The following is a 57,671-nucleotide window of genomic DNA, read 5'->3' on the forward strand; positions in this document are numbered from 1 at the left end:
ACCCCCGACGTACTGCCCACCAGCCCTGTTCTGCCGTACAAGTGGACGATGTTCGGCTTCTTCCTGTCGGTCATCGGCGCAGCGGTCGCCGGCGCGGTGATGGTGGTGCTCTCCTGGCGGCACCGGCGGCGGACGGCGGACGGCATCGTCGCGCGCGACTTCCCCGAGGTGGATGGGGGGACGGCCCGGCGGCGGGCACAGGTTCGCGACGCGATCGCCCGGGCGCATTTCACGGAACGCCTGGGCCCGCTGGCGGTGACCTACTGCTGCGTCGTCGCGCTGAGCCTGGGCTTCACCGCTGCGGCCCTGGCCGAGCTGCAGCCGAGTGTCGCCGCGGAGGGTCTGGTCAGCCTGCCGTCCGACTTCGTCAGTGCCGGCACCCAGTTCGGCAGCTACCTGATGGCGCTGCTCTTCGTCGGTCTGCTCTTCGGAGGGCTGTTCGCCTACCGGACGCTCGCCTTTCGCCGCTACATCGGCATGCTCTGGGACCTCGGGATGTTCTGGCCGCGTGCCGCCCACCCCTTCGCCCCACCGTGTTACGCCGAGCGCGCCGTGCCCGAACTCGCCTGCCGCATCAGCATGCTGGCGCGGCAGGGGCGGTACGTGCTGGTCGCGGCGCACAGCCACGGGTCGGTACTGGCTCTGGCGAGCATCCTGCAACTGGAGCCGTACGTGCTCTCCAGGGTCGCTCTGCTGACGCACGGCTGCCCGCTCAGACGCTTCTACAGCACGATGTTCCCGGCCTACGTGGGCACGGACGTCCTGAGCGAGGCGGGCCGCCGGTTGGGCTGGCGCTGGGTGAACCTGTGGCGTGACACCGATCCGATCGGTGGCTGGATCTTCACGCCCAGCGGTACGGGTGACGACGCCTCGCGGCGGCCGCCCGAGGTGGACCGCCGGCTCCGGGATCCGCAGCAGCTCGACGCCCGCGGCAACGACACCGTCTGGCCCCCGATGCACGGCCACCGGCCGTGCGTGACGGACGACCGGTACGAGGCTGCCGTCTGCGAGCTGTCCGAGCGGCTCCGGACCGGCTGAGGTCAGCTGTCGCCGAACCTGGTCGGGGGAGTGCGTGGTGCCGTCGTGCACCTGAGCCACCGGCCTCACGGGGAAGACGCGGGAGAAAGACGGGGGACTCGTGAAACCGGGTGGGGGTCCCAGGCGTCTTCGGCATGTTCCGGGTCGGTGGCACTGACCCGGAACACGTGTGGCAGACGGCTGACACGTCCCCCGGGCACGAGGAGTGAGCATGACGACGAGCAGGTGGTTGGCCGTGGCGGGCCTGGTGGCGGTTGCTGCCGGGGTGGGGGCCTGCGGGCCGGCGACGACCGAGGCCGGCGGGTCGGCCCCCACCACCGTCTCCGCGAGCGGCAGCCCGACGGCCTCGGCGGCGGCAACCACGCCGACGAGCGACAAGGTGCCCGCGGAACTGTCCGGCACGCGGCAGGTCACGATCGTGCGGGTCGACGGTTTCGAAGCGGGGGTGACGATGACCGGCGACGGGCGCCTCGCCGAGGTCGACGACGACAGCGGGCGCCAGCTGTTCGTGCCGACGCCCCTGGGCGGAGGCGCGTACCTGATCAAGGCATACGATCGGTCGAACGGCCATCCTTCCGCAGATGAGCCGTCGTGCTGGCAGGTCGATGTCCCGGGTCAGACGCAGCCGTTGCGGGTGAAGGCTGCGCCGTGCGACTCGAACGACCCGGACCAGCGTTTCGTGATCGGCATAGCGGCCGGCGCCGGCGCGCGGGCCTACACCATCAGCAACAAGTCCGCCGTCCTGCGGTACGCGCCGAAGGCGGGTCTGATCCTTGAGGAGCCCGGTGAGGGTGCACCGTCGAGCAGGTTCCGGTTGGTGGACAACGGTCCGGCGCGGGCCGCTGACTGATCGTCCAGTGCGGCGAGCAGCCTTGTGGAACGCCATGACCCATGCGTGACACCCAGGAGTTCGACGCCTTCTACGCCGCCTCCGCCCGCCGCGTCCTGGGCCAGGTGTACGCGATGATCGGTGATCGCGCCGAGGCGGAGGACGCCGTGGCGGAGGCGTACGCCCGAGCCTGGGATCGGTGGACGTCCGTGCGTGACTGCGACAGCCCGGAGGCGTGGGTGCGCCGGGTCGCGTACCGCACCGCGGTCAGCGCGTGGCGTAAGGCGGTGAACCGGCTGCGCGCCCACCGCCGCGAGGTGGCGGGCCAGTATCTGGACCAGCCATCCCCCGATCACGTCGCGCTCGTCGGTGCCCTGCGGCGGATACCGGACGCACAGCGACGAGTTGTCGTGCTTCACCACCTGGTCGGTCTCAGCGTTGCCGAGATCGCCGGGGAGACCGGCACGTCGCAGAACACCGTCAAGACCTGGCTGGCGCGGGGGCGCAAGGCCCTGGCGGCGCACCTGACCGAGGACGATCACCTTGCGGTGGGCGGGAGCGATCGTGGAATCTGACCGGAGGCTCGACGACGCGTTGCGGGCGATCGCCGGTGAGGTGCAGGCCGGCGGCCGGCTCCCCGTCGTGGCTGACGTACGTCGTCGCGGTGAAGCGCGCCGGCGGCGCAGGTACGCCGTGCACGGCGGGCTGTGTGCGCTGGTGGCGGGAGTCGCCGGTATCGGCGTGGTGCAGGGCGGCGGGCTGTCCGGCGGACCGGCTGCCCCGCAAGCAGGTGATTCGGCATCCGCGAGCGCGGAGTCGCTGCTCGCCGGTCGCCGGTCGTTCGCCGTCGTGCCGGCGTCGGCTCCCGAGTCGGCGCTCGGGCTGGCCGATGACGGTCGCCTCGCCGTGGTCGGCGACGGCGACCGTGGGCGCCGGACGTTCGTGCTCGTGCCGCAGTCCGACGGCACCTATCTCGTCCGCGCGGCCGAGCCCGGCGCTGAAGGGACGGGCGCCTGTTGGCAGGTCGAGGCCAGGGGGAGTGATCCCCTGACCGTCGTGGCGGCGGCCTGTGAGCCCGGGGAGCCGGATCAGCGGTTCTCCCTGGTGCGGCAGGAGCAGGAAGGCGGCCACGACACGTACGCGATCAGCAGTCGCGACGCCTACCTGCAACTGTCCGCCACGCGCGGACCGATCCTCGAAGAGCTGGGGGATGCGCCCCTGTCCACCACCTTCCGACTCCAGGACGCCGGTCCCGCTCCGCGCTGATTGCCAACCTTGGCGGGCGGCCTGCGGTACCGCCGACCACAGCACTTCGACAGCTGCGGCGTGGCGGTCAGAGCTTCCGCGACGGCCATGCCGACCGACCCTGGTGATGAGTTGTCGCGCCCGCACCCGTCATACCTACGACGGGACACGACGAGGCGGAAGGATGACGTGATGGGTGCGGACACGCGGCTGAAGGAGCTGGGCGGGAGCGGTCTGGGGGAGGTCGACGAGTCGGCGTTCTCGGGGCTGGCGGAGCGGCACCGGCGGGAGCTGCACGTGCACTGCTACCGGATGCTCGGCTCGTTCGAGGACGCCGAGGACACCGTGCAGGAGACGTTCCTGCGCGCCTGGCGGCGGCGGGAGACCTTCGAGGGGCGGTCGACGTTCCGGGCCTGGCTGTACCGGATCGCCACCAACGCCTGCCTGGACCTGCTCGCCAAATGCCGCCCGGAGCCTGCGAGCGGCGGCGAGGTGCTGTGGCTGCAGCCCTACCCGGACCGGCTGCTCGACGAGCTGCCCGCGGGCGGAGCGGACGAGCCGGAAACCGTCGCCGTCGCGCGGGAGACGATCGAGCTGGCGTACCTGGTCGCAGTCCAGCACCTCGCGCCGCGCCCCCGGGCCGTGCTGATCCTGCGGGACGTGCTCGGCTGGCCGGCGAAGGACGTCGCGGAGCTGCTCGGGGACTCCGTCAACTCCGTGAACAGCGCGCTGCAGCGGGCTCGCGCCGGCATGCGGGAACACCTGCCCGCCGAGCGGCAGGACTGGACCGGCGGCGACGAGGACCCCGGGACGCGCGAGCTGGTGCGCCGCTATACCGACGCCAGCGTGGCCACGGACATCGACAGGCTCGCCGCACTGCTGCGGGACGACGTCCGCTGCTCGATGCCGCCCACGCCGGGCCTGTACGTCGGCCGCGACGCGGTGGTGAACGACTGGGTCGAGAGCGGCTTCACGAACCTCGAGGGCCTGCGCGCCGTCCCCACCTTCGTGAACCGGCAGCCCGCCGTCGCCTTCTACCTCTGGCGCAAGCAGGAGGGGGCGTACCTGCCGCTGACGATCGATGTCCTGCGCATCACCGGCGGGGCGATCACCGAGATCGTCACGTTCCACGGCGACCAGTTCCCGCGGCTCGGGCTGCCGGAGCGGCTGCCGGCGGACGGCACGGAGTAGTCCCGGTGTGGACGCTCGCCCTGGCGCGCGTCGGCGCCACGGTGCGACGCGTCCGGCGTCCTCACCAGCCGACACACCTTGTACGCCAGCTACCGAATACCGAGGGGCGACATGAACAGCACGAATGACACCGGGGTCGTCGCAGGCCCGGCACCGGGCCGAACCGGCCGCAATCACCGATTCCGCAGGCTCGCCGGCACCGGCGTCATCGCCACGCTCGCAGCGATGGCGGCCACCACCCTCGCCGCTGCGCTTGCCCAGGCCGTTGGCGTCGACTTCGAAATCCCCGACGGTGGTGAGACGATCCCGTTGCCCGGGTTCGCCGCGGTGACCGGCTTCTTCTCGGTCGTGGGCATCGTCATTGCCGTCGCTCTTCTTCGGTGGAGCACTCGCCCCGCCGAGCGATTCGTGTGGACGGCAGGGTCGCTGACCGCGATCTCGCTGGTCCCGCCCCTCCTCTCCGGGGCAGACACCGCCACCACCACCGCCCTCCTCGGGCTGCACCTCGTCCCTGCGGCGGTGATGATCCCCAGCCTGGCGCGGAGCCTGCGCACCCGGACCGATTGACGATCCCGCAACGGAACAACGCGCGGTGCAAGGGCGTGCGCGAGGGGCAGCGTGGCCCCCAGTGCTGCCGGCCCTGGAGCTGGCCGGACCATCCCGGCCGCGGTCAGCCGTGGTCCAGCGCCTCCGCCGGACCCGCCCCGTCCAGCCGCGCGAGCACCATCGCCTCGAAGCGGGGACACGACTGGTAGTCCGGGTGCCGGCACCGCAAGCCGTGCTCCAGCAGCGTCTGCGACAGCGTCAGCCGGGCGATGCGCTGCCGCACCTGCGCCAGCTGGGTACGCAGGACCTCGCGCCGCCGGTCCTGATCCGGGGCGGCGAACAGTTCCCGCAACTGCTCCAGACTGAACCCGGCGTCCTTGCCCAGCAGGATCTCCGCGACCCGGGTCACCTGGGCCGACCCGTACACCCGCCGTCCCGCCACCCGCCGCGCCGGCGACAGCAACCCCACGTCCTCCCAGTGCCGCAACACATGTGTGGCCAGGCCGAAACGAGCCGCCAGCTCCCCGATCGTGTACTCCACCCGCCCTCCGGAGGTCATGCTCACCTTGATAGCAGCTCGGTTGACTTCAGGTCGACCTGAAGTCACACACTCGGGCGCATGGCCGACACGCACACCGCACACACCGACATCGACACGCTGATACGCATGCTCGACGCCGCGGAGACCATGCCCGCCGCCGCGCGGTTACGCGCGCGCAGCTACGAACTCCTGCGGCTACCCCCGGACGCGACGGTGGTCGACGTCGGCTGCGGCACCGCACGCGCCGTCGCCGAGCTGGCCGAGCAGGCAGCCCACGCCATCGGTGTGGACCTCGACCCGGCCATGCTGGCTGCCGCCCGCAGCCGGTTTCCCGACATCGACCTGCGCGTCGCCGACGCTGCCGACCTGCCGCTGGCCGACGGGCAGGCGCACGGCTACCGGGCGGACAAGGTCTACCACGTCCTGCCCGATCCGCCCGCGGCGCTGACCGAGGCCCGCCGGGTCCTCGCACCGGGCGGGCGGATCGTGCTGCTCGGCCAGGACTGGGACACCGTGGTCATCGACTCCGACCAGCCAGACCTGACCCGCCGCATCGTGCACGCCCGCGCCGACACCATCCCTCACCCCCGCATCGCCCGCGCCTACCGCAACCTGCTGCGCGACACCGGGTTCCACGACGTCGACGTCGAGGTCCACACGGCGGTGTTCACCGGCGCCACCATGCTGCCCCTCCTCGTCGGGCACGCCACCGCCGCGCAGCAAGCCGGCGCCATCAGCGGCGACGAAGCCGAGGACTGGGTCAGCGAGCAGACCCGGCGCGCCCAGGACGAGCGGTTGCTGATCGCCATCCCGATGTTTCTGGCCGCGGGCACCCGCTGAGGCACCAACGTGGACCCGGCGCCTCAGGAAGGCGAGCCCGCGGGATCTCGCCGACGACCCGCCGGACGACTGCCACCGGGGGAGTCCGTGGCAGTCAGGCGGAGTCGAAGTTCCAGTACGGAGGCAGGACGGCCTCACACAGGGCGCACACGGAGTCCTTGTCTCGTACGATGTTCCGCTCTCCGCAACCCGTGCAGAGCCGGAAGGTCACCGCGTCGGTGAAGCTCCTGGGATGCGGTACGCACAGACGATCGAGTGTCGCGGCGACTGCCGGCCAGCAGTCCGGATCCGGGCAGTAGCCGGTTGACTGGTTGCTGACCGCCTGGACGAAGTACCCGGTGTCGCCGAGGGCGAAGGTGATCTCACCAGCAGCCAAGACGTCCTGGCCAGCAGCGCAGGCAACGTGTTCGCTCTGCCGAGGGGCCAGCCGCAGCGTGCGGTCGAGATCGATGACGAAGGTCGCAGGCTCGACGGAAGCCGTCGTCCGGCGTTCGTCGAACCATCTGTCGAGGCTGCTTCGCGTGTCGGCGACGACGAGCCCGACCGGGGTCGGCCACAGGGCCTGGATCTCCGCCGGCCCGACGTACCGATACCGCTTGAGGCGCGTCACGGCGTGAAGCTACCCGCGTTGATTCCGACCAGCCACCGAGATCCGCGCACAGCTGCCGGTGGCGCACACGTGCGCGCAGATGCGACAGAGGCGCCAGACCCGGTTCCCGGTCGGCGGACGACGCCGACGGTCGGGAACCGGGTGATCATGCCCTGGCGGTCACGGCGGTACGGCGATCAGAACGGTCCGTAGCAGAGCGGTGTGTTGATGTGCGGGTAGCAGGTGACCTGACGGCTGGTGCGGTGCGTCTGGTTCCGGCTGTCGCTGACGGTCAGCGTCACCGTGTACTGCTTGAAGGTGTTGCTGGTGTAGGTGTGCCGGACGCTCTCGCCGCTGCCGGTGGTCCCGTCGCCGAAGTTCCAGGAGTAGGCGGCGATGTCACCCTCGGGGTCGGTGGAATCGTCGCCGTTGAGGGTGCAGGTCTGCGCCTGGCAGAAGCCGTCGAAGGCGGCGGTGGGCGGAACGTCGCCGGCCTTGACCTGGCGGCGTACCGAGTCGGTCTTGCCCTGGTTGTCGGTGACGGTGAGCTTGACGCTGTAGTAACCCGACTTCGCATAGGTGTGCGAGGTCGTCTTGCCGGTGCCGGTGCTGCCGTCACCGAAGTCCCAGACGTGGCCGGTCACGGTGCCGTCGGAGTCGGTGGAGGTGCCGGCGTCGAAGGAGCAGGTGGTGTTGTCGTTGGAGCAGGTGGCGCTGAAGGCGGCGGTGGGGCGTCCCGGGTCACGTGGCGGCGCCGGGAAGCTGTCCTCGCTGCCGACGTCGAGCAGTGGCTCCTTGACCCCGTCGCCGGACTCGTCGGTCCAGTTGGTGTTGCCCGTCTCCAGCAGCTTCTCGCGGATGTCCTCGACCTCGTCGCGGCCGGTCGGGTCGTTGTCGCCGGTGGCCAGCAGCGCGGCGGCCCCGGCGACGTGCGGCGAGGCCATCGAGGTGCCCGACAGGGTGCTGTATCCGCCGTCCTTGTAGGTGGAGTAGATGCACGCGCCGGGCGCGGCGATCTCGACGGTGGAGCCGAAGTTGCTGAAGTCGGCGAGCGTGTCGTCGGTGTCCGTACGGCAGGTGCTGGCCGCTCCACCCCCCGGCTCGCCGTTGAAGTCGGCCAGCGCCGACACGGTGATCACATCCGGGTGGTTGGCCGGGAAGAAGCTCTTGGCGTCCTTGTCGTTGTTGCCGGCCGCCACCGCGAAGACCACGCCCTCGTCTACCGCGTTGGTGATCGCGGTGCTCAGCGCGTTATCGGTGCAGCCGTCGCAGCCGAGGCTCATGTTGGCGACCTCGATCTCGTCGGCGTGCGCGGCGACCCAGTCGACGCCGGCGGTAACGCCGGAGAGCTGGCCGCTGCCCCCGTTGTCCAGCACACGCACCGACCAGATCCGAGCACCCGGCGCCACGCCCACCACGCCGATGCCGTTGTCGATGGCAGCGGCGGTGCCGGCGACGTGACTGCCGTGCCCGTTGCCGTCGTCGCCCGCGCCGTCGGTGCAGGAGGTCTTGTTCACGCAGTCGGTGCGTTCCACCACGTTCAGGTCGGGGTGGTCGGCGTCGACGCCGGTGTCGATGATGGCGATGTCGACATCGGCCTCGTAGTCGCTGGTCCCGTTGAGCTTCAGGTTGGCGTTGTCGTCGGCGAAGATCCGTCGGATGCCGGTCGGGGTGTCCTGCGCCGCGATCGTGACCACCTGGTCGCGCTGCACCGACACCACTCGCGGGTCACGACGCAGCACGTCAGCGGCCCGGTCGGGCAGCGACACGGCGAAGCCACTCAGCGCGTGCCGGTACACGTGGCGCACCTGCCCACCGTGCCGGCGCGCCTGGTCCGCGGCGAGCTTTCCCGGGTCGGCCGCACCTTCGCGGAGGGTGACGATCCAGGTGGTCGAGGTGGTGCCGGCGGCGTGCGCGGGAGTCGCCGCCACCGCGGGGGTCAGGGCGAGCGCGAGCCCGCCCAGCAGGGCCGCAAGTCTCGTGGGTTGCACGGTTGCTCCTTCGTTGCGGTAAGGAGAAGTGGTTCGGGAGTACGCGGCCGCGTGACTCACACCATCCACGTCCGTCGCTGTCCGGAACAATCGGGGCATCGGTACGTAGGGGTACCCATCTAATGCGCGTCGGGCAGGGCCACCCGGTGTCGGGAGTCGGCGCCGAGCTTGCGCAACACGTTCGCCACGTGGTGTTCCACCGTGCGGGGCGACAGGAAGAGCACGTCGGCGATCTGCCGGTTGGTCCGGCCCAGGCTGAGCAGCCGTGCCACCTGCTGCTCCCGGGGGGACAGTCCAACGCCGTAGCCACGCCGACCGCGCCGCTGCGCGGGTATCGCGCCGTGACTGCGGGCCAGCCGATGACAGCGGGCGGCGTCGGAGACGGCGCCCAGAGCGGCGAAGCGCTCCGCTGCGGCGACGAGCCGGTCGGCAGCCGGTGCACCGTCGGCGAGGTCGCAGCGCGTGGCCGCCTCCATCGCCTGCGCGGCGGCGTACGGCGCAGGCATGGCGCGGAAGGCGCGCTCGGCGCTGCGGAACCACTCACCGGCCGCCCGCAGCTCGCCTCCCTCCTCGGCCGTGACCCCTCGGCACATGAGCAGAGTGGCCAGCGTGTACGGGCAATCCATGCCCGCCGTGCCGTCGGCCAGGTCGGCGACGACCCGGTGGGCCTGGTCGAGCCGGCCGGCGCGGCACAGCGCCGTGACTGCGACCAGGGCGAGCTCGCCGTGCCAGACCCAGGTCCCCTTCACCCGCGCGGTGTCCAGACCGTTGAGCGCGTGCGCCGCCGCCGCGTCGGCGTCCTGCGCCAGCAGCACCCGCGCGTACGCGGCGGTAGCTGCGGCGACCTGCGGCGCCGAGCCGTCCGCCGCGCTGCGCAGGACGGGCTGGTCGAGGAAGCGGATGGCCTCGTCCCACTCGCCGCGGGCGATCGCCAGCCGCCCCAGCACCAGCCGGGCGTCACCGGCGATCAGCGGCATGTCCCGGGCCTCCGTGGCCACCTGCGCGGCCCGCTCCGTCAGGCCGTGCCAGTTGCCGATGGCGTAGTCCAGCAGCAGACCGCTGGCGCGCGCCGAGATGGCCTGGTAGGAGGCGCCGGCGTCGGCGGCGACCCGCAGTGCCTCGCGCAGGTACCGGCCCGCCCGCTCGTGATGACCCAACCAGACGCAGGAGTCGGCCAGGTTGCCGTACGCCCGGGCCACCTGCTGGCGTTGCCCGACCGTGCCCAGGTGCTCGGCGAGGCGCTCCGCGAGCGACCAGGTCTCGGGCTCGCCGAGCTGGGCCGACAGGGACAGCCGATTGACGAAGACCGCCGTGGACAGGACCGGGTCGCGACCGCGGGTGGCGGCCTGCTCCGCCTGCTCCACCCACCACCGGTGTTCGTCGACGTGCCGGGCCCCCCAGTACGGCATGCCGAGCGCCGCCATGCCGCGCGCTGCCAGCGCGGGCCGGCGGCGCAGCTCGCCGACCGCGCGGACGATCTCGGCGCAGCCGCGCTCGGCGAGCCCCGCCTGGTTCATCAGCAGGAGGCCCAGGGCGAGGCGGAGTTCCCCGCGGCTGCCCGCCGGCAGGTGCGAATCCTGCAGGATCTGCTCCAGCAGCGCCTGCGTTTCGTGGTAGCCGAGGCCGGTGAGCGCCAGCCGGCCCAGCTTCAGCGCGAGCCGGGTGCGGGCCGCCCCGGTGACTCCCCGGTCGGCCAGGACGTCGCGCAGCAGGCCCACGGCTGTGGCGGTGTGTCCGGCGGCCACCGCACGGTCGGCCGACGCCTCGGTGAAGCGCAGCACGCGGTCGGGGTCGCCCACCGCGCGGCTGTGCCGCAGCAGGTCGGCCAGTGGCCGGTCGCCGCCGCCGTCGTCGAGGACCCGCAGCGCCGCCAGGTGCAGGCGACGACGCTCCGGCCCGGAAATCGTCCGGTACGCGGCCAGCGCGGCCAGCCCATTGGGGAAGGCGTACCGGTCGACGCCGACCTCGGTCAGCACGCCGGCCTGCAGGGCGCGGCGTAGGCCGTGCCCGACCGTCGCCGCCCGCAGCCCACTCAGGCGCTGCAACGTCGACTCGCCCGCAGGGCTCTGCAGTATCGCCGCCGCCCGCACCACCTGCTGAGCGGCCGGCGAAAGAGCGGCGAGGCGAGCCGCGTACAGCTCGCGAACCGGCAGGGGGACCGGGACCGAGGACGGCAGCCGCAGCGGTTCGCCCGGCTCGGGACCGGCTCCCTCCGGCGCCAGCGCCTGGCAGAGCTGGACGAGCAGCAGCGGGTTGCCGGCGGTGAGCCCGTACAGCTCGGGGACGGTGTCGCCCGGCACGCTCCGACCGCTGAACGCCCGGACCAGGTCGGCCGCCTCGGTCGCGGTGAGCGGCGGCAGGTCGAGGATCGCGGTACGGGCCGCCGGTGCCGGCCGCCAGGGCCGGCCGAAGACCGGCTCGGGCAGCTCCTCCGACCGGTAGGCCACCACCAGCACCAGGCCGGACGGCGGATCGGCGGCCAGGCAACCGAGCACCTCGCGGGAAGCTGCGTCGGCGTGCTGCAGATCGTCGACCGCCAGGGTGAGCGCTCCGGCGGCGCGCAGTGCTGCTCGCAACTCGCGCAGCGCCACATGCGCGCACACCGGGTGCCGCTCCGGCCGGACGTCGTGGCCACGCACCGCCGTCAGGATGTCGCCCACCAGCGTGTACGGCGGCGTGTCGCCGAGCGCCGGACACGTCACCAGCACCATCTGCGCCGCCGCTGCCTCGATGATCCGAGTGACCAGAGCCGACTTGCCGGCGCCGGCGGGGCCGGACACCAGGAGCGCCGCCGGCGTGCTCCGTACCGCGGCGGCGGCGATGCGCAGCTCCCGTTCCCGGCCCACGAATACCGGCATTCCGCACCACATCCGCTTCAGCGTCGCGGCTCTCCGCGTAGGACCCTCTCCTGGCCCCGGCGATGCCCGTGGTGGAGTCGCGGGGAACTGCATCTAGGAATAGACATAATTTAAGATAGCTGACAGTATCAGGAAGCTCACTCATGACTACGGGGGCCGTGGGTGCAGCGAGGATACTGCTGCCCCCGACAGGAGGCGGCATGAAGCGCACCTTCCTCTCGCCCGGCCGAATGTTGATGACGGCCCTGGCGGCGATCGCACTCGTCCTCGGGCTCGGCGCTACCAGCGCGAGCGCCGACGGCAGGCTTTCACCGTCCGGCAAGTCAACCCTCGTTCCCGACTACACGCAGATGCTGTGGTCACTCGTCGGGTCGCAGAGCGAGGAGCAGATCGACAGGATCGCGAAGTCCGGACACAAGGTTCAGTTGCTCGTCGACTCCGAGTCCGGCAAGATCCTGGCCGCAATCGACACCGAGAACACGATCACCCCGTTCGCGCTTACGCCGCTCAGCCCGGGGTGCTCTACGACCAGTCTCTGCATGTGGAACAGCGTCCCGAACGGCTACATTGGCACTGGCTCTCTGTCCGGCACCTGGTCGAGCGTGTACAAGTACGCCACAGGCGACAAGATCGGCACGTTCCGCTACAACGGTCTCGACTGGACGCACAATCCCTACACGACCGTGAACCTCACGACCCGGGAGACGATTACTTACATCGCTCGACGGTGAGCTCCATCTGACGAGTGGAACGTGGAAGGGCCCGGGTCGTCCGGGCCCTTCCACGTTTCACGGTCTGTCGATCGCAGTCTGCAGTGGCCATCTTTCCAGGGCTCCCCGTGCGCAAGGAGGCTCCGTGTCTGAGCGAGCTAAGGAGTGTGGCACCGCACCGAGACGATACGGCCGGTCTGGGGATCGATGGTGAGCTCCACGTTCGGCCGCAAGTGTGTTGGAGGTGCCGTGTTGTCTGCTTCAACCGTAGGGGGCGCGCAAACCGACCTCATATCAACCTGCAAGGTTCGTTCCGCCGGCTCGCCGGTGAGACAGCCAAGGCCCAGCATCACGCCAGCGGCAACGACAAACCGGGGGTGCGGGCGTCGCAGAGGCGGCGAGCTGCGCAGCGGCGCATCCAGGTCAATAATTGGCATACGCTACGTTAGCGTCCTGCGCCCGTCTCCCACCTCGACTGGTGGCCCGGCAACGGCGGCCGGACATGGGAGCTTCAGTGGCAGGGCGGTCCCTTCCCGGCCGAGGTCGCCGCAAGGCTGTTGGGAGCGCCGGAACCCCGTGCCGGTTGACTACCAGGGCGAGCACGCGGTACGCGGCCTGATCTCGCCCGGCCGAGGCGAGAAGGGGCGCACACCTGGTCGTGCTCGACGTGCCGGTGAACCTGCGCGCGATCGACCCGAGCGGCGCCAGCCAGGTCTGGCCGGCCCTCACGCTGACGCAGGGGGTAGGGCAGTCCGGATCACGGCCCGTCCGTAGCTTCCAGCGAAAAACCAACGCTAAGGAGTTGATCTAGGCGTTGCGCGTAGCCGCATCTCACGCTGCTTGGCTATGGGCGGGATCGACCCGAAACGGATAGGTCAATTCGGCGCCGCAGCCGGCGCACCAGGCTCGGAACAGCAGGCTGGTTGGGGTGTCGGCAGGAGTCGGCTTCACCTCGTACCGGATGCCTTCGATCGTCGTGTATGTAGAGACGTCGCCAGCGGATCGGGCAGGTGCAGGCCGCCGTGGTCATGCCATTGTCTTCCCGTCCTCGGGGTCGGGGGCTCGCCACTCTCGAGGCTTGGCGCCGGTGGCGTCGGCGACCTGGGCGACGTCGCGGTGACTGTAGGCGGTGCGCACGCCAGAGATCGACATGCCAGCGGCTGCGGCGAGGTCGCCCAGCGTGTAGGGGCGGGGTTGGACGAACTCGCGCCCGTAGGCGATCAGCTCGCGGATCCGCTGCTCGGCTTCCTCCTTCGCGCGTCGGGCGGCGGCCAGCGCGCCGATCAGCGGGTCCTGGTCGCCTGCGTCCCACGCGATCCGCAGGTTCTCGGCGGTGCGTTCTTGGTCCTCGGCGGCTTCGTCCCGCGCGGCGAGGAAGCCATCGTCGTGCTCCTCACCGGGTTCAGGTTGCGGGATCGGGTAGAGGATCGTGGCTACGTCGGTGAAGATGTCTCGGCGAGTCATGCTCTACATTCTGCGCACCTATTTGTGATGAGCGCAATAGCTTGCGCCCTCTGCAATATGGCTGACAGTCGATCTCTTCCGGCTGTCCGAGAATCGGTCGTTCCCGAACAAGATCGAAATCTGACCTCCGGCCCGGTCAGCCCGTACGGAAAACCTGTCCGGAAACCTCGGCGTGTCCAACAAGGCGAGGAGGATTTCTCGGTCACCCTGAAGCCGCTGCCCGCGCCCAGTGCTTGCTTCACCATCGCGGTGACCGCCGTCTTACCCGCGCCGGTTTGCCCTCCCGCGATGACCACCACCGGCCCTGCTGGGACGGGGCACCAGTGAGGAACATCGGGACGATCTGCTCCGCGGAAGATCCGTTCGTTGGCGTCCTCGGAGAGCACGCCGTCAGGGAGCTCGGTCAAGTGCGTGCCTGACGCAGAACGGCGACGCACTCCTGACGGACCCTAGCGACGGCGTCTGTGTCGGCGGGATCGAGTTGCTGCAAGGCCTGCGCGAGGCGGCTCTGGGACGTGATGACCTGCTCCAGGAGGTCCGGGTCACCGCCGGTCTGCTCCAGCTCGTAGCGGCGAGCGGACTGGGCCGCGAGAGCTTGTGCGATCAGGTCGCGGGTGACCTGGTGATTGTGGAGCTGCTCCGGTGTCAGTGCGACGGTGTGAGGTTCGCCAGCACTGACTCGTCACTTCCCGACGAAGGCATTCTCGTCCTTTCCTGACTCGTCTAGGTGGGTGGTCGTGGCGAACTCCGCCAGCGTGAGGCCGCCGGCCGTGCCGTCGTACCGGGTGATCGAGGTGTTCGCCACGGGAGTCGTCGCGACGATGGCGGAGATCTCGTCGAAACCCAGGTGCTCGATGAGGTGGCGCATCACCACGATCACGGCGTCGTGGGCCACGAGCAGGACGCGCCGGCTCGCGTGCTGGGTGTTCAGCTCGGTCAGCACGGCCGCCAGGCGGCGGGCGATGTCGGCGAACGACTCGCCCCCGGGAGGCCGATAGGAGAACTCGCCTTCGGCCGCGAGCCGAGCTGCCTCCAACGGAAACCGTTGAGTGATCATGGCGGGGTCTAGCAACTCCAGGTCGCCCATGAGCCGGTCACACAGGCGGTGATCCACGGCGGCGGTGGGGTACTCAACGCCGAGCTGCGCCGCAGTTTCTGCCGCTCGTGACCAGGTCTGCCGAGCACGGACGTAGGGAGAGCAGACGACGACCTCGGGCCGACGGTGAACGGGTAGGGCGGCGAGCCAGTGACCGAGGCGGGTGGCCTGCTCCCATCCCAGGGGCGACAGCTCGATGTCGGCGTCTCGCCCGGTCAGCCCGTGCTCGGCCAGCCCTCGCGCGTGCGCGTCGGCGAAGGCTACGTTCGCCAGGCTCTGCCCGTGTCGGATGAGGGTCAGCTCAGCGACGGTGTCCATGTCTCCATTGTCCGTGGTGGCGCCAGGCGGTTACGGGCATGTCGTTGCGCTGCCGTCGTGACAGGCGGTGTCGGCGGCGGAGAGCTGGGCGATGACCTGCGGTGGCCAGCAGCCGGTAAAGAGTCGATCTTTCGCTGGAGCCGTCGACGGGTTCGACGGGCCGGAGGCGGCCTGAAGTTGATTGAGAACACAATAGTTGACGCCTCAAATTTTTCCCGGGTAACTTCGGGTGAGCGGGGCCTGGTGAGATGCCGGCCTCGGCATGCCCGGGGCAGGTTGCCCGCCGGAGCGTCGTCGGGCCCGTCAGTGGCTGTGAGTTCGGCCCGATCCGCAATCCTTCCCGTCGAGAAGGGGTCCTTCATGAACAACGTCCCGCTGCGTGACCTGGCCGTGCTGGTCGCGCGGGTCGCCGTCGGTGTCATCTTCACCGCTCATGGCTGGCAGAAGCTCACTGAATGGGGCCTCGACGGCACGACTGCGGCATTTGAGCAGTTGGGTGTGCCGTTCCCGGCCGCGAGCGCCTGGTTTGCGGCGCTCGTCGAGCTCCTTGGTGGTCTCGCCCTGCTGGTGGGGCTCGTGGTACCCGTGGCTGGAGTGCTCCTCGCGCTCAACATGTTCGGTGCCTTCCTCCTGGTGCACGTCAGCAACGGCGTCTTCGTGAGCGCCAACGGCTTCGAGCTCGTGCTCGCGCTCGGCACGACGGCTCTGCTGCTTGCGGCGGTCGGGGCCGGACGTTTCAGCCTGGACCGGCTCATCGCGCCCCGGCTGTCCCGCGGCGTGGACTACCGGGCACCCGAGCGCGCTCTCGTCTGAGCGTGAACGACCCGCTGGGTGGATGACAGTCGCGACTGTCCTCGCCTTAACCACGATTCGAGCGGCGGTCCCGGAGCACGTGCTCCGGGGCTGCCGCTCGACGTGGTGCGGGGTCAGGGTTGGCGTAGACCATCCTGCTAGCTGGCGAACTCCCGAGATGGTGGTGGGGCCTCCACTTCGGACCGTCAGCCCTCCTGCATCGCGATGAACGTGGACTTGCGTGCCCGTACCGATGCTGGCGGATCGCTTGGTCCTATATGGCCGACGAAGGGAGTGGGGCGCCGGTCGAGGCGGGGGCGCAAACGGTGTTCCGGAGGTGCCCCGCCACCGACTTTCGCCCAAGTGGCCGCAACTTTTGCATGATGAAGCGAAAGTTGCCGAGATGTTACCCGAAGCTCTCGACCAGTCATCGAAATGTGTCTACCGTTTCCGGCACCATCCACCCGCGTCGCGGGACGGGATCGGCACCGTCCTCCGACGGGACCGCGTGGATGGCGGCCGCTCGCCGGTGGCACGGCAGGGGGCGGCCGTACTCCCACCCCTGGAGAGAACGCATGGACACACGGCACCGCCGACGCCGGGGCGCGTACGCCCTGACGGCCCTCCTGTTCGCCGGCACCCTCTGGGCGACCCCCGCAGCCGCGGACCCGCCCGAGCAGGAGCCCGGCGTCACGCTGCGCGTCTTCGACGTGCAGACCAACCTCAGCGAGATCTGCACCCTCAAGCCCGGCCAGACCCCGAACGTCGACAAGCTCATGTCCGACATCAACTGGACCTCCTCGGCCGACTTCGGCTTCGAGGACCAGTTCGTGGCCCAGGTGCTCGGCAACATCACCATCCCTTCGGCGGGCGACTACACGTTCCGCCTGATCAGCGACGACGGCTCCCGGCTGCTGATCGACGACTCGGTGGTCGTCAACCACGACGGCCTGCACCCCCCAACCCCGAAGGACGGGACCGTCAACCTCAGCGCGGGCTACCACTCGCTGCGCATCGACCACTTCGAGCGCGGCGGTGGCCAGCAGATCCGGCTGGAGTGGCGTACCCCCGGCTCGTCGTCGTTCGTCCTGGTGCCGAACTCGGCACTCAGCACGGACGCCGGAGTGGTCCGGGTGACCGCGCCCGGCAAGAAGGAGTGCGAGGGTGTCACCGACTCGCCCGGCGACGGCCTGCCGCTGACCGGGGTGCACCCGAACTACGAGCTGACGAACCTCCGTCCCGCCGGCTTCCAGCCGCAGGTCAGCGCGATGGACTGGTTCTCCGACGGCCGGCTGGCCATCACCACCTGGGGTGGCACGGACAACACCTCCGGTGAGGTCTGGATCCTCGACGAGGTCACCGGCGACACCGGCCCGAGCCAGGTCACCACGAAGAAGGTCGCCAGCGGTCTCAAGGAACCGATGGGCATCAAGATCGTCGACGGCGTCATGTACGTGTCGGAGAAGCACCGGCTCACCCGCCTGGTCGACACCACCGGCGACGGCGTCACCGACGACTACCAGACCGTCGCGACCTGGCCGTTCGGCGGCAACTTCCACGAGTTCGCCTTCGGCCTGCTGTACCAGGACGGGTTCTTCTACCTGAACCTGTCGGTGTCGATCAACTACGGCGGCGCGACCACCGACCCCCAGCCCGCCGAGAACCGCGGCACCACCATCAAGGTCAACAAGAACACCGGCGCGGTCTCCTACATCGCCGGCGGCCTGCGTACGCCCAACGGCATCGGCTGGGGCCCCGAGGGCGGCATCTTCGTCACCGACAACCAGGGCGGCTGGCTGCCCTCGTCGAAGCTGGTGCACGTCAAACAGGGCCGCTTCTTCAACCACTACACCAACCCCGACGGCCCGTTCGACGCCAACCCGGTCACCCCGCCGGTGCTCTGGCTGCCGCAGAACGAGATCGCCAACTCCCCGAGCACCCCGCTGCACCTGACGGAGGGCACCTTCGCCGGGCAGATGCTCTTCGGCGACGTGACCTACGGCGGCATCCAGCGGGCCTACCTGGAGAAGGTCGGCGGCGAGTACCAGGGCGCGGTCTTCCGCCTCACCCAGGGCCTGGAGGCCGGCGTCACGCGGATCAGCCAGGGCCCGGACGGCGCCATCTACGCCGGCGGGCTGGGCGCGGGCGGCAACTGGGGCCAGGAGGGCAAGCTCACCTACGGCCTGCAGAAGCTGACGCCCAATGGCGAGAACCACTTCGACATCCTGGCGATGCGGGCCAAGCCGAATGGCTTCGAGGTGGAGTACACCCAACCGGTCTCCGCCGACACCGCGACGAACCTGGCCTCGCGCTATAAGGTCAAGCAGTGGCGGTACGAGCCGACCGCGGGCTACGGCGGCCCGAAGATCGACGAGGAGACGCTGACGGTCAGCTCGGCGAGCCTCTCCGCCGACAGCAAGAAGGTCACCCTGACCATCGACGGCCTCAAGGCCGGGCGGGTGGTGCACCTGCGCTCGCCGCGACCCTTCACCTCCAGCAGCGGTGAGTCGCTGTGGAGCACCGAGGCCTGGTACACCTTGAACGCGCTGGTCGGCTCGGCCGACCCGAGCGGCACGACCTACCAGGCGGAGGCGGCAACACTCGCCGGCGGCGCGGCGGTCAACACCAACCACCCGGGCTACTCCGGCACCGGCTTCGTCGACGGCTACTGGAACTCCGGGGCGACCACGACGTTCGGCGTCACCGCCGCCGCGGCGGGCGCGCACAACGTCAAGCTGCGCTACTCCAACGGTCCGAACCCGTTCTCCGGCACCAAGTCGCTGAGCCTCTACGTCAACGGCAGCAAGGTCCGGCAGGTCAACCTGCCCAGCACGGGCAACTGGGAGACCTGGGCCGAACACACCGAGTCGGTGACCCTCGCCGCCGGCGCCAACACCGTCGCCTACAAGTACGACAGCGGTGACAGCGGCAACGTCAACCTCGACCAGATCACGGTCACCTCGGCCAACCGCGTCACCCTCTTCGACGGCTCCGGCCTCGGCGCCTGGGAGAAGACCGACGACAGCGCGGCCACGTGGCCGGTCGCCAACGGTTCGATGGAGTCGCTGGGCGGAGACATCCGCACCAAGGACTCCTTCGGGGACTTCAAGCTGCACATCGAATGGTGGCAGCCGACGTACCCGGCGGATGTGACCGGCCAGGCCCGCGGCAACAGCGGGGTGTACCTCCAGGACCGGTACGAGATCCAGGTCCTGGACTCGTACGGCGACACCACGCTCTCCGACGACGAAGCCGGCGCGATCTACGACAAGCGCGCTCCGGACAGCAATGCCGCCACGGCGCCGGAGACCTGGCAGACCTACGACATCACCTTCCGGGCGGCCCGTTTCGACGGCGCCGGCAACAAGACCGCGAACGCGCGCGTCACGGTGGTGTGGAACGGCACCACCGTCCACAACGATGTGGAGATCAACGGTCCGACCGGCGCCGGTGCGCCGGAGGGGCCGACCGCCGGGCCGATCCGCCTGCAGGACCACGGTGACCCGGGGGAGAACCCGCGTTACCGCAACATCTGGATCGAACCCCTGAGCTGACCAGTCCACGGACGTGCCGCCCGGTGCATCGACCGGGCGGCACGTCCTCGTCGGCTCTCACCCGGTGTGGCGGGGGAGTGGGCCCGGGCGGTCCCGCAGGGCGCCGAACAGGAGCCCGGTCTATGTGGACTCGAGCTGGTCGCGCCGACGGGTGAGGTACGCGACCTCGGCGGTGTTGCCGGTCAGCTCGATGGCCCTCTCGTACGCGGCACGGGCATCCGCCGAGCGGCCGAGCCGGCGTAGCAGGTCGGCGCGGGTGGCGTGATAGGCGTGGTAGCCGCCCAGGTCCAGCCGGTCGACCAGCGCCAGCGCCACCTCGGGCCCGTCGAGCTCGGCGAGCGCGACGGCCCGGTTCAGCGCGACGATGGGTGACGGGTCGATGCCGGCGAGCTGGTCGTAGAGGGCGACGACCTGGGACCAGTCGGTGTCGCGCACGTCCCTCGCACAGGTGTGCACCGCGTTGACGGCAGCCAGGATCTGGTAGCGGCCAGGGCGTCCCTGACCTGCGGAGACGGCGGCGATCCGCGCCCGGACGAGCGCGTGCCCCTCGGCGATCAGCGCGGCGTCCCAGGCGTCACGGTCCTGCTCGCCGAGCGTGACCAGCTCACCCGTCGCCGAGACCCGAGCCGCCCGGCGAGCCTCGGTGAGGAGCATCAGCGCCAGCAGGCCGGCCACCTCACCGTCGGACGGCATCAGGGCATGCACCAGCCGGGTCAGCCGGATCGCCTCAAGGGTGAGGTCGCTGCGTACGGCCTCCTTTTCCGGGTCCGAGGCGAGGTAGCCCTCGTTGAAGATCAGGAAGAGGACCGCCAGGACGCCGGAGACGCGGGCGGGAAGGTCCGCGGAGGAAGGGACCCGGTAGGGGATCCTCGCCGTTTTGATCTTGTCTTTGGCGCGGGTGATCCGCCGGCCCATGGTGGTCTCCTGCACCAGGAAGGCGTGGGCGATCTCCGGCACCGTCAGCCCGCCGACCAGGCGCAGCGTCAGCGCGATCCGGGCCTCCATCGCCAGGGCCGGGTGGCAGCAGGTGAAGATCAGCCGGAGCCTGTCGTCGTCGATCGCGCCGGGCGGCTCAGGCGGGGTGTCGTCGTACAGCATCTGAGCCTCCTTCTGCTTGTCGTCCCGACGGGATTCCCGGCGCAGCCGGTCGATGGCGCGCCGGTTGGCGGTGGTGGTGATCCAGGCGCCGGGATTGGGGGGTACGCCGTCGGTGGGCCAGCGTTCGACGGCGGCCGCGAACGCCTCGGCGGCCATCTCCTCGGCGATGTCCAGGTCGCCGAAACGCCGGGTCAGCGCGGCGACCACCCGGGCCCACTCCTCGCGGTGGACCCGGATGATCGCCTCGGCGGCGACCGTCACGCGCCCGCGAAGGGGCGCACCTCGACCTTGCCCCGGCAGGCCTTCGACCCCTCGGCGGCCAGCTTCAGCGCCACGTCGAGGTCGGGAGCCTCGATGATCCAGAAGCCGGCGAGGTACTCCTTCGACTCCAGGTAGGGGCCGTCGGTGAACACCGGCTCGGCACCCTGCCCGTCGACGACGGTCGCCGCCGTGGCCGGACCCAGGCCGTCGGCGAAGACCCAGTGGCCCTCCTTCCGCAGGCGCTCGTGGAAGGCGTCCGTGTCTGCGAACGCCTCCTTCATCGCCTCCTCCGAGGGGTAGGTGGCGTACTCGCCGTACTCGGCCGGCCCGTAGACCGACATCAGGTACTGCGTCATCGCTGTCTCCCTAGGTGTCGTGGGCCCGTCCGGCCCGCCTCTCACCTCTGCTACGAAGGGCTCCGACCCGATCCGACACCCGCTGCCGTGATTTCTTGGGCCGAGATCCTGCCGTAGGCCGCGTTCACGAACCTACGGGAACGATTCCGCTGGACACGGCGGCGGGGACGAGCTGGGGTGCTTGAGGTCGGCGAGTCCGGGGTACCGGAAGTCCATGCCGAGTGTGGGGCAACTCGTCGGAGACCGATACCGCCTGGTCGAGAGCATCGCCAGCGGCGGTATGGGCGATGTGTGGCGCGCCGTCGACGAGACCCTGGACCGCTGTGTGGCGGTCAAGATGCTGCACCCGCGCCTGGTCACCGACCCCGGCTTCGGCGAACGGTTCCGCCGCGAGGCACGCGCGATGGCGGCGCTGCGACACCCCGGTGTCGCCCAGGTCTACGACTACGGCGAGGTGTCCCGGCCCGGAGCGCCGGTCCTCGCCTACATCGTGATGGAGTGTGTGCAGGGACAGCCCCTGTCGGAGCGCATCGCCGAGGTCGGCCGGCTGGACGCGGCCGAGACGATGTCGATCGCCGCGCAGACCGCCCGCGCCCTGCAGGCCGCGCATGACGCCGGCCTCGTGCACCGTGACGTCAAGCCCAGCAATCTGATCATCGAGCCCGACGGGCACGTCGTACTCGTCGACTTCGGCGTTGCCGTCACGCAGGAAGCGGCCAGCCTGACCGCGGCCAACCAGGTCGTCGGCACCGCCCTGTACATGGCGCCCGAGCAGGTGTCCAAGAACGAGATCGCCCCGGCGATCGACATCTACGCGCTGGGTGCCGTCGTCTACCACTGCCTCGCCGGTGGCCCCCCGTACCAGGGTGACAACGCCGTCGCGGTGGCGCTGCGGCACCTCGAGGAGGAACCGCCGCCGCTGCCCGAGGACGTCCCGGCGGAGGTTCGGCAGTTGGTGGCCACCGCGATGGCCAAGGAGCCGACTCGGCGGTTTCCGACGGCGGCGGCCATGGCCACTGCGGCGCAGGCCCTCGCGGACTCGCCCGACCGGCAGGTGAGGGCCGCTGCCGAGGCGGCCTCGACCGGGCGGCAGACCGCACACCTGGCTGCCCGGCGGCCGGGCCTCGGCGGTGCGTCGCGCCGGGCCGTCAGCCGGGGAAACACCACGGCCGCGGTGCTGCTCGGATCGCTGGCCGCTGCGGCAGCCGTCCTGGTGTTCGCTGATCCCACCGGAGTGATGTCGGGCCCGACCGAACGACCGCCGGTGTCTCCCGCGGTGCCCTCCGCGGTGCCGCCACCGCAGGGGAAGCCCAGCCCTGGCGCCGGCGGCGGCGAACCGGCCGCCGGCAATTCTGCCGGTATGCCGCTTCGAGCGCCTGGATCGCCTGCCCAGAAGGCCACCGGGCCCGCAGGCGCGAGGACGGTGGGCAGAGCGACGCCTTCGGCCGGGAGCAGTGGGGGAGCACCTCGCCCCACCACGTCCGGCAGCGCCACCCAGGCACCGACGGCAGCGCCGACGACGGACCCGACCGGGGAGCCGACGACGGACCCGACCGAGGAACCGACGACGGACCCGACCGAGGAACCGACGGCGGACCCGACCGGGGAGCCGACGACGGACCCGACCGAGGAACCGACGGCGGAGGAGTCGGCGACCGGAGGGACGGCAGTGCCCCGCGCCTAGTGACATAAGTGCCGGACTCGTCGGCGGCCTCCGACGCCGCGGATCCGAGCAGGGTGCACGACTCGTCGTAGAAGTACAGGTCGAAGTCGTACGGGGTGGCGGTGTCGCCGCGTACCTCGACCTGGTGGGCTCCGTCGCCGAAGCTGTCCGGCAGCTTCGTGACCCAACCGTCCGCGCCCTGCACCTGTGCCACCGGCACCGCGCAGGCGGACCTGAACGCGGTGGCGGTCACGCCGGTGGCGTCGTCGGCCGTGCCGGTGGACGGGTTACCGGTGACGATCATCCCGGTCTCGGTGACCGGGGCGTCCGGCGGAGACGGGGGCAGTGGCTCCACCCCGGTGACGGTCTGCGAGAAGACCTGCAGCTCAGCGGTCTGCACGTCGCTCTTCGTCTCGCCGAGCGCGGTGTCGGTCCAGAACCGCACGTACTGAGCCTGCACCGGCTTCGGCAGCGTGAACTGCTTGTAGTGCAGGTCAGGTGCGGTGGGGCGGGGCGTCTGGTAGCCGAATGCGTCCGCCCGCGACAGGACGGTCTGCCAGTTCGTACCGTCGGTGGAGGTCTGCAGGGTGAACCCGCGCAGGCCCTCGAAGCGGGCGGCGGCGAAGGCGCTGACCTGGACCGAGGAGACCTGCGCCGGAGCGGCAAGTTTGATCACGGCGTTGCCGGTGTCAGCGGCGGCCTTCCAGCTGCTCGCCTCGGTGTCGTCGATCAGCCGCCCGGCACCGGTCGCGGTGGCCGAGACGACGGTGGCGCCGTTGGCGGCGGAGGCCAGATTGGGGGCCAGCGCGAAGCGCAGAGCGGAGGTCCCACCCGCGGTGATCTTCACGGCGGGGAAGGTGCGGGAGCCGAAACCCTCGGCCGCGATCGTCACCGGGTAGGTGCCGGCGGTCACCGGTGCCGAGAAGCCGCCGTCGGTGGACGACGTCCGCAGCGGGGTGACCCTCGCCTCGAAGACGCCGAGGATGATGCGAGCGCCGGGGACGGGTTTGCCGGTGGCGGCGTTGACGACGGTACCGGTCAGGGTGCCGTTGCGGGCCGGGTTCACGTGCGCGTACGACGGGACGGGATCGGTGTCGTCGCCGCCGTCGGTGGCGGCGTGCAGGCCCAGGCCCCGCTTGGCGAAGGCGCCGTAGACCGTGTCCACGAGTGCGGTGTAGTCCGACCTGCTGTGGTAGCGGTTGTCCAGCGCGGTGCGGATCGCGTCGCGCATGTCGATGAAGGACGGGTCGGCCGGGGACAGCGGCATCGCGTCGGTGACCAGCCGTGCGGCCATCTCACCGCCGGCCGCCTCGCCGTAGCGGGCGACGAGGCCCTTGCGCATGTCCCACAGGATCGCCGTCCAGATCTCGCCATCGGAGTGGACCTCGGCGCCGCCGAGGTCGTAGCCGATGTCCCCGAAGCCGGTGGGGTTCTGGTCGTAGTTCCAGTTCCGGATGCCGCGCTGGTTGTTGCCGGTGACGTGCTGCCCGACCACGGCGGTGGTGGCGAGCTTCCTGCCGTAGAGGTAGTTCAGCGCGTACCAGTCGCCCCAGCCCTCGCCCATGGAACCGGCCTGGTGGGTGGTGAGGGCGTTGTCCTCGGCGCTGACGTAGCGGTTCGACAGCCCGTGCGCGTACTCGTGCTCGATGACGGAGGCGTCGAAGTTGCCGTCGGCGTACGGCCCCTCGAACGTGTCGTTGATCGGCTCCCAGAGGAACATGCCGCTCCACGCCGGAATGCCGTCGGGCAGGGTGAGCATGTAGGCGTTGTCCCGGCCGGTGTAGGTGGGCGCGCCGCCGCTCACCGCGCCGGCGTGGACCAGCCCGAGGACGGGGTCGCCGCCCTGACCGCCGTCGGTGCCGTTGGTGGTCTGGAAGTTCCCGCCCGATTCGGTGAAGCCGAGGGCTCGGAACTCGTCGTGGATGCGGTTGTGGTGCCAGAACAGGTTGGTCGCCGCGGGGTCGAGGTCCTGGGCGTAGCTCGGCGGCACCGTCTGCCCGTTGCTGCGCGTCCAGTTGGCCGCGTACGCGTAGTTGAACTGGGCGGTCGGGCTCACCGGGCGCGGCGCCTGGTCGGCGGGGACCAGGAAGTTCGAGTAGTTGGCGTACGTGTTCGCGTTGTTGCCGACGGTCGTCGGCCCGGGGACGCCGGCCAGGCCGCTGGGGTCGACGTATCCCGACGGCGACTGGGCGGTCGGCCCGAACGACTTGACGACCGGGGTGCCACCGGCCGGAGCACCGGGGTGGTTCTCGTAGACGGTGCCTTCGGCGTCGTGCGCCACCAGGGAGGCCTGGTACAGCGTCTCGCCGGTCGCCGCGTCGACGACGCTGTCCCATGCCTGGTCCAGCGCCTTGACGAACAGCACCCGGTAGGCCGGCCGAACGCCGTCACGGGTCGGGAAGGCGCCCTTCTGCACGTAGGAGTCACCCGCGAAGGGCCCCTTGGCGAAGACCTGGAAGCCGGCGCGCTGCCCGGCCGGCTGCGCGGTGTAGCCGATACCGGCGGCGAGCCGGCCGACCAGCCCCTGCAACGCCTGGCTCGCCGACAGCGTGTGCGCGGCGACCAGCCCGCCGCTGCGGGCCGACGTGCCGGCGTACGAGAGGACCCTTCCGTCCTTGGCGACCGTCACGCCCAACCGGCCGCCGCGCACCGCCGGCAGGCCGGCGTACGTCTGGGCGAAGTTGACCACGTGGGTGCCGGTGCCGACGAGTTCGTGGTCACGCACGACGGTCAGCTCCGCGACGTCCTTCGCGGACAGGCCGAACGTCTCCCGGTTGGCGTCGATGAAGGCCCGCGCCACCTCGGCCGGTTTCCCCGGGCGCGGGCCGGTGAGCCATCCGCCGTCCCTGCGGATCGTGCGGGGCGTGCCGAACCGTCCGTCCCAGCTGACCCGGGTGCCCGCGCCCGCGGCCGCGACCAGCCGGCGCACCGCGGTGAGCTGGGCGTCGGTGGGCCGCACCGATTCCGTCGTACGGCGCACGTCGATCCGGTCGATGCCCGGCGATCCGACGTCCACGACGGCCGAAGCAACCGACGGACTGAGCGTCAACACGAGGGCGAAGGCCGCCCCGGCCGCGAGAGGTGGACGGATACGCATGGAAGCTCCTCTGGGGGGTTGGATCAGGCCTGCGTCATGCCGGAGGTGGTAGCCCTTCGCAATGGACATCGCCCCGACCGGCTGACGCGCAACACCCCGCACGGAGCCGACGGCCGACCCCCGGCCCGCACCAGGCGTGGACGGCCGCAGAGCGGGTAGTGAGCCTCATGCGGGAAGAGCCGTCGGGTGGCCACCGTTCCCCGCTCGCCGCGGTCGGCCGCTACCTGGCGAGCACGGCTGCGGGCTCCAGGCGACGGAGCGCCCGGGAGGCCCGGCTGCGGGTACGGCAGATGGAGATCATCCTGGTCATCGCGGTGCAAGCCGGTCTGGCTGCCGGACTTGCCTGGTGGCTGGCGTACAACGTCCTCGGCAACCCCAACCCGGTCTTCGCGCCGAGCGCGGCGGTGGGCACCATCGCGGCGGCCCTCGGACAGCGCACCCGCCGCACCGTGGAGATGCTCGTGGGCATCGGTCTGGGCATCGCCATCGGCGACGCGCTGGTCTACGTCATCGGCAGCGGCGCCTGGCAGACAGCCGTCATCGTCACCCTTGCCATCGGCATCGCCCTCGGACTCGTCGGCCGCGGCGGTACGGTGGTCAGCCAGGTCGGTGGTACCGCCGTCCTCATCGCCACCCTCTCCTCCAGCGAACGAAACCTCGAACTGCCACGCATCGTCGACGCGGTCGTGGGAAGCGTGGTCGGGCTGGTCGTCGTGGCACTCCTGCTGCCGGTACACCCCATCCGGGTCATCAACCGCGCCGCCGGCCCGGTCTTCCACACCGTGATCGAGCAGCTGCGTGAGATCGCTGCCGCCATGCAGCACCATGATCATGGCCGCGCCGTCCGCGCGATGGACACGCTCGACGGTATGGGGCCGGACGTGAGCCGGATGCAGGAGGCCGTCCAAGGAGCGGAAGAGGTCGTGACCCTCGCGCCGGTACGCTGGAACCGCCGCCAGGAATTCGAACGCTTCGACCGGGGAGTGCGCCACCTCACCTACGTCATCGACGACAGCCGCGATCTCGCCCGTCGCGCCGCCACCGCCCTGCAGTACGCCGAGCCGCTACCTGGCCACCTGTCGGACGCCGTGGAATCGTTGGCCGACGCCGTCCGCCGACTGCAGCAGGAAGCTCGGAAGGGGGAAGGCCACGATCAGTCGCGGCGCCTCGGGCTGAGAGCGGCCGTCCAGGCCGGCTGCGCGCACGCCGAGGGTGTCCAACTGTTCGGCGCTGCAGTCGTCACTCAGGTCCGCGTGGCCGCGAGTGACCTGTTGCGCGCGACCGGTTGCTCGATCGAGCAGGCCAACCGCAGGACGCGGCTCGCGGCGAGCCTGGGACGTCTACGGCATCAACCGGTTCAGCCGAAGGAATCCGATACCCCATAGGGTCTGGACAGAGCCAGCCTGGTGGGCGATGTGACCGGTCCTGCCGTCTTTGGCCCGTCAGGCCGGAGATCGGGTGGTCCCGGGTGCGGTGTGCCAGTAGAGCGTGGGACCCGCCGGCACCCGCCCGCTGCACAACTCACGCAGAGCCGCTGCCGCCTTGGCGGTGTACACCGGATCGGCGACCAGGCCCGTGTGGTGCCGAAGCCATCGTGCCGCGTCGACGCTGGCCGCGGAGGGAATCCCGTACCCGGGCCCCAGCCACTCGCGGCGCACCTGCAGGGGTGCGAGGAAAACCGGGTCCGGAACGGGCGCACCGTGGCGACGCAGCAGTCCCGCCGTCGCCCTGGCCATCCGGCCAATCTGCGCCGGGCCCACGCGGGTCTTGTCGTTGACCAGGATCCCCACCACCTCGGTGGACAGCCCGGCGAGCGCCAGCCCGAGGATCAGGCCGGCGGCGGTGCCACCCGAGCCGACCGGGACGACGATCCGCCGGGGAGCGGGCAGCGCTCCGGCGGCGACCTGCTCGGCGAGTTCGAAGGCCGCCTCGACGAAGCCCAGGCAGCCGTGCGCGTTGGATCCGCCGACCGGTAGCAGGCCCGGACGCCGCCCGGCCACGGCCGCGCCGACCAGGAGACGACCGGCCGTCGCGTACGCCGCCGCCACGCTGTCGACGCGGTACGTCGTCGCGCCGGTCGCCCGCACCGCCGCCAGCTGCTCCTCGACATGGTCGTCGTGGGGCTGCTCGACCGCGACGATGTGGGCCGGTATTCCGGCGGCGGTGGCGTAGCGGGCCACCGCCACCGCATGGTGGCTGCCCGTACCACCACCGGTCACCACGACCCGGCACCGCCGCCGCAGGAGATCCGCCAGGCTCCATTCGAGCTTGCGCACCTTGTTCCCGCCGTACAGCCGGCCGTACCCGCTGTCATCCTTGATCCACAGATCATGCTGGTCGACCCGGCGCACGACGGTCGGGCCGGCACCCAGCGGCAGGAAGGGCAGCCGCGCCACCACCGACGGATAGCAGGCATGCAGGCGGGGCAGGGCCATCTCATCCGTCCTACTCGCCGCGATCGCCAGGACCGTCCAGTCCGGCCACAGCGGATCGACATCCGTTCACAAGCCTCTCCTAGCATAGACGCCGAACGATCGACCTCGGTGTCGGCGCGCTGCGGGAGGCTCGGATGGCAGGACGTCGGAACCTGGCGGCGACGACGGTCGCCCTCGGCTGCGTCATCGGCACGGCGGCACCCGCCGCGGCCACCGACGCCGTGCCCGTACCCGACGGGCAGTACTACGTGCAGAGCGTCGTCACCGGGCTGAACGCGGCGGAACACGCCGGCGTCGTCGTGCAGCGGTCCCCGCGCGGCGACGAGGACCGGCAGCAATGGCGACTGCGCACCACGGCCGAGGGTCACCTGCTGGAGAACACCGTCACCCCGGGACGGTGCCTGGGTCGCCGGGACGCCGCAGCAGTGGCGGTCGGCTGCACCGAGCCGGCCGCCCGGTGGATCGTCACCGCCACCGGACCCGAGCGGTACGCCATCGGCGAGCCCGCAACCGGCCGTGTCCTCACCGCTGGGCCGGGGCGCGCGGAGCTGACCCTGGAGCCGCCCGGGGCGAGCTGGTACCTCACCCCGGTCGAGCCGGTGACCCGCCCGCTGCCGCCCGAGGACGAACGCCGGCTCGACCAGGTGACCTTTCTGACCGCACACAACGCCTACGCGAACGGGCACGACGGCGGCTTCGCCCCACCGCTGGTCAACCTCCTTCCCAACCAGGCGCGCGGCATCGAGCGGCAGCTCGCCGACGGGGTACGCGGCTTCCAGCTCGACATCCACCAGACCCGCGACGGCGCCATCCTCTGCCACAACAGCTGCTTCCTGGTGTCCCGGCCGGTGGCGCTCTGGGTCGACCTGCAACGGATCGTGGACTTCCTGCGCCGCAACCCGCGTGAATTCGTGACCGTGTTCCTCGAGGACTACGTCAGCGCCCCGGTGCTCCGAGCCGAGCTGGCCCGCGTACCCGGCCTGACCGACCTGCTGTACCGGCCGGACCTGGAGGGCGTCCACGCCACCGGCTGGCCACGGCTGCGCGAACTGCGTGATCGCGACCGACGACTACTGATCTTCACCGACCGCCGGCGGGAGGACGACCAGGCGGGCAGCCTCACCCGGGACACCTTCGGGGTGCTCTACCAGCGCGAGTGGACGGTGGAGAACTACTGGACCATGGGGCCGGGAATCGGCCAGAGCGACTGGACCTGCGTGAGCCGGTGGCCCGACCTGCCACTCACCCGCGGCGACGGCTCCGCGTTCCGGCCGTTGTTCGTGATGAACCACTTCCGGGACGCCCCGGTGCCGGTCACCGCCGCGGCCGACAACAGTCGGCTGCTCAACCGGGCGCAGCGATTCTGCCAGCCGGCGGCCCGCAAGAAGCCGAACTTCGTGGCGGTCGACCGCTACGACCTCGGCGACGCCACCGCCGCCGTCGTGGCCCTCAACAACTACTGGTGACCGGCAGCTGAAATCTCCGATTCGGCCCGCGACCTTGTAGCATGCGGCGGACAACGGCCGGCAGCCGGAGCGCCGCTCTGGTACGACTCGGCGTGGGCCCGCCGGAGCGGGCGGCTGCCACGCCGGTCGGGCCGGGGCCGGAATGAGAGAGGAACCTGCTCGGCGTGTTCCAGGAACCGGACCGGACCCGGATGACCGGCGGAAACTCGACTGGCGGGGCGCCAGGCGCCGGCCCGCAGGAGGAAGCGGACCTGGCCAGGGCGGTGCGGCAGGTCGCCGTGCTGCGCACCGGGTTCTACGTCGTCGTGCTGCTGGTCGCGCTGGGCGGCCAGGTGTCCGGAGCGATGGAACGGCTCGGCATGCCCTGGTACGTCGCCCTTCCCGCCGTCGGGGCGCTGGAGCTGGGTGGCGTCGTGGTGCTGGCGAACGCCGACGTCCGCCGTCGACTGGGCGAACCGGCGATCCTGTCCCGCGTGCTGTCGGCCGGCATCGCGGCCGCCGCGGTCGCCTTCAACTGGCTGGCGCACAGCAACCACCTCGAAGGCGGTTTCTACGCGGGCATGTCCCTGCTCGGCTATCTGGTGTGGCTCATGAACACCGAGAACCAGCGGCGGGACCGGCTGCGCGCCAGGCGGCAGCTGCCACCCACGACGCCGGCGTACGAACCGGTCGGGCACTGGTTGCGACACCCGTGGCTGACCCGCCGTGCCCGCTCGCTGGCCAAGGCCGACCCTCGCCTCGGGCTGTACGGTTCGCTCGACGCGGCCTGCGCGCAGGTTCGCGCCGAGCGGCGGCAGGCGGCGCTGAGCAAGGTGCTGCACCGCAAGATCAGCCGAGCGCTGGACCCCACCACCGCGGACATCGCCGTGGCGGTGTACGACCTCGACGAGATCGCCCGCCGGCTGGCCGAACAGGCGGACTACGACGGGCTGACCGCGCTGATCGCCGCCGACCTGGCACCCGCGCGCGTGCTGGCCGGGAACCTGCCGGCCCGCGGTCGCCGCCGGTGGTGGCGCCGGACCGGCCAACCCGATCCTGTCGCGCTGGCCTCGGCCGCGCGGCTGCTCGCCGACGCCCCGGAGCGGCTGCTCGCCCCCGCACCTGAGCTGCTCACGGTCGCGGCCCCCGTCGTCTCTGCTGCGGACGCAGCCTCCGGTGGCTCAGCGCGGCCAGAGCCGGCCGGGGACGCCGTCGAGCCGGTGAGCGTTACCGAGCAGGCGGGCGACGGTGCCGAGCGACCGAGGTCGGAGCGGTTCCCGGCAGTGACGCCGGACCTCACCGACCGGCGGTCGGAGCCGTCCGAGAGCACCGGCCAGCCCACCTCGACCACGGATCAGCCCGACCCGCCCCGCGCCTCCGACTGGGCGGCGCTGCACGCGGAAATCGCCCCGCTCCTGCCGGCGGCCGCGCCGCGCCGAACGCCGCGCAACACCGCAGGCCGGTCGACCACCAGCCGGGCGGAGACACCCTCGACCATGGACGCGCCGAGCTCTGTCGCGGAGCCGGCCGACACCGCGCCGGCGACGACCCGCAGCGTGGCACCGACGCCGCGCACCGCGACGGGACGGGCACGGGTCGCCCGGGTGGCCGACCCGGGGCCGATCGCGTCAGCCACGCGAGAGCTACCGCTGGTGGTCGGGCGGGACCTGCCGGACCTGGTGGACACCGCGGCGAGCCGTACCACAGCGCCCGTCGCGGCCCCCGACGGCGCGCAAGGCGTCACCGAGCAACGCTCGGCGTCGCGGCCGCGGCAGCGCCGGTAAGGACGACGCCTCAGGCGGTCGCCTACTGGTGACGTCGTCACCCGATGCCGTGGCGGGCCGGCTGGTAGTGTGGGTGGCCTCGGATCCGCAACCACGCCCTGCCACGGGTACGGCGCAAGATCTCCGCTCTGCGTTGGAGGGTCTTGCCATGGGTCGAGCCAGTTCAGTCACGAATGCCTCCGGTTCCCGGCTGCGTCTGCTGACCGCCGTCGACGCCCGGAAGGATGCGGGCAGTAGCCCGACGGGAGTGGTCGGGCGGAAGCTGGCACGTCAACTGCTGGATGCGGGCGACCGGGTACGTGTGCTCGCCGAGCCCGGGCAGATCCACGGCTGGCCGGACGGCGTCGATGTCGTGGAGGGTTCCATCACCCGGCCGGCACAGCACCCCGAGGTCTTCGTCGGCGTCGACGGACTCTTCCTCGCCGGAGCCGTGCCGACGACTGTCCCGGATGTGCTGCGGGCCGTTCAGTACGCAGGTGTGCCGCGCATCGTCGTGCTGTCCTCGCACGGACCGGAGTACGAGCGGGCCTATCCGCCGGAGACGTGGTTCTGGCTCGCTGTCGAGCGTGCCGTCGAACGCTCGGGGGTGGAGTGGACACATATCCGCCCTTCGGCGGTGATGGGCGCGATGGTCGAGGGCACCTACCCGGCCACGGGGTCAGACTGGCAGGGCACGGTCAGGGACGAGCGGACCGTTCGGGAGGCATTCCTGAACGACGGCTACTACCCCTTCATTCACGAGGACGACCTGGCCTCCGTCGCGGCGGCGGCACTGCGTACCGACGATCATGTCGGCTCCGTCGTCGAGGCGGTCGGAATGCCGATCAGCACTCGGGCACGCGTGGACAGCATCGCCAGAGCCATCGGCGCTGAGGTCGCCGCCATCGAGATCACACCCGACGCCAGTCGGGACATCTGGCGGCGGCGCGGCTGGCCCGACAGCGGCATAGACGTCACGCTGTACGGCCTCCAGGAATACGGGGCGCGGCTCGCCGAGCTCACCCGGTGGACCCTCGACCAGCGGCCGGCCGTGCATGAGATCATCGGCCGCCCGCTGCGCGGCTTCGATGAGTGGGCGGTCGAGCATGCCCACCTGTTCCGCTGAATCTGCACATGCATCACGAACTCCTCCTGCTGACCGGCTGAGGCGCGGGCGAGCCGGGCCAGGTCCAACAGGCGGGGAGGATTCTCGACGTCCAGCTTGCCGGTCTCCGACTGAATGCTGCCGACGCGAAGCCGGAAGCCGGGTTCCCGGCGGATGCGCCGTCGGGGATCGGCGGATTCCCGCTCGATTACCAACTGCCCCTCGCGCTGCCGGAGATCGTCGGGGTCCGCGGGCCGGCCGACGGTGGGGAGTCCTGGAGAGCCGTCACCGCCGAGACCGGGCGACGCGGACGGTGATCCCGAATGAACGGCGAGTGAGCAGCAGGCCGTTAGGGTGCAAACGCGCCGATCGACCTGATCCATGATCAGGTCACCTCCAATCGACGGAAGTGGTGACCGGCCCACCGCGACGAGCAGCGTGCCTGTCGCGGTCTCCACTGCAGGGCGGACCCGCGCTCCTCACCGCGGATCGGCGGCCCGCCTGTACGCCCGCCGCACCCGACTCTTCGACGACCGACGGACCTGAAGGAGAGAAAGATGGCAGCCGTAGACGAACCGGAGCTCGCTGAGGCACACCTGCGCCAGCTGCTGGGCAGTCTCGGTCTGGACGTCAACTACGTCCGCGGGCAGGCCAACACCCTGTACTTCCTCGACGACGGGCGGGAGCACGCCGTGGTCGACTTCGTCGGCGGATACGGCTCACTCATCTTCGGGCACAACAACCCGACGCTCGTGGCGTACGCCAAGCAGCTGCTCGACGCGCAGATCCCCTTCCACGCGCAGTTCTCCTACCACCCGTACGCCAACGACCTGGCCACCGCCTTGAACCGGGTGCACCGGCGGGAGTTCCGCACCGACGAGAACTACCGGGCGATCTTCGCCAACAGTGGCGCTGAGGCCGTGGAAACGGCACTCAAGCACGCCGAGATGGACCGCTCGATACGGCTGGCGGCGCTCGGCGAGGAGATCCACGGCCACGTCGAGGAGGCGCAGGCGGCTGTCGCGGCCGGTAGCGCGGTGGTCGCGGACCATGCCTACGACGAACTCGGGGTCACCGACCGGTCGGCCGGCGCCCTTGAGCGCCTGGTGGAGGCGATCCACCAGCACAACGAGCCGAGGTTCCTCCGGCAGCCGCTCTTCCTGACGCTGGAGGGATCGTTCCACGGCAAGCTCGCCGGCAGTCTGCAGCTCACCCACAACTCGGCGTACCGCCTGCCCTTCCGGGCCCTGGCCGCCCAGGCCCGGTTCCTGCCCTTCGACCAGCCCGGTGCGGTCGAGAAGGTCCTGGACGAGGAGCGGACGTACGTCTACGACGTCGTCATGCGCGACGGCGTGGTCGACGTCACCGAGCGGGAACTGCCGGTCATCGGTGGCTTCTTCGTCGAGCCCATTCAGGGTGAGGGTGGCATCCACGAGGTCGGGGTGGACATGGCGCAGGCGATCAGGGCGGCGGCGGACACCGCCGGCTTCCCGGTCATCCTCGACGAGATCCAGAGTGGCGTCGGCCGATCGGGTGCTTTCTTCGCCGGATCACACATCGGGCTGCGGGGCGACTACTACGTGCTGGCCAAGAGTCTCGGTGGCGGTCTCTCCAAGCTGTCGGTGCTGCTGGTTCGCGACAGCCTCTACCGCCCCGACTTCGAGCTGCTGCACAGTTCCACGTTCGCCAAGGACGCCTTCTCCTGCCATCTCGGCCGGAAGGTGGTGGAGATGCTGGAGGCCGACGGCGGTTCAGCGTACGGACGCGTGATCGAACGCGGTGCACGGCTACGGGCGGCGCTCGAGCGGATCCGATCGACCTTTCCCGACGTCGTCAAGGACTGTCGTGGACGCGGCCTGATGCTGGGACTCGAGTTCCAGGACCAGTCCACCTGCGATGACGAGATCATCGCTTCGAATGCGCGCAACGGCTTGATCGGCTACGTGCTGGCCGGCTACCTGCTGCGCGAGCACCGGGTGCGCGTCTTCCCGACCGCGAGCGCGTCGCACACGCTGAGGTTCGAGCCCTCGGTCGAACTGACCGACGACGAGATCGGTCAGCTGGAGAGCGGGCTCGAGGCCACCTGCCGGCTGCTGCGTGAGCGTGCCGGGGCCAGACTGGTCGGGGCGGCGTGAGATAGCCGGGTGCGCCCGGGCACCGGATGGCCGGCGGGATCATCGACCAGGCGGTGCTCTCGGCCGATCGCTTCGACGCGGGCTGGGCCGAGTCAGCGTTTTCGGCGGCCCCGATCGGCGGGGCGAATGTGGAGTGGCGGCGGGAGCTGCCGTCGCCGCGGCCACAGGTCCGGAGCGTTCTGTCCCTTCATCGTTTGCCGGTCATCGAACACGTTCCGCTTGGGGCCGATCGCGAAGGCAGGTGTGCGGACGCTGCGGTGATGCGTACGCGAACCGATCGGTGCCTGCCGTCGAGTAAGGAGCTGTTGCAGTGAGCACGAGGCGTTACGACTGTGGCGTGGACGCCGCGCTGGACGTCATCAACGGCAAGTGGAAGACGCTGATCATCTCGGTTCTTGCCGAGGAGAGCCGCCGTTTCGGGGAGCTGAAGCGACTCGTTCCAGGGATCAGCGACAAGGTGCTCGCGCAGCACCTCCGTGATCTGGAGGCGAGATACATCGTGCGCCGTGACGTCTTGAACGACAGCCCCGTCAAGGTGAAGTACTCCCTGACGTCGGTCGGCACGTCGCTCAACGACGCCTTGGGACCACTGTGCGAGTGGGGCGAGCAGCACGCCGACAGCGATCAGTAGGGGTCTCAGACGACGCTGCGAGTCCGACTGCAGCGGCCGGGTCAGGCACGCAAGGCCGCGTCCCCCGTACAGGCGACGCGGCCTTCCGTGCTGGGGCTCTTGCCGCTGGGGCGACCGGACCGGACGGCGGGGCCGTCCCCGCCGTCACGCTCGCCGTCCTGCCCGGCTCACAGCGGGATGTTGCCGTGGTGGCCTCGTCCGGCAGGTGCACCTGCCAGGGCCTGGACGAGCCGGTGCCGGGTGTGCGCCGGGTCGATCACCTCGTCGACGACGCCGAGCGCGATCGCCCGGCCGATCCCTCCGGCGCCCTTGACCTGCTCCTCGACGAGTTGGCCACGGAGCGTGTCGCGCTCCTCGGGACGGGCGGCGGCGAGCTGCTTGCGGTGCAGGATGCCCACCGCGGCCTCGGCGCCCATGACGGCCACCTCGGCGTCGGGCCAGGCGTAGACCGCGGTCGCGCCCAGCGAGCGCGAGTTCAGGGCGATGTACGCGCCGCCGTACGCCTTGCGGGTCACCAGGGTCACCCGCGGTACCACCGCTTCGGCGAAGGCATGCAGCAGCTTCGCCCCGCGTCGCACGATCCCGCCCCACTCCTGTTCGACGCCGGGCAGGTAGCCGGGGACATCGACCAATACGACGAGGGGGACCCCGAGGGAGTCGCACATCCGCACGAATCGGGCGGCCTTCTCCGCGCCGAACGAGTCGAGACATCCCCCCTTGCGCAGTGGATTGGTGGCGAGCACCCCGACGGTGCGACCGGCGAGGCGGCCCAGGACGGTGACCACGTTCGGTGCCCAACGGGGCTGGAGCTCCCCGTCCCACCCGCCGTCGACCGGGTCGAGCACGGCCCGGATCAGCCGCCGTACGTCGTAGGCCATCCGGGGCCGCGCGGGCAGCAGCGCTCGGAGGTCCTCGTGGGCGGCTGCCGCGCCGAGGTCGAAGTGACCCGGGCGGGCGAACAGCCCGGCCAGGGTGCGGGCCCGGTCGAGGGCGTCGTGCTCGCTGTCGGCGACGACGTGGGCGACGCCGGATCGCCGCCCGTGCGCGTCGACACCGCCCAGGTCCTCCATGCCGATGTCCTCGCCCGTGACCGTCCGTACCACCTCGGGACCGGTGATGAACATCCGTGCGTCGCGGGACATGATGACCAGGTCGGTCAGGGCCGGCCCGTAGGCGGCGGCACCGGCGGCCGGACCGAGGACGACGGATATCTGCGGCACCTGCCCGGAGGCTCGGCTCATCGCCGTGAACACCCGGCCGGCGCCGTCGAGCGACTCCACGCCGTCACCGAGGCGGGCGCCGCCGGAGTGCCAGAGCCCGATCACCGGTACCCGGTCGAGCACCGCCGCGGAGATGGCGGTGACGATGTGCCGGCAGCCCACGGCGCCCATGGCACCGCCCATCACCGTCGGGTCGGTGCCGTACGCGACGACCCGACGGCCGCCGACCCGCCCCCGGACGGCCACTACGCCGCTGTCGTCCGGCTCGACGAGCCACTCCAGCGATCCGGTGTCGAGCAGTCGCGCCAGCCGGGCGGCGGGGTGACGAGGATCGACGCTCCGGGTCGTCGCCCTGGCGGGCGGCGCTGCGGTGATGGTCATGCGGTACCTCCGGACGAGGGTCGGTCGGTGGCCGCGGCCACGGTCGGGGGCGGCGGGAAGTATCCGGTCTGGACGAAGAAGTCCACGTACCGGTCGAAGAGTTCGTCGGTGACGGGCGGGCAGGTGATCCCGCTGTCGGCCAGCATCCGGGTGGTCGTCGTCGTGTCGATCGGCGGATAGAAGCTGTCGCTGTCGGCGGTCATCAACTGGAATGCGTCCAGCAGCGGAAGCATGGCGTTGTCCCGGTCGCGTTGTACGGCGGCGAGCCAATCGGCCGGATCCCGCGACTCCAGCCGGTAGCCGCGGCGGCGCAACCGGTCCACGCAGGCGGCCAGGCTGATCGACGATTCGTTGTAGAGGTGATGGGTGTCGACGCCGACGTTCAGGGTGGCGAGCCGGCTGACGGCGGCGCTGACGTGATCGACCGGGGTGAGGTGGAACTCGCCGGTGAGCCGGTGGGGGACCGCGCCGGCCTGGATGAGCCCCTTGAGACTGAGCCAGACGAAGTCGCGGGTCTGGCAGGCACCGTGGAACCGGTCACCTGCGACCAGGTCGACCCGGTACACGGTGACGGGCAGGCCGCGCTCGCGGGCGGCGGCGACGATCTGTTCGGCGACCCACTTGCTCTGCAGGTAACCGCTGGGCAGCTCCGCGACGGGGCCGGTGGGGTCGTCGACCCGTAGCGGGCGACCGTCGGGGGCCGGGTGGGCGAAGACGCCGGTGGTCGAGACGTAGTGCACCGGGACGGTGCGGTGCCGGGCCGCCAGGCGCAGGATCTCCACGGTGCCGCCGACGTTGGCGGGCCGCAGGGTGGAGTACGGATGCAGCCAGTTGACCGAGGCTGCGGCATGGTGGACGACGTCCACCCGGCGGGCCAGGTCGTCGAAGGTGTCCGGGTCCAGCCCGAGCGACGGCTGGGCGAGGTCGCCCACCACGACGCGGACGCGGTCGAGGTCCACCTCGTCGTGCAGCCGGTACCACTCGAGGTTGGCCCGCAGCCGCTTCACCGCGGCGTCGACGTCGTCGGCCCGGACCAGGCAGTGCACCGTGGCGCGGGTGGTGGACAGCAGGTCGCGCAGCAGGAAGGCGCCGACGAATCCGGTCGCTCCGGTGAGCAGGATCTCCGTCGGGTCGGTCGCGACCGGCACCACGTCGGCCGCGGGCCGGATGTCGTCGGGAAGGGCGACCTCGGCGGCGAAGTCGACCGCCGGTGCGCCCCCGCCTGCGGTGTCCTGCAGGACCGCCAGCAGATGGTCGGTCAGGGCCGCGGGCGTGGGGTGGTCGAACACGACGGTGGCGGGCAGCCGGTTTCCGCTGAGCACGTTGAGCCGGTTACGCAGCTCCACCGAGGTGAGCGAGTCGAATCCCAGCTCGGGGAAGGGCCGGTCGGGATCGACGCCGTGCGGGTCGCCGTGACCGAGCACGGCGGCCACTTCAGCCCGCAGCAGCTGCAGCGCCGCCTCACGACGCGCGGCGGGAGCCAGTCCGGCGAGCCGCTCGGCGAGGGGCCGCCCGGCGTTCTCGTCGTTGCCCGCGCGCCGGCGGTGTGACGTGCCGGCCAACGCGGACAGGAGCAGGGGTGCCTGGTCGGCGCGGGCGCGCAAGGCAGCCACGTCGAGCGGGGTGGCGACGAGCGCGGGTCGGCCGGAGCCGAGGGCCAGGTCGAGGATGCCCGGACCGTCGGCCGAGGAGACCGGGCGGAAGCCGACCCGGGCGATCCGGGCCAGGTCGGTCTCGTCGAGCTGCCCGGTCATGCCGCTGGTCTGCGCCCACAGGCCCCACGCGACCGACGTGGCGGGCAATCCCTGGGCGGCCCGGTGCTGCGCGAGGCCGTCGAGGAACGCGTTCGCGGCGGCGTAGTTGGCCTGTCCCGCGCCGCCGATGACCCCGGCCAGGGAGGAGAACAACACGAACGCGTCGAGGTCCCGGTCGCGGGTCAGCTCGTGCAGGTGCCAGGCGGCGTCGGCCTTGGGCCGCAGCACCGCGGCCAACCGCTGCGGGGTCATCGCCGCGATGACGCCGTCGTCCAGCACGCCGGCGGCGTGCACCACCGCCTTCAGGTCGGGGATGTCCTCGAGGAGGGTCGTGAGTTCCGTCCGGTCGGACACGTCGCAGGCGACCACCCGCGCTTGCGTGCCGGTCAGGGCCAGCTCGGCGACGAGGTCGGCGGCGCCGTCCGCCGCCGGGCCCCGGCGGCTGGTCAGGACCAGATGGGGAACGCGGTGCACGGTGGCGAGGTGCCGGGCGATCAGGGCGCCGAGCGAGCCGGTGCCGCCGGTGACGAGAACGCTGCCCTCCGACGGCCACGCAGTCGTGCTGGTGGCGCGGGGGGCGGACGGGCCGGGGTCGGCGCGGCGCAGCCGCGGCACCGAGACCCTGCCATCGCGTACGGCGGCCTGGGCCTCGCCGGAGGCGACGACCCCGGGCAGGGCGGCCCAGGACTCCGGGGTGCCGTCGACGTCGATCAGGACGAGACGCCCGGGTGCCTCCGACTGTGCCGAGCGGATCAGGCCCCATACGGCCGAGGCCGCCGGGTCGGGCGGGGCGTCGGCACCCACGGTGACGCCGCCACGGGTCACCACGACGAGGCGGCTGCCGCTGAGCCGGTCGTCGTTCAGCCACTGTTGCACGGTGTCGAGCACCTGGCACAGGCCGCCGAAGACTGCGCTCAGTGGGTCCCCGTCGGCGGGGCTGACACCCCACAGCGTCGCCGCCGACGCACCGGCGCAGGCCAGCGACGCCACGTCGGCGTGCGCCGGCAGGCCCGCCAGGGCCTCCGGGAGGCAGCCGGTTTCGCCGAGGACGGTGAGGCCGGCGGGACGGGCGTGCGGCACCTGGACCGGCGACCAACCGACCTCGAAGAGCGCGTCCTGGTGGCGATGGCGGGCCCGGTCCAGCACGAAAGCGGACAGGGGGGCCAGGGTGATCTGCTCGATGTCGGCGACCGGCCCGCCGCTGCGGTCGGTGAGCCGGGCCGACAAGGTGTCCGGGCCGGTTCTGGTGCAGGCCACCCGTACCGCCGTGGCTCCGGTGGCGTACGTGCGGACCCCCCGCCAGTGCGCGGCGGCGGGCGCATCGGCGGCGTCGTGGCGGCCGTCGGTGTCGGCTGTGGCGGCTACCAGCGCGGCGAGGTGCGCCACCGCGTCGAGCAGGACGGGGTGCAGCCCGTACCCGGACGCCTCCCGTTCCCAGCGTTCCGGCAGCCGGACGTCGGCGTGCACGATGTCCCCGTCGGTCCAGGCCGCCGTCACGGCGCGCAGGGCCGGCGGATACGCCAGCCCCCGCTCGGCGAGGGTGTCGTAGGCGCCGGTGAGGTCCACCGGAGTCGACCCGGCAGGCGGCCACGGCGTGTTCTGCGCCGTCGCGGGCAGGGCCGGGGCGGCGCTGAGCGTGCCGTGTGCGTACACGGTCCACGTGGCGTGGGAGGCGTCCGGGCGGGCGTGTACCCGCATCGCCCGGCGACCGGACGGATCGGCGGCGTCAACGACCACCTGGATCTGCATCGGGCCGGTCAGGGGCAGGGGCTCCTCGGTGGTGAGGGAATCCAGCACCGCGCAGCCGACCTGGTCTGCGGCGTGCGCGGCCAGCTCGACGAGGACCGCGGCGGGAACGGTGCGGGTGCCGTGCGTGGTGCGCTCGGCCAGCCACGGGTGGGTGGCGGGGGAGAGCCGGCCGGTGAAGAGGGTGGTGTCGCCACCGGCGACGGTGACCGCCGCGCCCAGCAACGGGTGGCGGGACGGTTCGAGGCCGAGCCCGCCCGCGTCGGCCGTGCCGCCGCTGTCGAGCCAGTAACGGTTGCCGGCGAACGGGTAGGTGGGCAGGTCCACCACGCGCGCACCGGAACCGGCCAGCAGGTCCGCCCAGTCCACGCGGACGCCCTGGACGTACAGCTCGGCGGCGGAGGTCAGGAAGCGGGTGAAGCCACCCTCGTCGCGGCGCAGCGTGCCGGTCACGGCCCCGATCCCACCGGTCCGCTGCTCCAGCACGTCCTGGATGCTGGTGGTGAGCACCGGGTGCGGGCTGATCTCGATGAACGCCCGGCGCCCCTGGCCGGCCAGGGCCGTGACGACCTCCTCGAACCGCACCACCTGACGCAGGTTGCGGTACCAGTAGTCGGCGTCCAGAACCGTCGGATCGACGACCTTCCCGGTCACCGTCGAGTGCAGCGGCACGTCGGCGGCGCGCGGCGTGACGTCGGCGAGAGCCTCCAGCAACTCCTCGCGTACGGCCTCGACATGCGCCGAGTGGGATGCGTAGTCGACGGGGACGCGGCGGGCCCGCACCCCGGCGGCGGTGAGTTCGGCCTGGAGCGCGTCCAGGGCCGCCGGGTCACCGGAGACGACGACGGACGTCGGCCCGTTGACCGCCGCCACCGACAGTCGTCCCTCCCACGGGGCGAGCCGGGCCGTCACCTCGGCGTTGCCGAGGGCGACCGACATCATGCCGCCCCGCCCGGCGATCGCCCCGATGGCCCGGCTGCGCAGGGCGACCACCCGGGCCGCGTCGTCGAGGGAGAGGGCACCGGCGACGTACGCGGCGGCGATCTCTCCCTGGGAGTGGCCGACGACGGCTGCCGGCCGGATCCCGACCGACTGCCACACCTCCGCGAGCGAGACCATCACCGCGAACAACACCGGCTGCACCACGTCGACGCGGTCGAGCCCGGGCGCGCCGTCCGCGCCGCGCAGCACGTCGAGCAGGGACCAGTCCACGTACGGCGCGAGAGCGGCGGCGCACTCGTCGATCCGCCGGGCGAATCCCGGATGAGTGTCCAGCAGGTCGACGGCCATGCCGACCCACTGCGAACCCTGCCCGGGAAAGACGAAGACGACCTCGTTCGACGGCTCGCCGGCACGTCCCGTCACCACGCCCGCCTCGGTGGCCTGCTGAGCGAGGGCCTTCAGGCCGCGCAGCAGGGCGTCCCGGTCGGTGCCGATGACGGCGGCCCGGTGCGGCAGGGCGGCCCGGGTGGTGGCGAGCGAGTAGGCCGTGTCGGTGGCGTCCAGCTCCGGGTCCGCCTCGAGACGGGTGAGCAGTCGCTCGGCCAGCCGGCGCAGCCCTTGCGGGTCGTACGCCGACACCGGCCACACCAGAGCGGCGGGGGCCACCGGCGGGGACCTGTCCACGTCGGTCTCCTCCGGGGCCTGCTCGAGGATCGCGTGCGCGTTCGTACCGCTGACCCCGAACGACGAGACCGCCGCCCGGCGGGGCCGTTCGACGTTCGGCCAGGGACGGGTGGCCGTGACCAGCTCCACGGCCCCGGCGGACCAGTCGATCAGCGGGTTCGGGCGATCGACGTGCAGGGTCTTCGGCAGGGTGGCGTGGCGCAGCGCCATCACCATCTTGATGACCCCGCCGACCCCGGCGGCGGCCACCGTGTGGCCGATGTTGGACTTCAGCGACCCGAGCCAGAGCGGACGGTCGGCGGGCCGGCCCTGCCCGTAGGTGGCGAGCAGGGCGTGCGCCTCGATGGGGTCACCGAGCCGGGTGCCGGTGCCGTGGGCCTCGACGGCGTCGATGTCGGAGGTGCTGAGACGGGCCTCGGCGAGAGCCTGCCGGATCACCCGTTCCTGCGAGGGGCCGTTCGGCGCGGTGAGACCGTTGGAGGCGCCGTCCTGATTGACGGCGACGCTGCGCACGACGGCGAGGATCCGCCGCCCGTGCCGGCGGGCGTCGGAGAGCCGCTCCAGCAGGAGCAGGCCCACCCCCTCCGACCAGCCGGTGCCGTCGGCTGACTCGGCGAACGAGCGGCAGCGGCCGTCGGCGGCGAGACCGCGCTGGCGGGAGAAGTCGACGAAGCCACCGGGATGCCCGTTGACGGTGCTGCCACCGGCCAGGGCCAGCGCCGACTCACCCGCCCGCAGCGACCGCACGGCCAGGTGCAGGGCGACCAGCGACGACGAGCACGCGGTGTCGAGGGTGATCGCCGGTCCTTCCAGGCCGTAGAAGTACGAGATTCGCCCGGAGGCCACGCTGTTGAGCCGCCCGGTGGTCAGGTAGCCCTCCAATTCCTCCGGGCCGTTCAGGTCGAGATAGGTCTGGCCGGCCGCGCCGACGAACACCCCGGTGCGGCTACCCTTCAAGATCGTCGGGTCGATTCCGGCCCGTTCGAACAGTTCCCAGGAGGTCTCCAACAGCACCCGCTGCTGCGGGTCCATCGCGACCGCCTCGCGGGGAGAGATACCGAAGAACGTCGCATCGAAGCGGGTCGCGCCGTCGAGGAATCCGCCCTCGCGGGTGTACGACCGGCCCGGCTTGCCGGGCTCCGGGTCATAGAGGGCATCGACGTCCCAGCCGCGATCGGTGGGCCACGCAGTGATGCCGTCGCGGCCCTCGGCAACCATCTCCCACAGGTCCTCCGGCGAGGAGACGCCGCCGGGGTACCGGCAGGCCATCCCGATGACCGCAATCGGTTCGTTGCGGTCCGCCTCGAGGTCGGCCAGACGCTGGCGGGTCTTCTGCAGGTCGGCCGTAGTCCATTTGAGGTAGTCCATGAGCTTCTGTTCGGTGGACATGGGTTCGCGTTCTCTCCTCGGTCTGCGGGCCGGCATGGCGGTCAACCCCTGGCGCACGGCCGCCCTCCTCGACGAATGCGAAGGTCTCGGACCGGCCGGCGTTCCGGGCCGGTCGGTCAGATCGGGCGGTGCCGGCGGGTCAGGTTGGTCGGTGTGCCTCGGGGCGGAGTGTGGCGACCGCGCCGCCTCCGCATCTGCTGTCGTGCGCTCGCTCCAGGTGGACGGGCGGCGACTCTTCCGGTCGACGCGCATCAATGGTGAATCGCAGATATCCAGCCTCGGGTCACGGGGTGGTAATCGAGGACCCCCGTTGCGGCTGGCCGCACCCGCGTTACTCACAAGTGAGTCGTCGGTGGAACCGTCCGGGCTAACGTCCTGACGACCGACAAGCGCCGTGCCAGAAAGCGAGGCAGTCCGATGACCGCCATTTCCGGTGAATCCCTGCTGACCGACGACGCCAACAAACACGTCGAGCATTACGCCCAGGCGTTCAATTCCGGTGACCCGGAACTGCTCGACCGGATGTACACCGAGGACGCGGTCGCCGTCTGGGGACCGAACGAGCCGTTGACCGGGCAGGCCCGCCGGGAGTACGTCGCGGAGTTCCTCGCGCGCCGCCCGGTCATGACCGTGCAGACCCGGCACTCCTACGTCACCGGCGACACCGCCCTTATGGTGGTGGACTGGAGCATCGACATGACCGGCGAGAACGGCGAGCCGGAGCACCACGAGGGAGTCGGTCTGGACGTCCTGCGCCGCGGCGCGGACGGAATGTGGCGCCACGCGATCGACGACCCGTACGGCGACGTCTCCTGACCCTGAGGACACCGATGGCCCCGCCGGTGCGACCGGCGGGGCCATCGACATGTCGGCCGGATCAGCCGGGCATGCCGTCGGGCAGGGCGTCGGCCACGGGGCGGTCGATGGCCATCAGCCAGTTGCCGTCCGGCTGCCGTCGTAGGACGTCGGTGCAGGTGCCCCGGACGGTGACCGGCTCGCCCGACTCGTCGGAGTACCGCAGCTCGTAGTCGACGATGACCAGGGAGGTGTCGCCGGCGACGTAGTTGCGCAGCACCCGCGCCTTCAGCTGGGGCCGCTTCGCGAGGATCTCGATGATCGCCGCCCGCCGCTGCTCACCGGTCAGCGGGCCCCCCGACAGGTTGGAGATGGCATCATCGAGGTAGAGCCGGTCGAACGCGGCGCCGTCGCCGGAGTTGAACGCCTGGACGAACGCCTCGTTCTGCTGCTCGACGTCGTCGGTGAGGACCAGCTGGTACACGTCGACGGGTTCGGTCGTGGTCATGCGGCACCTTCTCTCAGCAGGACGGGCAGCTCACGGTGCCCGTTGGAGATGAACGACTCCAGCGGCAGCACGTGCGCCGCCGGCTTGGCCAGGGTCAGGTCGGGGAACCTGTCGAAGAGGGCGGGCAGGGCGATCGACGCCTCCAGCCGTGCCAGCGGCGCGCCCAGGCAGTGGTGCACTCCGTACCCGAAGGCGACGTGGTCGCGGCGGGTGTCCCGGGTGGCGTCGAAGGCGCCGGCGTCCGGCCCGTGCACCTCGGGGTCGCGGCCGGCCGCGCCGAATGACACCACGATCGGTTCGCCGCGGCGGATGGTGACGCCGGGCAGCGCGATGTCCTCGACGGCGTAGCGCATCGGCAGGTTGGCGAAGGGCGCCTCCAGTCGTAGCGTCTCCTCGATCACGTCGGCCCACCCCACCGTGCCGCCGCGGACGAGAGCCAGCTGTTCGGGGCGGGTGAGCAGGATGAAGATGGCGTGGTCGAGCAGGTTGACGGTGGTCTCGTGGCCGGCGGTGAACATCAGCAGGATGGTGTCGACCAGTTCACGGTGGGTCAGACCCGGCCCACCGTCGTCGTCGTGCGCCGAGATCAGAGCGCTGGTCAGGTCGTCCCCGGGGCTTGCCCGGCGGTGGTCGACCAGTTCGGCCAGGGCCGCGTACATGGCGTGTTCGTAGCTCTTGGCCTCCTCCGCGGTGGCAGCGGTGTTGAGCATGCCGCTGACCGCCACCAGCAGCCGGTCCCGCAGGTCGTCGGGCATCCCGAGCAGGTCGGAGATGACCCGCACCGGCAGCGGGTGGGCGAACTGCGCGCGCAGGTCGACGGGCTCCTGCGGAGGGGCCGCCGCGATCCGGTCGAGCAGGTCGGCGACGACGGCCTCGATGCGGGGCCGCAGGGCGAGCGTCCGACGGGCGGTGAAGGCGCGGGCGACGAGCCGCCGGAGCCGCGTGTGCTCGGCCCCGTAAGCGGTGATCATGTTGCGGTCGGAGACCCACATGGCCAGCGGCCACGTCCGGGCCAGCTCGCCCTCACCGTTCTCCCAGGCCGGCCAGTGGCGGTAGGTGTCGCGGGACACCCGCGAGTCGGTCAGCAACTGCCGGGTCAGGTCGTAGCCGGTCACCCACCATGCCTCGACCCCGCCGGGCAGCACGACCCGGGCGATGGGGCCACGGGCCCGCAGTCGCTCGGCCTCAGCGTGGATGTCGCGACCGGACGGGTCGATGACGTACGGCTCGGAGTGGGTCATCGGATCCTCCCGGCCGTCACGCCGCGCCCATCAGGCGCGTGCCGTCACCGGCGCGTAGCAGCGCACAGATGTCGCGCAGGCCGCTGTCGATCTGGTCGATCTCGGCGTCGGAGAGGAAGATCGACGGCTCGAACCGGAAGGTGTTCATCGCGCTGGCGGTCTGGAACAGGCGCAACCGGTGGGTGCGCAGGGCGTACCCGGCGACGGCGAAACCGAAGAAACCCTGCTGCGCGGTCTGGGCGATCTGCTCCGAGGGCGAGGATGACTGGTCGCGGAACTCGAATCCCAGCATCAGTCCCTCGCCGCGCACGTCCAGCACCACGTCGTCGAAGTCGCCGCGCACCTTCTCCAAGCGGGCCTTCAACGCCGCGCCCCGCTCGGCCGCCATCCGGTACGCCGCGCCGTCGTCGGCCTCCAGCAGCTCCAGCACCTTCAGCCCGACGTAGCACGAGAACGCGTCCTTGGCGAACGTCGACGAGTGCGCCAGCTCGAAGTCGCGCTGGTAGCGCCCCCCGCGCACCAGCATCACCGACGACTTCGCGATACCCCCGCCGAGGCTCTTGGCCAGCAGGTAGTAGTCCCCCCGCAGCCGGATCCGGGAACTCGCCAGGAACGAGCCGGAGCGGCCCATCCCGCTCTGGATCTCGTCCATGATCAGCGGAGCGCCCGTCTCCTCGCACACCCGGGAGATCTCCGCGCCGAACTCCGCCGGCAACACCCGGATACCGGCCTCGCCCTGGATCGGCTCGACGAAGAAGCCGCCGAACACCGGCAGCGGGCGCTGGGTGCAGGTGACGGCGCCACCGTCGACGGTGAGGACGGGGAGGGTCCGGCTCTCCTCCTCGACGATCGTCCGAAGTCCCGTCACGTCACCGACCGAGACGAACCGGCAGCGCGCCGCCAGGCGGGTGAAGGGGGTGCGGTAGCCCTCGTTGTGGGTCAACTGGATGCTGCCCACGAGCTTGCCGTGGAATCCGCCCTCCAGCGCGAGGAACACCGGCGCCCGGCCGGTGAGTTCGGCGGTGCGGGCGGCGAGCGCGTCGGCGACGGCGTCGATGCCGGCCGTGGCCGGCAGATCGAGGGCGGCGAACACCTCGGGGGCCACGGTCGCGCCCCCGGCGACGGCCGCGCGAGCGGCGACGACTCCGGCCTCGACCTCGCCGACCAGCTCCGCCAGGCGGACACCCCGCTCCATCTCGGCGTGCTTGATGGAGATCTCCACCGCCTCCGCGCCGCTGTTGCCGAAGATCGCCCAGTACGGCTCCGAGGAACCGGTCTCCCGGGCGATGATCCGGTTCAGCATCCCGGCGAGGTCGTTGGCGTAGGAGTGCCGGGAGAACTGCGCGTGCACCGGCACCTGGGACTCGAGCAGTTCCTTGGCGCGCGCCACCAGCTCCGGATGGTGGTGGCCCAGGATCAGCGATCCGAAGCCGCATGCCAGGTCCAGGACCGGGACCTGGTTGCCCGCCGCGTCCCGGTAGAACAGCGTGTTGCCGGACGCCCGGACGTACTCCACGTCCAGCCCGACCGTTCCGAGCACTTCCCGCAGGTACGGCTCCGCCAACTCCAGCTCTGCCACCGACGAACCCACCACGACCTCCATCAAGAGCGACGACCGGAAACAGCACCTAGCGTCGCAACCACCGGTAACCGGTCGCCCATCAGCGCTCGCTCCACTTCGGACGGATACGGAGAACCGGTCGTTACCGGCCGCAGGATGCACCGGTGGGCGGCCCGGAGCCCGGACCGCCCACCGCCCCTCGACTGGCTCAACGGCGCATCTCGAGCACCTGCCGCGCGGCGCGCAGCCCGGACTCGATCGCCCCGTCGACGAAGCCGTTCCACGCCGTCGCCGTGTCGCCGCTGGCGAACGCGAGCCGCCCGTACGGCTGCTGGATCGCGGGGAGCTGCGCCAGCAGCTGGTTCGGGCGGCGCAACGCCCACGCCCCGCGGGCATACCGGTCGCGGCCCCAGTCCTGCGACCGCAGGTCGCACACCTCGATGCCGGGGACCATCTGGCGCAGCACGGCCTGGATCTGGGCGCGGTTGGTGAAGTCCAGGGAACGGTCCTCGCTGAACCCGATGATGAGTTGGTGGCCGTCACCGAGATCCGTGTGCGTGAACAGCGAGGAGACGGGGAAGCCCTCCGCGGCCTGAGCGGAGATGCGGCCCCGATCGGTGCGGGCGTGCACCCAGAACTTGATGCTGTCGGGCACCCCCACGCCCTGCAGGCTGGCGTCGGTGTGCACCTTGGGCAGGCCCGGGCTGAACTGGATCGTGCGCCAGACGTTGACGGGCACCGCCACGACGACGGCCGGTGCCGTCAACGTCCCCCGCGGGGTGTTGACGTACACGCGGCGGCCGTTGACCGTCACACCCCGTACGGGGGTGTTCAGCATCAGCTCGCCGTCGGTGTCGTCGAGCATCGCCTGCAGCAGACCGCCCATGCCGACGGCGGGGCTGAAGCCCAGCAGGCCGTACCAGCCGTCGATGTCTCCGCCGCCGAGGCGCCACCACTGGGCCAGCGCGGTGAGCCCTCCCACCGCGCTCGAACCACCGGAGTAGGACGCCGTGGTCCCGTTGATCCAGCTCTCGTCCGCCGGGGCCAGCGCGAGTTGGTCGAGGCGGTCCCGCAGCGACAGGTGGTCCACGCCGCGGATCAGGTCGGCGCGGTAGAGCGGATCGGTCGGCCGCTCCAGGTAGGTCTCCGAGCCGGCGAAGAGGCGGCCGAACAGCTCGGCCTGCCGGGTGTACACCTCGGCCGGGTCAACCTCGGCGAGCCCGTCGGCGGAGGGGAACATGACGGTCTCGGCAGCCGGATCTGTCACCGTGGCAATGCCGTAGCGTTGCAGTTCCCGGTGGAAGAGCTCCTGCCGGTCGGAGATCCATTGGCAGCCGAGTTCGATGCGCCGGCCGAGGAATGTGTCTGTCCAGGTGCGTCCGCCGATGCGGTCGCGGGCCTCGACCAGCAGCGGTCGCAGGCCGTTGGCGGACAGCTCCCGGGCGGCGGTGACTCCGGCGAAGCCGGCGCCGATGACGATGACGTCGGCTTCGGAGGTGCGGGGACGGGCCCCCGCTGCGGCAGCCGGGTAGAGCCCGGCCGACGTGGCCAGGGCGCTGAGACCGGTGGCCTTGAGCAGGGACCTGCGGTCCATTGTCATGATGCTCCTTCGGGATGGATGTGCGGAGGGGAACGCACGGCACACGACACGGCTGCGGAGTCCCACCGCAGGGGCGGGACTCCGCAGCCGCTTGTGACCGGGCGCGACTCAGAGCAGCGGGGTGTCCGGATCCAGACCCAGCAGGACCCGCCCGTGCACCTCGAGGTTGGTCGACAGCAGCAGCAGCCCGTGCAGGGACAGGCCCTGGATGTCGCGGTGGAACCGCTGCATGGGAACGTCGCGCTGGATGACGGTGGCGCCGCTGGCGGAGTAGAGGATCTCCACCGCCTCCTTGGCCAGCTGGATGGCGTAGGCGGCCTGCCCCCGGACGGTGGCCTTCTCCTCCGCCGTGGGCTGTTCGCCGGCATCGGCGCGGGCCTGCAACACGCTCAGCCAGCCGGCCTGCAGCCCCTCGGCCGCGGCGATCTTGTTGGCGGCGGTGGCGACCTGGATCTGGGTCAGGGGGTGCTGCGACTGGTCGGTCCAGGAGGTGTAGGTGATACCCCGGCCCTTCACCCGCTGCAGGAACAGCTCCAGCGCGCCCTTGGCGATCCCGATGTACGTGGCGACCGCAGCGGCGGTGACGTAGGTGAACAGCCCGTACCGGCGGCCCGGTGTCTCCGGCGCGGTGCGCCCCGCCGTGGTGTTGAGCACGGCATCCTCGTAGGAGACGACCCGGTGGGCGGGCACGAACACCGAACTGGCCGTGGAGGTGCAGCTGCCGGTGCCGGCGACGGCGGAGGTGTCCCAGTCGTCGGCGATGGTGAACTCCGACATCGGCACGATCGCGACGACCTCGTCGCTGGAGCCGTCGGGCAGTTCCCGGATCGCCGAGGCGATGTTCCAGTCGGCGCCGCGGCATCCGGAGTTGAACCGCCAGCTCCCGTCGAGCAGGTAGCCGCCGTCGGTCGCGGTGACCGTGCCGGTCGGAGTGAACCCGCCGGAGATCTTCACCGCTCCGGAGGCGAAGATCTCGGACTGGGCCTGGTCCGGATAGAGGGTGGCCAGCCAGGCGCTGGACATCCACACCATCGACACCCAGCCGGTGGACGGGCAGCCCCGCCCGATCTCGGTCAGCACGGCCACCTGGTCGGCCAGCGCGACGTCCAGGCCGCCGAAGCGACGGGGCACGGCGAGCCGGAACACGCCGGCCTTGTCGAGCAGGTCGATGTTCTCGTCCGGGATCCAGCGCCGCTCTTCGGCCTCCCGGCCGTTGTCCCGAAGCCTCGGCACGATGTCGCGTACGGCGTCCATCACCGCGGTGAACTCGGTGTCCGTCGTCGCCATTCCGCCTCCCCTACGCTGTCGGCGCCGTCAGCCGGCGCGCCGAGCCGAACGTATCGGTGGGGATGTCAGCGGCTGGGAATCGCGCGGTAAGCCGGCGGTAACGACGATCGGTCGACGACCAGTGCCCGCGCCTCCTCAGGGCTCAGGCTGCGGCCGTGGGTGAACGCGGTGGCGCGCTCCTGTGCGGTGAGCGCGGCGCTGATGGCGATCTCGATCCGGTCCACGTCGCCGCTCTCGGCCGGCGGCAGCGGCACACCGGTCGATTCGCGGGCGGCACTGGCCGCGCCGAGCAACTGCGCCGCCCGCTCGTACCGACCGGCGAGGGCCTCGGCGCCGGCGAGCCCCTCCAGAGCCAGGGCCAGGGCCCGCGGGTCCCCGACGTGCCGGGCGGCGGCGAACCCGGCCAGGTGCAGCTCGCGCGCGGCGTCGGCGTCACCGCGCTGTTCGGCGACGAAACCCAGCTCGGCCAGGATGAGGGTGTTGCCCGGCTCGAAGTCGACCTGCCGGTTCCACTCCAGCACGGTACGCAGCTGCTCCTCGGCGAGATCGAGTTTGCCGGCGCGGCGGGCGCCCAGCGCAAGACCGATGCGCGCGTATATCTCACCCGGTTTGAAGCTCTGGTCGGTCGACAGCCGCAACGCCCGCTCGTGCAGCTCCTCCGCCCGATCCAGCGCTCCGGTCAACAGCGAGATGCGACCCAGCCCGGACAGCCGGTCCGAGGCCTCCGTCCACAGGCCGAGATCCTCGGCGATGGCCAGGCCGTCGCGGTGCAGGCGCGCCGCCCGGTCGTAGTCGCCGGTGATCTCGGCCAGGGCTGCCAGCGGATACACGGTCTGGAGCTGTCCCCACCGGTCACCGAGTTCACCGAAGAGTTCGGCGCTGCGGGCACCGTCGCGACGCAGGGCGGCCAGGTCGCCGCGGGCCAATGCCTGCTTGACGCGTTCGCTGAGGGTGGCGGCCACCCCCCACCGGTCCCCGCTGGCCTGGAACCCGGCGAGGGCCTGATTGATCAGGTCCTCGCTGGTGACCAGATCACCGGTGACGTAGAGGGCGAGACCGAGGAACCAGCGGGCGCGGGCCAGGCCGTGCGGGTCGTCGACGCCGTCGTAGGCATCCAAGGCCGCGAGGCTGTGCCCGGCCCGGTCGGCCACCTCGCCCGCGAGCAGGGTGATGCCGGCACGCCAGGTGAGGGCGCGGGCGCGGTCGGCGGTGGGCGCCGGCCCGTCGAGGCTCAGCGCACCGGTCAGGGCTCGTCCCGCCTCCTGCAGCCGGCCGCGCAGAAACCAGTACCAGGCCATGCCGTTGGCCAGGCGCAGGGCCCGGTCGGCGGCACCGTCGTGGACCGCCCGGTCGAACGCCCGGCGGATGTTGGTGCTCTCCAGGTCGAGGCGTTCCAGCCACTGTCGTTGGTCGCGTCCGCGCAGGTGGCCGTCGGCCTGCTCGACGAGGTCGATGTAGTACCGCTGGTACCGCTCGTGGACGCGGTCGTCCTCGTCGGCCTGGCGCAGCCGCTCGGCACAGTACGCCGCCACCGACTCCAGCAGTCGGTAACGCACCCCGTCCGGGTTGTCGACCACGACCACCAGGGAGCGGTCCACCAACCGGGCCAGCAGGTCCAGGACGTCCTCGCGTGGTACGGCGGCACCGGCGCAGACGCGTTCGGCAGCGGAGAGCGTGCAGCTGTCGGCGAAGACCGCGAGCCGGCGCAGCAGCGCCCGCTCGGCGCCGGTCAGCAGTCCCCAGCTCCAGTCGATCATCGAGCGGAGCGTCTGCTGCCGCGGTGGAGCGCCCCGATGCCCGGTGGCCAGCAGGCGGAACCGGTCGTCCAGGCGCGCGACGAGTTCGTGCACCCCGAGGGCGCGTACCCGGGTCGCCGCAAGCTCCAGGGCCAGGGGGATACCGTCGAGCCGCTTGCAGAGCACGGCGACGGCGCGCGCGTTGGCGGCGGTGAGGGTGAAGCCCGGCGCCGCTGCGGCAGCCCGGATGATGAACAGCTCGACGGCGCTGGAACGACGCAGGGCCTCGGTGTCCAGCCCGGCGGCGAGGTCCGGCAGCTCCAGCGGGGGTACCTTCCACACCACCTCACCGAGCAGGCCGATCGGTTCCTGACTGGTGGCCAGGATCCGCAGCCGTGGAACGGTGCGGAGCAACGGCTCGACGAGCCGGGCGACGTCGTCGACGATGTGTTCGCAGTTGTCGAGTACCAGCAGGATGTCGCGGGCGTGCAGCGCGCCGGCCAGGCGGGCTCCGACCTCGACGGGCCGGCCGGCCGGGCCGAATCCGCCGGCCCCGTCCTCCCGGATGCTGAGCGCGGCCATCATGGCACCGGCGAGGGCCGCCGTGCCGTCCGACTGCTCGCTGCGGCCGAGGGCCGCCAGCTCGACCAGCCAGGTGCCGTCGGCGAACCGGGGGGTGAGGCGAGTGGCGATCTCCACCGCGAGCCGGGTCTTGCCCACGCCGCCGGAGCCGACCAGGGTGACCAGCCGGTTGGTACCCAGCAGCGCGGTGACCTCCTCGACCGCCGACTCGCGCCCGACCAGCTCGGTGATGGCGGCGGGCAGGTTGGTGCGCACCCGCGTGCTCATCGTTTCGGCGCGGTCGGCCTCCAGGCTGTGGTCCTGGCGCAGGATCGCCTCGTGCAGGCCGGACAGTTCGGGCCCCGGGTCGACGCCGAGCTCGTCGTGCAGGCGCAGGCGCAGGTCGCTGGCGCTGGCCAGGGCCTCGCTCTGCCGACCGGCCCGGTAGAGGGCCCGCATGTGTACCGCGCGCAGCCGCTCCCGCAAGGGGTGACGGGCCACGAGGTCGCCGAGTTCCGCCGCGAGCTGGGTGTGCTCGCCGCGCACGAGCCGCGCCTCGGCGCTCTCCTCGACGGCGGCCAGCCGAAGCTCCTCGAGTCTGCCGACGGCAGCCCGGGCGAACGGGGCGTCGGCAAAGTCGGCCACGGCGGGGCCACGCCACAGTGCCAGCGCCTCGGTGAACAACGCCAGACGTTCGCCCAGCTCCTCGGTGCCCCGGGCCCGGGCGGTCAGGGCGGTGAAGACGCCGACGTCGACGGTCTGCGGATCGACGTCGAGCCGGTAACCGGCGGGTTCGAACACGACGAGGGCGCGGCTGCCGGGTTCGGCCACGTCCAGCGCCCGACGCAGCCGGGACACCTTGGCCTGCAGGGCGCCGGTGGGGTCGTTGGGCGGTCGCTCCTCCCACAGATCCTCCACCAGACGGTCGACCGACACCGGCCGTCCCTCGTGCAGCAGGAGGTCGACGAGCAGGGCACGGACCTTGACGCCCGGGATGCTGACCGGCCGGTGGTCCTCCGTCCACACCCTCAGCGGACCGAGAACCTCGAATCGCATGATGGCAAAGATAACGCGTTGCAACCACCAAGGTCGACACCGGTGATGGCGGGGCGGTCAGCGGACGGTCAGCGGACGGGCACCAGGTGGACAGCGGGCAGGGCCACGATGGCTGCTGGTGCCCGTGCACCTCGGGCGCAACCGCACCCACCGGAAGGGATGGGACAGATGGAGACGAGTTCATTGGCCGAGTCGAGCCGACGTGCCGGACCGCGGGAATGGATCGGTCTGGCCGTGCTCGCCCTGCCCACGATCCTGTTGTCCCTCGACGCCACCGTGCTGTACCTGGCCACCCCGCACCTGGGGGCGGACCTGCGGCCGGACAGCAACCAACTGCTCTGGATCGTCGACATCTACGGCTTCATGATCGCCGGTTTCCTCCTGACCATGGGGTCGCTGGGGGACCGCATGGGTCGGCGCAGACTGCTCATGATCGGTGCCGCCGCCTTCGCCGCAGCCTCCGTCCTGGCGGCGTACGCTCCCACCCCGGAGGTCTTGATCGCGGCCCGGGCGCTGCTGGGCATCGCCGGGGCGACGCTGATGCCGTCCACGCTGGCGCTGATCAGCAACATGTTCCGCGATCCGCAGCAGCGCGGCATGGCGATCGGGCTCTGGGTGGCCTGCTTCTCCGTCGGCATCGCGGTCGGTCCGATCGCCGGTGGCCTGCTGCTCGAGACGTTCTGGTGGGGGTCGGTGTTCCTGCTCGGCGTACCGGTGATGGTGGTGCTGCTGGCGACCGCGCCGGCCCTGCTGCCCGAGTACCGGGACCCGCAGGCGGGCCGGTTGGACCTCGCCAGCGTGCTGCTGTCGCTCGGCGCCGTCCTGCCGGTCGTGTACGCCGTCAAGGAGTTCGCCAAGGAGGGCTTCGGCCTGCTTCCCCTCATCGCGCTGGCGACCGGGATCGTCGTCGCAGTCGTGTTCGCGCAGCGCCAGAACCGGCTGGTCGACCCGCTGCTGGACCTGCGCCTGTTCCGGGAACGGTCCTTCAACGCGGCGCTGGCGATCCTGCTGCTCGGCCTCGGCATCATGGGCGGGGTCTATCTGTTCGTCACCCAGTACCTCCAGCTCGTCGAGGGACTGTCGCCGATGGCGGCCGGCCTGTGGCTGCTGCCGGCGGCGCTGGCCCTGATCGTGGCGTCGTCGGTGACTCCGCTGATCGCCCGGCGTTTCTCCCCCGGGTACGTGGTCGCCGGGGCGCTGGTGCTGTCCGGGCTGGGCTACCTGATGATCAGCCAGGTCGGCACCTCCTCCGGTCTGCCGCTGCTCGTGGCCGGGTTCGTCCTGGTGTACGCAGGCACCAGCCCGACCATGGTGCTCGGCACCGACCTCGTCGTCGGCGCCGCGCCGCCCGAGAAGGCCGGCTCGGCGTCGGCCGTGTCGGAGAGCGCGATGGAGTTCGGCATCGCCTTCGGCGTCGCCGTGCTCGGCGTGGTCGGCACCACGGTCTATCGCAACGAGATGACCGGATCCGCGCCCGCCGACGTGCCGGCGGCGGCGTACGACGCGGCGCGGGAGAGCGTCGTGGCGGCGCAGGGCGAGGCGGCCACGTTGGCCGACGGCGCCGCCTCGGCGCTGCTGCAGCCGGCCCGGGAGGCCTTCGTGGCCGGTATGAGCCTCGTCGGGTGGATCAGCTTCGCGGCTGTCGCCCTGCTGGCGGTGGTCGCGGTGATGATGCTGCGACACGTCCCGCCGACCGGTGCGGACGGTTCCTCGGCGGACGCCTCGGGCGTGCCCGCCGGTGCGACGAACTCCGAGGCTGCGGATGCGCCGGTGGACCGGTCGCACGACGAAGGGCTGGCCCCGGCATGACCCAGGAGCCATACCCGGGTGAGCTGACGGCGGCGCTCAACGTGATCGGCGGCAAGTGGAAGGTACCGATCCTGTGCGAGCTGCGGCGCGCCAGTCGCCGATTCGGTGAACTGCGGCGGCTCATCCCCGGGGTCAGCGAGAAGGTCCTCATCCAGCAGCTTCGCGAGATGGAGGCGGACGGGGTCGTCAGCCGGGAGATCTTCGACGAGGTGCCGCCGCGGGTGGAATACTCACTCACCGCGTACGGGTTGAGCCTCAGCGAGGCACTGCGTCCCCTGGGCGCGTGGGGCGCCGCGCACCAACGTCGGGCCACCTCGACCCCGGAGGTACCGACGGTGGAAGCCCGGCAGCCGCGCCGGCACCGGCTCCCGGTGACGCCGGCGGTCCGGCGTACCCGCCCGGTGCGGCGGCCGGGCACGGACCGCCTCGGGACCGCCGGTCTCGTACCCCGGCTCGCCTGAGCCGGTCCCGTCCCCGTGGGCGGGACGGCCCCCAGGGCACACACCCAGGGGTAAGTGCGCACCTCCAAGTCAGTACTTGATCACTTTTGTCCCCCCACGGGATGCTTCAGGGGGATGCCCCCGCACGACGTCTCGGACGCGTCTTTCGGACCGGCAGTACATCGTCAGTGGTGCTCGGAAGTTAAGGAATGAACTCGTGAACAAGTACGCAGGCAAGAAGGCCGTCATCACCGGCGGGACCATCGGCATGGGCCTGGCCATCGCCCGCGCGCTGCGCGACGGGGGAGCCGAGGTCCTGCTGACCGGACGTAACGAGAAGAACCTGGCCGAGGCTCGGGCCGATCTCGGCGACGGCGTGCACGTGGTGCAGTCGGACACCGCGGTCCTCGCCGACATCGCGGTGCTCGCCGACACCGTCGCCGAGAAGCTGGGTGAGATCGACTACCTCTTCGTCAACGCCGGGATCTCCGAGCTGGCCCCGTTCGACCAGGTGACGGAGGACTCGTACGACCGGCAGTTCGGGGTCAACGCCAAGGGGGCGTTCTTCACCGTGCAGCGGCTGGCGCCGGCCATCCGCCGTGGTGGCGCCGTGGTGTTCACCACCTCGATCGCCAACGTGATGGGCACCCCGAGCATGACGGTCTACTCGGCGACCAAGGCCGCCCTGCGGTCGATGTCGCAGGGTTTCGCCGCCGAGCTGCTTCCCCAGGGCATCCGGGTCAACGCCGTCAGCCCCGGCTTCATCAAGACCCCCACCATGGGTTCGGCGGGCCTGTCGCCGGAGGAACTGGCGGCCTTCGAGAAGGAGGGCAACGAGCTCACCCCGATGGGCCGCATCGGCACCCCGGAGGAGGTCGCCACCGCCGCGCTGTTCCTGGCCGCCGACGCCACCTTCACCACCGGTGTGGAACTCGCCGTGGACGGCGGTCTCGCCCAGGGCATCACCGCCGAGCACTGACCACCGCGCTCCGAATGCCGGCCCCAGCGCTCCATCCCCCCGGGGAGCGCTGGGGCCATCCCACCCGTGACGGCCGCAAGGGAGCGACGATGGACGGACAGACCTTCGACTACGTCATCGTGGGGGCCGGATCCGCCGGCTGTGTCCTCGCCGCCCGGTTGTCCGCCGACCCTTCGGTGCGGGTGGCCCTGGTCGAGGCGGGGCCGGCGGACACCGACCCGGAGATCCGGATTCCGATGTCCGCACTGCGGCTGCTCGGCTCCGACCACGACTGGGGATACAACACCGTCGGGCAGCCGCAGCTCGGCGGGCGGCACATCTACTGGCCGCGTGGCAAGACCCTCGGTGGATCGTCGTCGGTCAACTTCCAGATGTGGGTGCCGGGGCACCG

39 protein-coding genes and 2 pseudogenes (2 of these 41 cut by a window edge) are annotated in these 57,671 nt (G+C 71.4%); 22 read left to right on the forward strand and 19 right to left on the reverse strand.

The window, feature by feature from the left end; genetic code table 11:
- From ACSNN7_RS01130 to ACSNN7_RS01155, 6 genes are all read left to right on the forward strand, one after another.
- Window positions 1-1,038, forward strand: partial view of a hypothetical protein gene (locus tag ACSNN7_RS01130; protein ID WP_436678592.1) — the end only. The gene continues 1,344 nt to the left of window position 1, outside the view; only the last 1,038 of its 2,382 coding nucleotides appear in the window; the start codon falls outside the window, past its left edge; its stop codon occupies window positions 1,036-1,038.
- Between the two features lie 211 nt (window positions 1,039-1,249).
- Window positions 1,250-1,888, forward strand: a complete 639-nt coding sequence (locus tag ACSNN7_RS01135; RefSeq protein ID WP_436678593.1) for a hypothetical protein — start codon at window positions 1,250-1,252, stop codon at window positions 1,886-1,888.
- Window positions 1,889-1,929: 41 nt separating this feature from the next.
- Complete coding sequence (locus tag ACSNN7_RS01140; RefSeq protein ID WP_436678594.1) at window positions 1,930-2,442, forward strand: sigma-70 family RNA polymerase sigma factor; 513 nt, start codon at window positions 1,930-1,932, stop codon at window positions 2,440-2,442.
- The gene (locus ACSNN7_RS01145; RefSeq protein WP_436678595.1) at window positions 2,432-3,133 is read left to right on the forward strand and encodes an RICIN domain-containing protein; all 702 of its coding nucleotides are present in this window, start codon (window positions 2,432-2,434) and stop codon (window positions 3,131-3,133) included. The genes ACSNN7_RS01140 and ACSNN7_RS01145 overlap by 11 nt, the downstream gene beginning before the upstream one ends.
- Window positions 3,134-3,304: 171 nt before the next feature.
- The gene (locus tag ACSNN7_RS01150) at window positions 3,305-4,303 is read left to right on the forward strand and encodes an RNA polymerase subunit sigma-70 (protein ID WP_436678596.1); all 999 of its coding nucleotides are present in this window, start codon (window positions 3,305-3,307) and stop codon (window positions 4,301-4,303) included.
- A 111-nt stretch (window positions 4,304-4,414) separates the two neighbouring features.
- The gene (locus ACSNN7_RS01155) at window positions 4,415-4,870 is read left to right on the forward strand and encodes a DUF6069 family protein (protein ID WP_436678597.1); all 456 of its coding nucleotides are present in this window, start codon (window positions 4,415-4,417) and stop codon (window positions 4,868-4,870) included.
- Window positions 4,871-4,973: 103 nt separating this feature from the next.
- Here ACSNN7_RS01155 and ACSNN7_RS01160 read toward each other — a convergent pair whose 3' ends face one another.
- Entirely contained in the window at window positions 4,974-5,408 is a 435-nt protein-coding gene (locus ACSNN7_RS01160; protein ID WP_436678598.1) for a MerR family transcriptional regulator, read from the reverse strand.
- Between the two features lie 60 nt (window positions 5,409-5,468).
- Here ACSNN7_RS01160 and ACSNN7_RS01165 point away from each other — a divergent pair, with 60 nt between their 5' ends.
- Window positions 5,469-6,230, forward strand: a complete 762-nt coding sequence (locus tag ACSNN7_RS01165; RefSeq protein ID WP_436678599.1) for a methyltransferase domain-containing protein — start codon at window positions 5,469-5,471, stop codon at window positions 6,228-6,230.
- Between the two features lie 94 nt (window positions 6,231-6,324).
- Here the strand turns inward: ACSNN7_RS01165 and ACSNN7_RS01170 are convergent, their stop codons facing one another.
- The 3 genes from ACSNN7_RS01170 to ACSNN7_RS01180 form a co-directional block, all read right to left on the reverse strand.
- Window positions 6,325-6,840, reverse strand: coding sequence for a hypothetical protein (locus ACSNN7_RS01170; RefSeq protein WP_436678600.1), 516 nt, complete (start codon window positions 6,838-6,840; stop codon window positions 6,325-6,327).
- Between the two features lie 176 nt (window positions 6,841-7,016).
- Window positions 7,017-8,810, reverse strand: a complete 1,794-nt coding sequence (locus ACSNN7_RS01175) for a S8 family serine peptidase (protein WP_436678601.1) — start codon at window positions 8,808-8,810, stop codon at window positions 7,017-7,019.
- A 119-nt stretch (window positions 8,811-8,929) separates the two neighbouring features.
- The gene (locus tag ACSNN7_RS01180) at window positions 8,930-11,668 is read right to left on the reverse strand and encodes a helix-turn-helix transcriptional regulator (RefSeq protein ID WP_436678602.1); all 2,739 of its coding nucleotides are present in this window, start codon (window positions 11,666-11,668) and stop codon (window positions 8,930-8,932) included.
- Window positions 11,669-11,868: 200 nt separating this feature from the next.
- On the opposite strand from ACSNN7_RS01180, the gene ACSNN7_RS01185 reads away from it, so the two are divergent.
- The gene (locus tag ACSNN7_RS01185) at window positions 11,869-12,399 is read left to right on the forward strand and encodes a hypothetical protein (protein ID WP_436678603.1); all 531 of its coding nucleotides are present in this window, start codon (window positions 11,869-11,871) and stop codon (window positions 12,397-12,399) included.
- 1,005 nt (window positions 12,400-13,404) lie between these two features.
- On the opposite strand, the gene ACSNN7_RS01190 is transcribed toward ACSNN7_RS01185, so the two are convergent.
- The 3 genes from ACSNN7_RS01190 to ACSNN7_RS01200 all read right to left on the reverse strand — a co-directional run bounded on the left by ACSNN7_RS01190 (window position 13,405) and on the right by ACSNN7_RS01200 (window position 15,256).
- Window positions 13,405-13,842, reverse strand: coding sequence for a hypothetical protein (locus ACSNN7_RS01190; RefSeq protein WP_436678604.1), 438 nt, complete (start codon window positions 13,840-13,842; stop codon window positions 13,405-13,407).
- Window positions 13,839-14,279 carry a zeta toxin family protein gene (locus ACSNN7_RS01195; protein ID WP_436678605.1) on the reverse strand — a complete coding sequence of 147 codons (441 nt, stop codon included), beginning with the start codon at window positions 14,277-14,279 and terminating at the stop codon, window positions 13,839-13,841. Before ACSNN7_RS01195 ends, ACSNN7_RS01190 begins: the two co-directional genes overlap by 4 nt.
- A 245-nt stretch (window positions 14,280-14,524) precedes the next feature.
- On the reverse strand, window positions 14,525-15,256 hold the full coding sequence (locus ACSNN7_RS01200) for a histidine phosphatase family protein (RefSeq protein ID WP_436678606.1): 732 nt from the start codon (window positions 15,254-15,256) through the stop codon (window positions 14,525-14,527).
- 360 nt (window positions 15,257-15,616) lie between these two features.
- Between ACSNN7_RS01200 and ACSNN7_RS01205 the strand changes: the two genes are divergently transcribed.
- Both ACSNN7_RS01205 and ACSNN7_RS01210 read left to right on the forward strand, forming a co-directional pair.
- The gene (locus ACSNN7_RS01205) at window positions 15,617-16,069 is read left to right on the forward strand and encodes a DoxX family protein (RefSeq protein WP_436678607.1); all 453 of its coding nucleotides are present in this window, start codon (window positions 15,617-15,619) and stop codon (window positions 16,067-16,069) included.
- A 554-nt stretch (window positions 16,070-16,623) separates the two neighbouring features.
- The gene (locus ACSNN7_RS01210; protein WP_436678608.1) at window positions 16,624-19,602 is read left to right on the forward strand and encodes a family 16 glycoside hydrolase; all 2,979 of its coding nucleotides are present in this window, start codon (window positions 16,624-16,626) and stop codon (window positions 19,600-19,602) included.
- A 120-nt stretch (window positions 19,603-19,722) separates the two neighbouring features.
- On the opposite strand, the gene ACSNN7_RS01215 is transcribed toward ACSNN7_RS01210, so the two are convergent.
- Both ACSNN7_RS01215 and ACSNN7_RS01220 read right to left on the reverse strand, forming a co-directional pair.
- Window positions 19,723-20,961 carry an RNA polymerase sigma factor gene (locus ACSNN7_RS01215; protein ID WP_436678609.1) on the reverse strand — a complete coding sequence of 413 codons (1,239 nt, stop codon included), beginning with the start codon at window positions 20,959-20,961 and terminating at the stop codon, window positions 19,723-19,725.
- Window positions 20,958-21,317, reverse strand: a complete 360-nt coding sequence (locus ACSNN7_RS01220) for a YciI family protein (protein ID WP_436678610.1) — start codon at window positions 21,315-21,317, stop codon at window positions 20,958-20,960. The genes ACSNN7_RS01215 and ACSNN7_RS01220 overlap by 4 nt, the downstream gene beginning before the upstream one ends.
- A 280-nt stretch (window positions 21,318-21,597) precedes the next feature.
- Here ACSNN7_RS01220 and ACSNN7_RS01225 point away from each other — a divergent pair.
- A pseudogene (locus tag ACSNN7_RS01225) lies at window positions 21,598-22,269 on the forward strand (serine/threonine-protein kinase); the annotation flags it as partial.
- Between the two features lie 196 nt (window positions 22,270-22,465).
- On the opposite strand, the gene ACSNN7_RS01230 reads toward ACSNN7_RS01225, so the two are convergent.
- Window positions 22,466-26,077, reverse strand: coding sequence for a M36 family metallopeptidase (locus tag ACSNN7_RS01230; RefSeq protein WP_436678611.1), 3,612 nt, complete (start codon window positions 26,075-26,077; stop codon window positions 22,466-22,468).
- Between the two features lie 290 nt (window positions 26,078-26,367).
- Here ACSNN7_RS01230 and ACSNN7_RS01235 point away from each other — a divergent pair, with 290 nt between their 5' ends.
- Entirely contained in the window at window positions 26,368-27,462 is a 1,095-nt protein-coding gene (locus ACSNN7_RS01235) for an FUSC family protein (RefSeq protein ID WP_436678612.1), read from the forward strand.
- Between the two features lie 57 nt (window positions 27,463-27,519).
- On the opposite strand, the gene ACSNN7_RS01240 is transcribed toward ACSNN7_RS01235, so the two are convergent.
- Entirely contained in the window at window positions 27,520-28,512 is a 993-nt protein-coding gene (locus ACSNN7_RS01240) for a 1-aminocyclopropane-1-carboxylate deaminase/D-cysteine desulfhydrase (protein WP_436678613.1), read from the reverse strand.
- A 134-nt stretch (window positions 28,513-28,646) separates the two neighbouring features.
- Here ACSNN7_RS01240 and ACSNN7_RS01245 point away from each other — a divergent pair, with 134 nt between their 5' ends.
- From ACSNN7_RS01245 to ACSNN7_RS01265, 5 genes are all read left to right on the forward strand, one after another.
- Window positions 28,647-29,978 carry a phospholipase gene (locus ACSNN7_RS01245; RefSeq protein ID WP_436678614.1) on the forward strand — a complete coding sequence of 444 codons (1,332 nt, stop codon included), beginning with the start codon at window positions 28,647-28,649 and terminating at the stop codon, window positions 29,976-29,978.
- A 164-nt stretch (window positions 29,979-30,142) separates the two neighbouring features.
- Window positions 30,143-31,741: a hypothetical protein gene (locus tag ACSNN7_RS01250; protein WP_436678615.1), complete on the forward strand. Its 1,599-nt coding sequence runs from the start codon at window positions 30,143-30,145 to the stop codon at window positions 31,739-31,741.
- 148 nt (window positions 31,742-31,889) lie between these two features.
- Window positions 31,890-32,846 carry an SDR family oxidoreductase gene (locus tag ACSNN7_RS01255; RefSeq protein WP_436678616.1) on the forward strand — a complete coding sequence of 319 codons (957 nt, stop codon included), beginning with the start codon at window positions 31,890-31,892 and terminating at the stop codon, window positions 32,844-32,846.
- 536 nt (window positions 32,847-33,382) lie between these two features.
- Window positions 33,383-34,960, forward strand: a complete 1,578-nt coding sequence (locus ACSNN7_RS01260) for an aspartate aminotransferase family protein (protein ID WP_436678617.1) — start codon at window positions 33,383-33,385, stop codon at window positions 34,958-34,960.
- A 337-nt stretch (window positions 34,961-35,297) separates the two neighbouring features.
- Window positions 35,298-35,591, forward strand: coding sequence for a winged helix-turn-helix transcriptional regulator (locus tag ACSNN7_RS01265; RefSeq protein ID WP_436678618.1), 294 nt, complete (start codon window positions 35,298-35,300; stop codon window positions 35,589-35,591).
- Window positions 35,592-35,758: 167 nt separating this feature from the next.
- Here the strand turns inward: ACSNN7_RS01265 and ACSNN7_RS01270 are convergent, their stop codons facing one another.
- Window positions 35,759-37,192: an acyl-CoA carboxylase subunit beta gene (locus ACSNN7_RS01270; RefSeq protein ID WP_436678619.1), complete on the reverse strand. Its 1,434-nt coding sequence runs from the start codon at window positions 37,190-37,192 to the stop codon at window positions 35,759-35,761.
- Window positions 37,189-43,707 (reverse strand): annotated as a pseudogene (locus tag ACSNN7_RS01275) (type I polyketide synthase); the annotation flags it as partial. The pseudogene ACSNN7_RS01275 and the gene ACSNN7_RS01270, both read right to left, overlap by 4 nt.
- A 417-nt stretch (window positions 43,708-44,124) precedes the next feature.
- Here ACSNN7_RS01275 and ACSNN7_RS01280 point away from each other — a divergent pair.
- Window positions 44,125-44,523: a YybH family protein gene (locus tag ACSNN7_RS01280; RefSeq protein ID WP_436678620.1), complete on the forward strand. Its 399-nt coding sequence runs from the start codon at window positions 44,125-44,127 to the stop codon at window positions 44,521-44,523.
- A gap of 61 nt (window positions 44,524-44,584) precedes the next feature.
- On the opposite strand, the gene ACSNN7_RS01285 is transcribed toward ACSNN7_RS01280, so the two are convergent.
- The 6 genes from ACSNN7_RS01285 to ACSNN7_RS01310 all read right to left on the reverse strand — a co-directional run bounded on the left by ACSNN7_RS01285 (window position 44,585) and on the right by ACSNN7_RS01310 (window position 54,052).
- Window positions 44,585-45,010 (reverse strand): YybH family protein, encoded by a 426-nt coding sequence (locus tag ACSNN7_RS01285; RefSeq protein WP_436678621.1) that lies wholly within the window; start codon window positions 45,008-45,010, stop codon window positions 44,585-44,587.
- Window positions 45,007-46,251 carry a cytochrome P450 family protein gene (locus ACSNN7_RS01290; RefSeq protein ID WP_436678622.1) on the reverse strand — a complete coding sequence of 415 codons (1,245 nt, stop codon included), beginning with the start codon at window positions 46,249-46,251 and terminating at the stop codon, window positions 45,007-45,009. Before ACSNN7_RS01290 ends, ACSNN7_RS01285 begins: the two co-directional genes overlap by 4 nt.
- A 16-nt stretch (window positions 46,252-46,267) precedes the next feature.
- Window positions 46,268-47,830: an aspartate aminotransferase family protein gene (locus ACSNN7_RS01295; protein ID WP_436678623.1), complete on the reverse strand. Its 1,563-nt coding sequence runs from the start codon at window positions 47,828-47,830 to the stop codon at window positions 46,268-46,270.
- A 190-nt stretch (window positions 47,831-48,020) separates the two neighbouring features.
- Complete coding sequence (locus ACSNN7_RS01300) at window positions 48,021-49,406, reverse strand: flavin monoamine oxidase family protein (RefSeq protein ID WP_436678624.1); 1,386 nt, start codon at window positions 49,404-49,406, stop codon at window positions 48,021-48,023.
- A gap of 114 nt (window positions 49,407-49,520) precedes the next feature.
- Window positions 49,521-50,699: an acyl-CoA dehydrogenase family protein gene (locus tag ACSNN7_RS01305; protein WP_436678625.1), complete on the reverse strand. Its 1,179-nt coding sequence runs from the start codon at window positions 50,697-50,699 to the stop codon at window positions 49,521-49,523.
- 65 nt (window positions 50,700-50,764) lie between these two features.
- Window positions 50,765-54,052 carry a BTAD domain-containing putative transcriptional regulator gene (locus ACSNN7_RS01310; RefSeq protein WP_436678626.1) on the reverse strand — a complete coding sequence of 1,096 codons (3,288 nt, stop codon included), beginning with the start codon at window positions 54,050-54,052 and terminating at the stop codon, window positions 50,765-50,767.
- A gap of 168 nt (window positions 54,053-54,220) precedes the next feature.
- On the opposite strand from ACSNN7_RS01310, the gene ACSNN7_RS01315 reads away from it, so the two are divergent.
- The 4 genes from ACSNN7_RS01315 to ACSNN7_RS01330 form a co-directional block, all read left to right on the forward strand.
- Complete coding sequence (locus ACSNN7_RS01315; protein WP_436678627.1) at window positions 54,221-55,861, forward strand: MFS transporter; 1,641 nt, start codon at window positions 54,221-54,223, stop codon at window positions 55,859-55,861.
- Window positions 55,858-56,322 carry a winged helix-turn-helix transcriptional regulator gene (locus ACSNN7_RS01320; protein ID WP_436678628.1) on the forward strand — a complete coding sequence of 155 codons (465 nt, stop codon included), beginning with the start codon at window positions 55,858-55,860 and terminating at the stop codon, window positions 56,320-56,322. Before ACSNN7_RS01315 ends, ACSNN7_RS01320 begins: the two co-directional genes overlap by 4 nt.
- A gap of 196 nt (window positions 56,323-56,518) precedes the next feature.
- Complete coding sequence (locus tag ACSNN7_RS01325) at window positions 56,519-57,280, forward strand: SDR family oxidoreductase (protein ID WP_436678629.1); 762 nt, start codon at window positions 56,519-56,521, stop codon at window positions 57,278-57,280.
- 89 nt (window positions 57,281-57,369) lie between these two features.
- Window positions 57,370-57,671, forward strand: partial view of a GMC family oxidoreductase gene (locus ACSNN7_RS01330; RefSeq protein ID WP_436678630.1) — the 5' portion only. It continues 1,273 nt past the right edge of the window; only the first 302 of its 1,575 coding nucleotides appear in the window; its start codon is at window positions 57,370-57,372; the stop codon falls past the right edge of the window.

Origin of the sequence: Micromonospora sp. URMC 105, assembly GCF_051386295.1 — a bacterium.
Taxonomy (GTDB): domain Bacteria; phylum Actinomycetota; class Actinomycetes; order Mycobacteriales; family Micromonosporaceae; genus Micromonospora.

Bases quoted from the DNA above. Each gene is read 5' to 3' on its own strand.
- ACSNN7_RS01135 (WP_436678593.1), top strand. From the start codon at position 1,250: ATGACGACGAGCAGGTGGTTGGCCGTGGCGGGCCTGGTGGCGGTTGCT.
- ACSNN7_RS01140 (WP_436678594.1), top strand. From the start codon at position 1,930: ATGCGTGACACCCAGGAGTTCGACGCCTTCTACGCCGCCTCCGCCCGC.
- ACSNN7_RS01150 (WP_436678596.1), top strand. From the start codon at position 3,305: ATGGGTGCGGACACGCGGCTGAAGGAGCTGGGCGGGAGCGGTCTGGGG.
- ACSNN7_RS01155 (WP_436678597.1), top strand. From the start codon at position 4,415: ATGAACAGCACGAATGACACCGGGGTCGTCGCAGGCCCGGCACCGGGC.
- ACSNN7_RS01160 (WP_436678598.1), bottom strand. From the start codon at position 5,408: ATGACCTCCGGAGGGCGGGTGGAGTACACGATCGGGGAGCTGGCGGCT.
- ACSNN7_RS01165 (WP_436678599.1), top strand. From the start codon at position 5,469: ATGGCCGACACGCACACCGCACACACCGACATCGACACGCTGATACGC.
- ACSNN7_RS01180 (WP_436678602.1), bottom strand. From the start codon at position 11,668: ATGCCGGTATTCGTGGGCCGGGAACGGGAGCTGCGCATCGCCGCCGCC.
- ACSNN7_RS01185 (WP_436678603.1), top strand. From the start codon at position 11,869: ATGAAGCGCACCTTCCTCTCGCCCGGCCGAATGTTGATGACGGCCCTG.
- ACSNN7_RS01190 (WP_436678604.1), bottom strand. From the start codon at position 13,842: ATGACTCGCCGAGACATCTTCACCGACGTAGCCACGATCCTCTACCCG.
- ACSNN7_RS01200 (WP_436678606.1), bottom strand. From the start codon at position 15,256: ATGGACACCGTCGCTGAGCTGACCCTCATCCGACACGGGCAGAGCCTG.
- ACSNN7_RS01205 (WP_436678607.1), top strand. From the start codon at position 15,617: ATGAACAACGTCCCGCTGCGTGACCTGGCCGTGCTGGTCGCGCGGGTC.
- ACSNN7_RS01210 (WP_436678608.1), top strand. From the start codon at position 16,624: ATGGACACACGGCACCGCCGACGCCGGGGCGCGTACGCCCTGACGGCC.
- ACSNN7_RS01220 (WP_436678610.1), bottom strand. From the start codon at position 21,317: ATGACGCAGTACCTGATGTCGGTCTACGGGCCGGCCGAGTACGGCGAG.
- ACSNN7_RS01230 (WP_436678611.1), bottom strand. From the start codon at position 26,077: ATGCGTATCCGTCCACCTCTCGCGGCCGGGGCGGCCTTCGCCCTCGTG.
- ACSNN7_RS01235 (WP_436678612.1), top strand. From the start codon at position 26,368: ATGGAGATCATCCTGGTCATCGCGGTGCAAGCCGGTCTGGCTGCCGGA.
- ACSNN7_RS01240 (WP_436678613.1), bottom strand. From the start codon at position 28,512: ATGGCCCTGCCCCGCCTGCATGCCTGCTATCCGTCGGTGGTGGCGCGG.
- ACSNN7_RS01245 (WP_436678614.1), top strand. From the start codon at position 28,647: ATGGCAGGACGTCGGAACCTGGCGGCGACGACGGTCGCCCTCGGCTGC.
- ACSNN7_RS01255 (WP_436678616.1), top strand. From the start codon at position 31,890: ATGGGTCGAGCCAGTTCAGTCACGAATGCCTCCGGTTCCCGGCTGCGT.
- ACSNN7_RS01260 (WP_436678617.1), top strand. From the start codon at position 33,383: ATGGCAGCCGTAGACGAACCGGAGCTCGCTGAGGCACACCTGCGCCAG.
- ACSNN7_RS01270 (WP_436678619.1), bottom strand. From the start codon at position 37,192: ATGACCATCACCGCAGCGCCGCCCGCCAGGGCGACGACCCGGAGCGTC.
- ACSNN7_RS01280 (WP_436678620.1), top strand. From the start codon at position 44,125: ATGACCGCCATTTCCGGTGAATCCCTGCTGACCGACGACGCCAACAAA.
- ACSNN7_RS01285 (WP_436678621.1), bottom strand. From the start codon at position 45,010: ATGACCACGACCGAACCCGTCGACGTGTACCAGCTGGTCCTCACCGAC.
- ACSNN7_RS01290 (WP_436678622.1), bottom strand. From the start codon at position 46,251: ATGACCCACTCCGAGCCGTACGTCATCGACCCGTCCGGTCGCGACATC.
- ACSNN7_RS01300 (WP_436678624.1), bottom strand. From the start codon at position 49,406: ATGGACCGCAGGTCCCTGCTCAAGGCCACCGGTCTCAGCGCCCTGGCC.
- ACSNN7_RS01305 (WP_436678625.1), bottom strand. From the start codon at position 50,699: ATGGCGACGACGGACACCGAGTTCACCGCGGTGATGGACGCCGTACGC.
- ACSNN7_RS01310 (WP_436678626.1), bottom strand. From the start codon at position 54,052: ATGCGATTCGAGGTTCTCGGTCCGCTGAGGGTGTGGACGGAGGACCAC.
- ACSNN7_RS01315 (WP_436678627.1), top strand. From the start codon at position 54,221: ATGGAGACGAGTTCATTGGCCGAGTCGAGCCGACGTGCCGGACCGCGG.
- ACSNN7_RS01320 (WP_436678628.1), top strand. From the start codon at position 55,858: ATGACCCAGGAGCCATACCCGGGTGAGCTGACGGCGGCGCTCAACGTG.